The sequence below is a fragment of the Hugenholtzia roseola DSM 9546 genome (assembly GCF_000422585.1).
Classification (GTDB): Bacteria; Bacteroidota; Bacteroidia; order Cytophagales; family Bernardetiaceae; genus Hugenholtzia; species Hugenholtzia roseola.
Genome location: NZ_AUGI01000033.1, coordinates 1 through 57,671, shown reverse-complemented (window position 1 = coordinate 57,671; position 57,671 = coordinate 1). Strand labels below are relative to the sequence as shown.

Genomic DNA, 57,671 nt, shown 5'->3' with positions numbered 1-57,671 from the left:
TCAAACCCAAAACGGCAAACCAACGCACTTTGGTAGAGGCTGCCGAAAACAACGACATCGTCTTTGCCCTGGGACCGGCAGGAACGGGCAAGACCTATGTAGCGGTAGCCTTAGCGGTTCGCGCCCTGAAAAATAAGCAGGTGAAGCGCATTATCATCACGCGCCCTGCCGTAGAAGCAGGCGAACACTTGGGTTTTCTGCCCGGTGATATGAAGGAAAAAATAGACCCCTATTTGCGCCCTATCTATGATGCCTTAGCCGATATGATTCCTGCCGAAAAGCTCAAATTTTATCAGGATACCAACGTGATAGAAATTGCGCCTATGGCTTTTATGCGCGGACGTACCCTTTCAAATGCCTTTATTTTGCTCGATGAGGCGCAAAATACGACTGCCATGCAAATCAAGATGTTCCTAACGCGCATGGGGCAGGATTCGAAAATGATTATCACAGGTGATATTTCGCAAATAGATTTGCCGCGCAATGTGCGTTCGGGTCTGGTCGAGGCTACGCGCATCTTGCAGGAGGTAAAAGGAATCGCCTTTGTGAGATTAGAGGGCAAAGATGTCATCAGGCATAGACTGGTCAGAAGCATTATTTCGGCATACGAAAAAGACGAACACCGCCAAAAAATGCCGAAGGCAGAAGTGCCACAGGAAGCTACGCCCGATAAAGTTCGCACAGAAAATCAGGCAGAAAATCTCACAAATAAATCCGACGAAACCCCTTAAAGAAACGCTTTCAATACCCTTCGTCTGGATATAATTTGGTTTCGTTACTCTCTTATTTCTTCTTTATTATGAAAATCTCCCCTTCTTTCCGCCTCTTATGGGTGGCACTCCTTAGCACTACCCTTTTAAGTTCTTGTTTCGAATTGCGCGAAGAAATTTATATCAAAAAAAATGGTTCGGGCAATTACAGTTTTCTTTTTGATATGAGCCAAATGAAGCCGCTCCTCGAGGCGGCTATGGCATTTGCCGACTCTACCGATAGCGACAAAGACTTTTTGGCAGAAAGCGAAGGCGCATTGGGACAGGCTACAGAAATGTTTGAGGGCATGGCAGGCATCAGCAACCCTACCGCCATCAAAGACAAAGAAAATTTCAAGTTTGGCTTTCAATTCGACTTTCAAGATGTAGAATCGCTCAACGACGCGCTCTCACAAATGGAAACCCAAGCCGATGTCGTAGATTCGAAAAAAAGCATCTACAAATACAGCAAGGGAACGCTCGAACGCAACATGGCGGGCTATATCGTGAGCCTTTCGCGCAGCATGGGCAGCGATTCGGAAGAGGGAAAAGAAGCCAATTCGCCCGATAATGATGCCATTCTCAAAAGTGCCAACTATGTCTTTGTCATCAAAACAGAGGGCAAAATCAAGAATTTTGCAGGCGAAAACCTAACACAGGTGAGCGAGCGCGAGCTAAAACTCACTGCACCGCTTTCCGAAGTATCGAACCAGAAGCGCAACTTACAGATGAAAGTCAAGTTTAAATAGAAAGACTTTCGCACGTCCTTTTTTGTGTCAGAAATGCACCCTCCTCAATAAATTGGGGAGGTTTTTTTATTGCGTCTTAAAAAAAGCAATTTTTTTTCACGCTCTTTTTATCTGTATAACAACGCATTTCTTATTCGTCAAAGCCGCCAAAGGGCTAAAACCCTAACCTTTCACCCCCCTGAACGTGGTTTGGGGGGGATTACTCAAAAAAGTATTCTGAGTATGTTAAAAAATAAATTAATAAAGTGTTTGTTATCCTAATTGTAGGAACAATTTTTATGACCACTTTCTTTTTGATTTGGCAGTTTCGGAAAAAAAAACTAACTTTGACAAAAATTGACAAGTCTTATAAACACAAGTCTTTTTATGAATAGCCAGACAGAATTAGGGCAATATATCAAATCTTTGCGAAATGAGCAAAATTTAACTTTGCACCAAGTTGCAAAAGATACGGATATTGATATGACAATGCTCTCAAAAATTGAACGTGGTGAAAGATTGCCTACTATTGAGCAAGTTAAACGCCTTGCGAGTTTCTTTCAACTCAATGAAAATGAGTTGCTTACCAAATTGACTGCTGAAAAAATAGTTAAGGATTACGGTATCAATGAAACCACACTCAATGCTGTGCAATTAGTTGAGGAACAGATTACAAACTATCTAAGTCAAAAGAATTATGATTTGGGAAACTGAAAATATAAAACTGCTTTTGCAAGATGCAATCATAGGAATGTCGGAAATGCTTGATAATTCGTTTGATTTGTGCATTGCAGACCCACCTTATGGTGCTTCTACCAAAGCAAATTGGCAATATGATAGCCAAAAAAAGTTAAATGGTTTTGGCGGAAATTGGAAATTGACAAGTGAAGTTTGGGACTTGCTTTCTCAAAATGAATTATTTGAAAGTACCTTTGTTTGGCTAAAAGAAGTAAAACGCTTGGTAAAACCAACAGGCTCAATTTGGATACATTCTACTTATCACAATTCAGGATTTGTAAATGTTTGTTGTCAATTATTGGGCTTGGAAATTATCAACGAAGTTGCTTGGTACAAACGTAATGCCTTCCCTAATCTTTCGGCAAGACGATTGACTGCAAGTCACGAAACTATTTTGTGGGTGCATACAGGGGGCGAAAAAAGGGACTATATTTTTAATTATGATGCTGTAAAAAAGGCAAAGTTTGAAGGGGATAATCTTAAAGAACAAGACAAACAACTGCGTACCGTTTGGGATATTCCTAACAATAAAACAAAAGATGAATTAACTTTTGGTACGCACCCTACACAAAAACCTTTAAGAGTTTCGGACAGACTTTTGATGATTTCGGGCTTGGAAAACGGTAAATTGTTAGTGCCTTTTGCGGGTTCAGGAACGGAAATGATTGCGGGTTTAAAGTATGGTATGCAAGTAGTTGGTTTTGAAACTAACACAGAATATTTTGAATTGGCAAAAACACGCATAGAACATTTTTTAGTATCACAAAAGCAAACTTTATTTCAATGAAAAAGCCAAAATCAACCTTAGAGCCTGTCATCAAATGGTCGGGTAGCAAACGACAAGTTGCTAATGATTTAAGTCGTTTAATCACAGAAGGAAATACTTATTTTGAGCCTTTTGTAGGCGGTGGTGCTATGTTGCCTTTTCGGAATATCAAAAATGGAATAGCAAATGACATTATTCCCGAATTGGTTAATTTATGGGAAGCTATAAAAAACGAACCCGAACAAACGGCTTTTGAGTACCAAACTCGTTGGGAAAAATTGCAAAAAGAAGGACACCAAATTTATTATGAAATTAGGGACAAGTTCAACGAAACAAAAAACTGTTTTGATTTTCTGTTTCTCACCCGCACTTGTGTAAATGGCTTAATTCGCTACAATGAAAAAGGCGAATTTAATAATTCATTTCACTTAACAAGACCGGGCATAAACCCCAAAACACTCAAAGAAATTATTTTTAAATGGAATTACTATCTGAAAGATGTTGAGTTTTATAATTTAGACTATACCGAAGTTTTAGCAAATGTCAAAAAGAATGATTTTGTGTTCTTAGACCCGCCTTATGGTGGTACAAAAGACCGTTATACTAAAATAGATTTTGATTTAGAAAAGTTTTATAGTGAATTAGATCGTTTGAATACGATTGGTGCAAAGTGGATTTTAACTTTTGACGGCAACGCAGGTAGTCGTGAATATGACTACGAACTTCCAAAAGAAATTTACACGCACAAAGTATTTATCAAAACAGGAAATTCACCTTTTACTAAAATGATGAAAACAACTATTGATGCAGTTTACGAATCAGTGTATCTCAATTTTCAGCCCGCTAACGAATTGCTTATTGATTTCGGTAAGCAAGCCAACCAAAAATTGGCTCTGCAAAGTAGTTTTGAGATGCAAGATTGATTTTTGTTTTTGTGGTTTAAACTCAAAAGCCATTACAAAATCTAAATTTCCTTTTTGCATTTCATTATCAATTTCATCAGCACTTTTAAAGCAAAACGCAGCACCCGAAAACGTCTTGAATTTAGCAATAGGCGTTTTTGTATTTCTGTAGAGTTTCCAATCTTTACCTTTTATTTTGTGTGCGGTTGGGGGAACTTTCAGCAATTCTTTGAGATAGGTAGCTAACCTTGCTCCTATTTCTTTTTCCAAATCTTTTGCGTTGTCTTTGGATTCAATCGCAAGAAAAATTAACTCTTTTGTTGTTACGATTTGAATTACGTGGTCTGGACGTTTGCCTTCTACTGCCGAAACTCTTGGTAAAGAAGTCCAACGATATTCTTCCAACGTCTTGAAATCCAATACACTAACACCCGACCAATCGCCACCGGGCGGGTTACACATACTTTCAAAAATGCCTAATTTTTCTTGTTTTGAAAACAAGGAATGAATGGCTGTGTCTGTATCTTGTTCAGAATATTGGTTAGTGGCTGATGCACTTTCAAAAATTACGGGTTTTGTGTTTCGTCTGAGTTGTCGGCTGATTTCGTAAAAAAGTTCGCCAAATTCAGATGTCGGGCTATCTGCAAAAACGAAGTTGCTCAATCCTATCACTGCTTGCCAAAGTCCGTTATCAATGGCTAATTTTTCAGGACTTTGTTTAAATGTTTTCCAAGTTGTCGGCTTTGCGGGACCGAAAACAACCGATAAAATATCAATGCTATTTCCAAAAAGCATTCTTGCCAAAGGCACTAAACCCCTATCAGGTCGGGAATCATCTCCACGAGGCTTAAAGCCCGTAATCCAAACAATGAGCAAAGGTTTTCCTAATTCCGTTAAGGTTTTATGAAATGCTTTTTGTTTAGGATAGATTTTCTGAATAAGCGTAGCAAAATCAGCAATTTTTTCAGTTGGGATAAGGCAAATCGGAATTTCTGATGCACCAACTGAAAGGCAATTTAATTTTTGAGTTTGTGCAAGTAGTTTTTTGAAAGTTAGTGTAACATTTACTTTTTCCGATTGCTTTTTCTTCCATACAAGATGTTTAGTAAACTTAGAAAGCCAATTTGCTTTTTGTTGTCCCGTGGTATTTTTTAGAAAACTTGCCCATTCGTCATCTTTCAAAGTGTCTATTCGTTTCCTTTCGTCAGATAGAATTTTGACTAAGGCTGTCCCTTTTTCAATCAAATTATCAAGAGGTTTTGTTGTATCTGTTTCGTCCAAAAGTGCTTTTATGAGTTTCAAACTTTCTTTTAGCCCGAAAACAGTTGTAAAAGTTTTTCGCAAATCTTCTGTAATAGCAGGGTGTGACTCATACACAGGAATACAAACAACTTTTAAAGAAAGGCTTGCGGTAAGATAAGAAAAGGGAACTATTGGATTGGGAAATCTTGGGGCTTTTACATTTCTGTCGCTGTCTAATTCCACACCGCCAATTTCTGCAAAATACAAATAAGGAATATTCAACTCTGCACAACTTATAGCCCTGCCGTTTCTTTGCCAAGCATTGTTTCCTGCGGGTAGTGCGTTGCAGTATTCTATGGCTAAAAATAACTGTTCTTTTGTGCCGTCTGCGTTGAGTTTAGTAATGTAGGCATCAGTTGCTTCTCGCAAAGGTGAACCGTAATCGGCTAAGACTTTGGCAATACTCATATTCCATCTGTCGTGTCCTGCAAAAAGTTCTACACTTGCAATGATTTTTTCGTTTTTAATCAACTCAAATTCAGGAAGATATAAACATTGCGATTTTCTTTTGATTTCGGTTTGATAGGCTGTTTTAATCAAGTGTAGAGTTCTTTCGCACTCAATAATATTATCTCCGTGAATCCGCAGTCTCATAGTTTAAATTTTTATTATAAAAGTTACAAAAAAACTTATCCCCACCACAAATATAATCACCCCCTCCTACACTTCCAAATAAAAATAGTGCTTTTTTCGCACTAAAACAAAAAAAATAAAAGCAAAGGGTAAGGAATAAGGGTTTTCCCTATTTTAAAGATGCCGCCTACAAAGGAGCAAAGAAAAGTAGGAGAAATGGGCTTTTTTGCTGCATGTAGGTAGTGGCAGGCTTGCTAAAAATCCTAAAAATGCCTACCTTAGCCTCCGCCTAACAACGATTTCAAACTTTTTATCCCCTCGCGCAATGGCAAAAAAAATATATGCCCTTTTAGTGGGCATCAACGACTACCCCGCAGGCGTGGGTGCTTTGGCAGGTTGTGTCAATGATGTCAAGTCTTTTGCAGATTTTTTGAAAGATACTTATGGTAAAAAATATGATTTGCATTTAGAAATGCTTTTGGATAGGGACGCTTCCAAAGCCAATATCGTCAAACAGTTTAAATCGCATTTGGCGAAAGCCCAAAAAGAAGATACCGTATTTTTTCATTACAGCGGACACGGCTCGCGCGAATACACTGCCGAAGAATTTTGGCAGTACGAACCCTCGAAGCAGCACCAAACGATTGTCTGTCAGGATAGCCGCACCGCTGGGAATTGGGACTTAGCTGATAAAGAGTTAGCACTACTTTTGCATTTAGCAGGACAAAACTTGCCTCATTTTGCCGTTAGCATGGACTGCTGTCATTCGGGTAGTGCCACGCGCTCGGCAGAGGAAATTCGCTTGGCAAACGCGCGTCTGACCAACGGACGTGATGCCGCCGACCGCCGACCGCTCGAAACCTTTATGGACGGTTACTATCAAAAAAATGGACTCTCCATTCCCAAAACGCCCCATCTGCTTATGGCTGCCTGCACCCACAAAGAAAAGGCTTGGGAAACACACGAAAAAAGAGGTCTTTTTTCTACTTCACTTTTAAAAGTTTTACAAGACACAGGCGGCAATATCACCTATTCCGACCTCTATTTGCGAACTCGTGCCGACATTCGCCGCAATTCAGGGGAGCAAAATCCGCAATTTGAGCCAATGGAAGGCTTCGACGCACGTGCCTATTTCCTAACAGGAGAAAAATCAGAAGCCTTTTCAAAATATTATCCTATGTATAATCATTTTGGAAAGTGGAAAATAGACATCGGCGCAACAGGGGGATTCCCTACTTCGCCCGACAAAAAGCTCGAATTTGCCCTCTATCCTGCGGGTGCAAAAAGAGTAGCCGAAAATCGTTTGGGGGTAGCCATTTCCGAACAGGTCTTGCCACAAGAAACCTTCCTCAAACCCAATTTTTCCATCGGCAACCTCAATCAAAAATTTGATGCCGAACTGATTTCTTTTCCTAATCCACTTGTTTTCTTACATGTGCAGGCACAGGACGAGCAGGCACAAAGTGGCGTGGCAAGTTTTATAGAAAAGTTTAGAGAAAGAAACTCTTTTTTAGCTACTTTGGTAGAAGATTTTTCGGCTGCCAACTATCATATTTTAGCAAAAAAAGAAAACGAACATGCCCAATACGAACTTTATCACACCGAAAGCAAAACTTTGATACAAGGCGTAAAAGTGCAGGGTGAGGATTTTTCAATCGGTATGATAGACCTGATGCTCGAAAATCTGGAAAAAGTGGCGCGTTCTGAAATGCTCCTTCGTTTGGACAATCCTGCGCCAAAATTAAATCCTGATGATTTTGAAGTTGAGTTTTTTCGTGAATTAGAAAATGGCGAAATCGAAGCCTTTCCTACCCCCGAACTTGCTATTACGTATGCCGAAGAAGAGGTAGAAAAGGTTGATTATGAGGATGATGAAGGAAATGAAAAGACGGCTTTTATCCTTCCTTACCCTTGTAAGATGCGTGTTCGAAACAAAAGCGAACAGTCGCTTTTTTTAGCCGTCCTTAATTTGGGTTACGACCTTAGCATTAGCACCCTCTACAACGAAGAAATCACCGAAAAATCCGATTGGGTTACGGTCTTCGATAACGAGGAGTTTAGCCTTGCCATTCCCTATGGCATCTTAGAAAATACAGCCGAAAACTATCGCTTCGTAGTCAGTACCGAACGCATGGATAGTTTCCATTGGGAACAGTTGGGTATCGATAAGTTTGGTCAGATAGTTGGGTTGAGCCGCCCTGCTATTCCCAAAAGGCAGGTGAAAAAGTTTTCACAAGATTGGTTTGTCAAAGATTTACGTCTAAAAATCAGTAAAAAACAGGCAGACCTTACATCAGATTTTCAACTTGGTGACCTTCTTTTAAAACGCAGCGACAAAGTTTCTACACAAATAGCGTTGGCAGATTCTGTTTCGTCTTATTTAGACAAAAATCCCGTAGAAACTTCTCTTTTGGAAAATATTTCTAATTTGGCGAATAAAGTAGGTTTGAATTTGCTTAAATTTGGAAAAAGTAGGAGTGTCCTCGAATTAGAACAAATCGAGGCTATTGCTACCCAAGACGCAAATCAGACCCAACACATAGAGCTTGAAATTGCCGCTCAAGCAGAGGAGCAGGTTATTGCTTCTACTTTTGATGGAGAATTTATTTTACCTTTGGAAGTAGCAGAAGCTACACAAGGAAAAGCAACCCTTCAATTGCCACTGCCAAACCCAGAGGAAAGTCCAAAAAGTAGGGGCTTAGGACGTAGCCTTAAAATGTGCTTTTTCAAAGTGGCACTCAAAAAACGCCATCAGCAAAAACTTTTTTGGGTAGAAAAAAAGGCAGACGCTACTTTTTCGCTTCATACACAAAATTTGAAAGAGCAGGTAGAAAAAGCAAATAATATCTTGCTTTTGGTACATGGCTTTTTGGGCAGTGCGCAAGAAATTGTAACAGACTTTTTAGACCAGAATTTAGACCAAAATTATGATTTAATTTTGGCTTACGACTATGAAGACCTCAATACGCCCTTCGAAACCAATGCTCGTGATTTGGCTTATCAGCTCAAAATGGCAGGGCTTGACGAAAAGGCGGCTTTGCAGGGTAGGAAAATAACGGTACTTGCTCACTCCATAGGCGGACTTTTAGCGCGTTATTGGATTGAGAAAGACGAATTGGCAGGGCGCAATTTGGTAAAAAAGCTAATTTTATTAGGAACACCACAAGAAGGAACTGCATTTTCACAACTTGCACAGTATAGAAATGTGGCTACCCTGCTATTAGGATTGTCGCTCAACTTCCTGCCTGCCTCCGCCCCTGCCGTTACAGGACTTATGGCGGTGCTGAATCAGAGCAAACACGCCACTCAAACCTTAGAACAACTCCGCCCGCACTCCGATTTTCTTCGCGAGCTTGCACTTCTTCCCGACCCTGCGGTAGAGTATGTCGTTTTTTATGGAAATATAGAAATCATATCTGCCCAAAATCCTCAAAACCTTACGCCCAAATTGCTCGATAAATTGCAAGCACAGGCAGGTGAGGTTTTCTACAAAGGGCAGGCGCATGATGTCTTTATTAGCCAAGCAAGTGCTACGGCGGTAGATAAGAATCGCAATCCTGCTCCTACTTTTGTAGAAGTTCCTGCTTTTCACTTAGAATTTCTAAAAAATGAGCAAACAGTAGAAAAGTTGAAGGCGTATCTATAAAAAAGAGAAATTTAACAAGCAAAAAAAAGACGCACTTTCTAAAAAGTGCGTCTTTTTTGATTTTGGTGTTCCTATTTTAAAAATAGGGCTTAGAAATTAAACCCAAACACACCATTTGTAACGTTGCGGAAAGTGCTATCGGTAGGGCTGAACGCTCTGCCTGTAAAAGTGCCTTGCATAGAGTTTATTGCTACTTTCTCTATTTTGACAGTACCCGAAATAGCACCCCATTTTTGTCCTGCTCTATTTTCCAATTCAAAATAATATAAAACACTATCTACAGGATATTCACCTACTTCTGCCATTTGTGGCACACGCACTCTGGCAAAAGTAGAATCGCGTGTGTTAAAACCTGTGATAAGGAAAGTCGAATCTTGAAGGGCGTAGGTTACATTCAAACCTGCGTCAAAATTGTAGTGTTGGAATTTTCCTTTCAAATAGGGCTTAATCTGTGGAGGAGGAATAGGCGTAGAAGACAAGACTTTATTGACTCTACCCAATTCAAGGCGTATAATATTTCCTAATGAATCTTGTACGGTTGCATCGAAAGAGGCGCGTATGAGTTGTTTATCATAGTCTATCGCTGTTATGGTGACGGTGCTTCGCGCACGTGTAGCGAGCTGTGTAGAAAAAGTGCCACTTTTTTCTTCGTTTGTAGAAATAAAGGTTATTTTGGCAAAGGACGTAGGAGAAATGGTGTAAGTCGTCAGTTTTAATTCAGGCAGCACGATTATAATAGACGAACCGTCGTTATGAACTGCTGAAATGGTTGCAATCGTTGCCCCTGTTCCTGTGCTATCATTGAGACTGTCTTTGGTTACGCTGGCGGTAGCTTCTGAAGAAAACCAAGTAAGCCCGTCTACTTTCATTGTTATCTGACCCTCTGGGTCTACTAAATCCACGTCGTCGGCACGTCTTTCGCAGTTGAGTGCCAAAGAGGTAAAGCCAAGAAAGCAGAGTAAGAGCGGAAGAAAACGCAATGGGCTTGCCCCCGAAGGTTTGTGTGTCTGTATTTTCTTATCCATAGAGTACATATCAAAAGAGTTCAGGTAAAATGAGTTTCGAGCGATAAATTTTCGAGTGAAAAGACAGGTGGAACAGATAGGTGAAGTTGATAGAAAGGTGAGATAAAGGTACGCCCTCCCAAATATACACAAAGATAACGCTTTGTGGGCAAAATAATTGCCTTGCTGCGTTATCTTTTCAAAAAAGGCGTTAAAAAAGGCTTAAAAAAAGCAAGTTTTACTACTCTTTTGTTTTTTTGTGTGAATTTGTAAAGTTGTTTTGATGCTTTTTAAACACAAACTTCCGCCCGAACCTCCTGATTTTGCAGAAACGTCAGCCCATGACGCGCCAAATCTAAGGGCTTTTCGGTAGTGGCAATCAAAATTTCACCCAAGTATTCTTTGCCCAACTGATAACGACCTATCCGACAGCGAGCAGGGCTTTTGAGCAGCAAATATTCCTGCAAAGGCGAATAGCTTTGCTCATTCAAGCAATACAAAATATCAAAAGGATAGTTAATAAATTCTTCTATCTTTGTCGTATCTACACTTCCATCAAAGCGAACCGCTTGGTAGGAAAGGTTTTGCGTTTCGCTCCGTTGTTGCGTTTCGTCTAACAACAAAACCGCTACTTTTTTGCCCATCTTTTCTAATTGGTAGGTGAGTTCTGCCAAGCTCTCCGAGCAAGTAGAAATAATACCAATCGTGCGTATTTGGTTGAAATGCAGCAAGTTACGTTTGTAAATAAGCTGCTTTTGTTTCCTAAGAGCGCGATTTCGATAAGCTAAGGCTTTGGCTTTGAGAAAAATAAGGGGGTTTTGCATATACTTGCCAACTTTGCCTATACAAAGTTTGTAGGGAATAAGTAAAGAGTTGCAATATTGAAAGATTTAGTGCTTGTGAAAATTAAAGCAAAAAGAAGTTTTTTTATGAAAATTTTTGAAAGCTGATTAGCGCAAGGCGTAAGCCAAGCAAAAGAATCACAAAACACTCAAAATAAAACGCTTACGTCCTTCTATTGTTGTTTGCTTGCTGTTAAAAAAAGCAAAAAATTCAGTTAGCCCCTATGTTTTTTCCCAACAAGGGGTATTTTCGCCGATATGCGTTGATAAGAAACAGTTTTTGAGCCGTAAAACTTTTAGGCGAAACCTGCTCAAAAAGAATCCGCCATTCGTTGTAAATTTGGGGCGATTGGGCTAAAAATGCGACAGCGTCTATTTTTTTTTCTTGCAAATAGGTTTCAAAATCCATATTATTTTTGCTTAGTTTTTGTTTTTACTAAAATTTTTTGCATAATAAAAACTTCACAAGTAAAATTTGCCTCTTCCCCATCAAGGCTATTGATAGGACGCTGTTCTATTTTTTGTGAAATCTCTGCCTCGTCTTCTTGTTTTTTCGGCTTATTTTCTATTGTTTTAGTATAAAAGTAGCCTTCTATTTTTATGTTTTTGTTCAAAAAAAGTTCCATATTTTTGTCGGTCTGATTTTCCAACACGCTTTCCCTACCATTTTTTTCTATCAAAACGTAATATTCACTGCCTTGTGCGCAATAGCTCTGTGTAGATTTAGACCAAGGCTTTTGTACAATTTTACCCGTTAGTGTTTGCGTCGTTTGTGCCATTGTACTTTCTATAAAGTAGGAATTAAAATAAAAAAATGAAACTAAAATTAAAAAACTCAAACTTTGAATTAGTCCAGACTTACTAAAAATTTTATGACTATTTTTAGCACTTTTTTTAATATTTTTTGACTCTTTTTGCATAAGATTCGAAATAAAAGAAGGTGGAAGAAGGGTTTTCTATCATTTTTTCGTACATTTCCGCAAAATTTGTACCATGCCCACTGTGGGCTTTTTTTCTTAAAAAATACAGAGATGACTCCACTTTCCAAGCCTTGTCAGGTTTTATATATACATGGGTTAGATGCAAATCCCTCTGCTGAAAAAGTTGAAATTTTGAAACAATATTTTGGCGAACAAGTCTTTGCTCCCCAACTTGCGTATCGTCAAAATTTGAATACTTTTCAAGATTTAAAATCTTTTTTAGAAGAAAAAATGAAAAATAACCCAGTTCCCACTTTTATCGTTGGTAGTTCGGCAGGTGGTTTGATGGGATATTGGTTGGCGAAACACTTAGGACTTTCTGCCTTGCTTTTTAATCCTGCATTGGCTTATCTCTCTGTTTTTCAGACGATTGACAAAGAAATAAAACAAATTTTGCCCTTTTGGGTCTATTTGGTTATCGGTGAGCAAGATGAGGTCATTACGCCCGATAGTACCTATGATTTTCTACAAAATAATGAAAATCCTGCTTATTATACAATTAAAAAAATAGAAAATTTAGGGCATAGAATAGACATAGAAACATTTGAAAAAAGTGTAAAAAATTTTATTTCTAATCTAAAATATTAAAAATAGCCAAGACTTCGCGCCCCAAGATATTTTTTCTAAAAACTTGCAACTGTTCAAATTTTGCGTACCTTTGTGGCACAAACGAAGGGGGTGCTTTCCCATCTTGTCAGACAGACTAACTTTTTTATTGCTCAAAAGATGATTTTTTTATCATTTTGATAAGCTGTAAAGCAGAGATAGTTTAAAAGGTAAAGAAAGCTGAGATTAAACCCATTGAACCTGAACTTATTAGCATAAGCGTAGGGAATTCGTTGGTGCAAGAACCAATTTGCAAAAAGGTTTTATCGCGAGTTGAATTGGGATTTACTTTTAGTTTTTGCTTAAAAAAAACTAAAAGACAAAACTTTGTTCATCAAAAAAAACTTTTTTATTTTTACAAGTTTGGGAATCGCATCTCCTTCACTTTGTTTTTTATCCAAACTCAAAACAAGATGAAGAAAAACACTACCCTTACCGTTTTTTCAGACACTCTGCCCTTCACGACTGCACAGGCGGCTGCTTCGAATACAAATTCGCGCCCTTTTGTTATTGTCTTATTATTGCTATTTTGGTTTATATTTTCAGCTAATTTATTAGCTCAAAATATAAACATAAAAGGCAGAGTTTTGTCCGAAAAAGGCGAAGCCCTGACAGGTGCTACCGTTCAGTTGAGAAACACGACGCAAGGTACAGTTTCTGATGTACAAGGATTTTTCTATTTGTCTATTTTAGAAAAAATACTTGAAAAATCAAACTACGAAATAGAAATTAGTTTTGTGGGCTATCAAAAAATAGTACAAAAAATAGAAATAGAAAAGTATAAAAATGAAGACTATTTACTCGAAATACGCTTAAAAGAAGGAGTTACTTTGGGCGAAATTACCATCAATGCTTATCGCGAGTACCCCGTAACCCTTACAGAGGTGAGCAGGCAGGAATTGGAAAAAAGAAATTTAGGACAAGATATACCCGTTTTACTAAATTTTACGCCTTCTGTCGTAACTACTACTGATGCAGGTGCAGGGGTGGGCTATACAGGCATGCGCATTAGGGGCAGCGACGCAACGCGCACCAACGTAACTTTAAACGGTATTCCGCTCAATGATGCTGAATCTCAGGGAGTTTTTTGGGTCAATATGCCTGATTTTGTGAGTTCTGCCTCTCATATCCAAATTCAAAGAGGGGTAGGGACTTCGGTAAATGGGGCAGGCGCATTTGGGGCTACTGTTAATATAGATACTGAAATTCCGAATGAAAATCCCTATGCCGAACTCGCCAATTCGGTTGGCTCTTTTCAAACGCGCAAGCACACTTTGCGCTTGGGTACAGGTAAAATAGGCAAAAACTTTGCCTTCAATGGGCGACTTTCGCGTATCAAATCAGACGGCTTTATAGACCGTGCTTTTTCAGATTTGTCGTCTTATTTTGTATCAGGTTTATATCAAAATCAGAAAGGAACGCAAATTAGGGCAAATGTTTTTGGTGGAAAAGAAATGACTTTTCAGGCTTGGAATGGCGTTCCCGAAGAAATTTTAAGAGCAGGCAATCGCACCTACAACGAACTTTCGGGCTATGATAATGAGATTGATAATTACGAGCAGCAACACTATCAATTTATCATAGACCAAAAAATCAGTCCACAATTCTTTCTCAATACTGCTTTTCATTATACCAAAGGCAGAGGTTATTTTGAACAATTTAGAGAAAAAGATGAACTTTCACGCTATAACATGCCTGACCTTGCTATCGGCGATAGCCTGATTACAGAGAGCGATTTGGTGCGCCGCCGCTGGTTGGACAATGATTTTTATGGCATTGTTTTTAACCTCAACTACCAAAGTAAGGCGGTTAAAAACCACAGTCCGAACTTGCATTTGATAGTGGGAGGAGGCTGGAATCGCTATGAAGGAAAGCACTTTGGCGAAGTCATTTGGGCAGAATTTTCGCCTGCTTCTAAAATTAGACATCGCTATTACGATAATGATGCTACTAAAACAGATGCGAATTTATATTTAAAAGCTAACTATCAAATTTTAACAGATTTGTTTCTTTTTGCTGATTTGCAGCTTCGCCAAATCGATTACGACTTTTTAGGTTTCGATAATGATTTGAGAAATGTAACGCAAAATGCAAAACTTGCTTTTTTTAATCCTAAATTTGGGCTTACTTATGATTGGAAAAAAAATCGTTTCTATGCTTCTTTCGCTCGCGCCCATCGTGAGCCAAACCGCAATGATTTTACAGAATCTTCGCCAGAGAGCCGTCCGCAGGCAGAGCGTTTGGACAACGTAGAAATTGGGTGGCAGCGCAATTTTGGTAAATTGTCTTTGGCAGCCAATTATTTTTTGATGCAATACAAAGACCAATTAGTCTTGACGGGGCGAGTCAATGACGTGGGAGCTTATACGCGCCAAAATGTGAAAAACAGTTACAGAACTGGAATAGAAATTGTATCAAATTATGATATTTCTAAACAGTTTAGTTGGCAGGGAAATTTGACTTGGAGCAGCAATAAAATTCGCAATTTTATAGAATTTTTAGATGATTATGACAATGGTGGTCAGGTCGAGATAAGTTATGGCGACACCGACATTGCCTTTTCACCTACTTGGGTTGGGGCTTCCCAATTAAGCTATACTCCTATCAAAGGCTTTCAAATCAGTTGGTTGGCTAAATATGTTAGCGAACAATATTTAGATAATACTTCTTCGGATAGCAGAAAAATAGAGGCTTTTCTGATAAATGATTTGCAGATGAGCTATCAATTTTCTTGGGGAAGCCTTAAAAATATTGAGCTAAATTTTATGCTTAATAATTTACTCAATGTAGAGTATGAAAACAATGGCTACACCTTTGGCTATCTTTCCGAAGGTCAGATGGTAAGGCAAAATTATTATTATCCGCAAGCAGGTAGAAACTTTTTATTAGGCTTGCGCCTAAGTTTTTAGATAAAAATTTACATAAAAAGCCTATGAAAACATCTATTTTGTTTTCGTAGGCTTTTCTTTTTTTTAATTATTTGAGTTTTCTATTTAAGCAAATCTCTGCCAATATCGGCTCTAAAATATTTGCCTTCAAATTCAACTATTTGGGCAGCTTTTAAAGATTTTTGTAAAGCATCTTCCAAACTATCGCCCTTTGCGGTTAGTGCCAAAACGCGCCCGCCAGCGGTAACCAAGTCGCCTTTTTCGTCTGTTTTCGTGCCTGCCTGAAAGGGAATGAGGTCGGTTTTGAAGTCTGTAGCGAGCTTATCCAAACCTTTGATGGGCTTTCCTACGGCATACTCCTGTGGGTATCCTCCTGAAACAAGCATAACCGTAGTGGCGTATTTATCGCTGATTTTCAAGGTTTTATCTTTTAATTTTCCCTGTGCGGCGGCGTAGAGAAGCTCTACCAAATCGCTTTCTATGCGTGGCAAAACTACTTCGGTTTCGGGGTCGCCCATGCGCGTATTGTATTCCAAAAGGTAGGGTTCGCCTTCCTGAATCATCAGACCAAAAAATATAAATCCGCAAAAATCTATTTGTTCATTTTTCAAACCATCTAAGGTAGGTTTGATGATTTTTTGCATAATTTTTTCTTTCAAAATTTCATTTACAAAAGGAACAGGAGAAACTGCGCCCATGCCGCCTGTATTTAGCCCTGTGTCGCCCTCGCCGATACGTTTGTAATCTTTGGCTTCGGGTAGCAAAACAAAATCTTTGCCGTCGGTGAGGACAAAAAACGAAACTTCTATGCCTTTTAAAAACTGTTCCAATACTACTTTTTCGCTGGCTGCGCCAAATTGTTTTTCCAACAACATGGCTTTGAGGGTTTGTTCGGCTTCGCTGCGCGACTCGACAATCACTACGCCTTTTCCTGCTGCCAAGCCGTCTGCTTTTAGTACAATAGGATAGCCAAATTGTTCTATTTTGTTGATACCTTCTTGATAAGTGGCGGCGGTAAAGGTTTCAGAGGCGGCAGTTTGGACTCCATTTCTTTTCATAAAAGCCTTTGCAAAGTCTTTGCTGCCTTCCAATTTCGCGCCTGCTGCCGAAGGTGCAAGAATGGCTAAATTTTTTAATTTTTCATCTTTTTTTGAAACCTCTTTTAAATAATCGGCAATGCCTTCTACCAAAGGCTGTTCGGGTCCGACGACGACAAAATCTATGTCCTTTTGGCGGATAAACTCACTAACTTGTTCAAAATCAAGCACATTGAGGCTGACATTGCTGCCCACCTCTGCCGTACCTGCATTGCCCGAAGCGATATAAAGTTGAGTACAAAGCGGACTTTGTGCCATTTTCCAAGCAAAGGCGTGTTCTCTGCCGCCATTGCCGATAAGAAGTATGTTCATAATTTTTTTGAAATAAAAGCGTAAGAATAATTTTGTTTTTGATTTGCATTGGATACTCGTTTGCAAGTTACGACTTTTCGCGCTTTTTTTCTTCAATTTGAAGGCGTGGAAGCCATTTGAAACCTTTACAGAGGCAATAATTTTTTGCCTATTTAAAAGGCGTTTAAAGGATTTTTAAAAACCTTTCAAATCCTCGAAAAGATGCTTATCTTTGCGAAAGGGCGTTTGAGGTCGAGTTTGTAAATTTTCTTAAAAAAGCTGAAATATGATAAAATTTTTTACAAAAAATATTGAAAAAAAAAGTAGTATTTTAGATAGCTTTTTTTACGTTTTTTTCTTTACCGTTTTTTTATTCTCTTTTCCTTTAAAAGGACAGAAAAATATCAAACTCAATCCCGAAAAGAAACTTTCACAATACATACTAAGAAATTGGACTACGGAAGATGGATTGCCCTCGAATGCACTAACGGGCATGATACAAACACGCGATGGCTACATCTGGCTTTCGAGTTATGATGGCGTGGTGCGTTTTGACGGCGTGAAATTTGAGCATTTTTACCCTGAAAATTCGCCTGCGCTGCGTTCCCATGTGGCGCGGACGCTGCTCGAAGACAAGCGCGGTAGGCTTTGGGTTGGCTTGCAGCGTGGGGTCAGTTTTTTTGAAAATGGAGCGTTTCATACGCCCCAAGAGCTTCAACATCTGAACCATTATAGCATAGAAACCTTGTATGCAGACCGTCAGAACACGATTTGGATAGGGACTTCGGCAAGCGGACTTTATACTTTCAATGAGGCGGGTTTGCAGCGTTTGGCAGGTTTGCGCCTACACATGCGCGGTGCAATTTCGGATATTTTGGAAGACAAAGAGGGCAATATTTGGATAGCTTCCGAAATTGGAGAATTAGTAAAATATAAAAACAATAAATTTAAACTTGTATCCTCACCGAAAACCACAAAAGGGATTAAATCGCTCTTTGAAGACTCACAGGGAACGCTTTGGGTAGGTGGCGGCGATAGGGTTTTTTGTGTAGAAAATGATTCTATTTTTCCATATAAAAATTTAAAGGTTAGGGAAATTCGCCAATTTTTAGAGGACAAACAAGGCTTTTTTTGGTTTGCCAATGATGCAGGTTTGCATCGCTATCGCCTTGATAATCAGACCTTAGAGAGTCTTTCTCCTATTGAGGGGCTGCCTTCAAATCTGATTCGCAGCTTGATGGTGGATAGGCAGGGTTATTTGTGGTTGGCTACCTTCCGACAAGGTTTTTTCCAGCTTGTAGATGGTAAATTTACCAACTATTCCACTGCCGAAGGCTTGCCGTCTAATATCGTAACGGCGATTTTGGAAAAAGATTCGCTCACTTATTGGATTGCGACAGAGAGCGAACAACTTGCCGTTTGGCAAAATGGCTATATTTCGCCTCTCTATCTGCCTGCTTTTATACCCGAAGGACGCACGAAGCACCTTTTTGAAGATAGTAAAAAAAATATATGGATTAGTACCGATAAAGGTGTAACCAAAATTCCACATCGCGATAGCACACACCTAAGCCCTAAGACTTACAGCGTGGAAACAGGCTTTCCCGACGATTTTATTCAATTTGTGTTTGAAGATTCGAAAAAGCGCATCTGGATAGGCACACAGCGCACAGGATTGCACCTTTTGGCAGGCAAGAAAGTTAAAAAAATAGGAAAAAGAAGGGTATTAAGTGAAGTAGATTCTTTACAAACCTTTGATGTGGATAATGCCATTGGGTCGGATTTTATTTCGAGTATGGTAGAAACGCAAGCAGGCGAATTTGTGGTAGGCTCGAAGCGCGGACTTACCTTTTTCAACCAAAATGCGGAGGTATTGCGACATCTAACCGTGCAGGAAGGCTTGCCCAGCAACATTATTTTTACGATTTATGAAGATGAAGCAGGCATTTTATGGGTAACGACAGACGGGGGCTTGGCGCGTATCGAAGGCAAGAAAATTATTGCCTATGATACCCAAATGGGCATGGTGGAAAATGTGGCTTTTGATGTGTTGGAAGATAGGTTTGGCTACCTTTGGTTGCCCTGTAGCAATGGCATTATGCGTGTAGAAAAGAAACAGTTGAACGCAATCGCACAAGGAAAAGCCAAGACGCTCGACTGCAAACGTTATGATAGGGCAGATGGTATGAAAAACAACGAATGTGTGGGCGCAACTCGCGCTTTGGCAGCCCATGATGGCACGCTTTGGTTTTCTACTTTTGGTGGAATTACGGTGCTAAATCCTGCGGCTCTGCCCGTCAATAAAACGCCGCCTGTGGTCATTATCGAGAAAATAACCACTGAAAATCAAGATGTTAGGATTAGCAACTTGCTTCATTCTTTCGCGCCTACTGATAAGCGTTTCCTTTTTTCTTATACGGCTTTTGATTACGACGACCCCAAAACAATTCGTTTTCAGTATAAATTAGAACCCTTTGATGCCGAATGGGTAGCGGCAGGCAGGCAGCGCACAGCCCTTTACACCAATTTGCCCGCAGGCACTTATACCTTTCGCGTTAGGGCAATGAATCATAGCGGCTATGCTTCCAAAGAAGAATCTACTTATACTTTTGAAGTAGAACCCCGTTTTTATGAAACAATTTGGTTTATGATTTTGATGGTTTTGCTTGCTATTTTTGCAATTTGGGCAGGCTACAAAATCAGAATGTACCGTTTAGAAAGCCGAAAGGCAGAATTAGAGCGCGAAGTATTGAATCGTACCCAAGAAGTATTGATACAAAAACAGCAAATTGAAAAACAAAAAGAAGAACTACTTTATACCGTAACTTCTTTGCGTGATACCCAAACGCAATTAGTACAATCTGAAAAAATGGCTTCTTTGGGACAGCTTACGGCAGGCATTGCACATGAGATAAATAATCCGATAACCTTTGTCTATGCAGGCGTAGATGTGCTGCAATCTATGATTGATGAATTAATGCAAATTTTAAACTTGTATGAAGAAATTTATCAGACCCCCGAAGCCGACCTACAAGCGGCATATTTAACAGAGATTCAGGGCAGAAAAGCCAAAATCAATTATGACGAAATTAAGAGCGATTTGGTAGCAACGGTAGAAGACATCAGGCAGGGGGCAGCGCGGACGGCAGAGATTGTCAAGGGGTTGCGTACTTTTTCGCGTTTAGACGAAGCCGATTTAAAGATGGCAGACGTGCATGAAAATTTAGAGGCTACCTTGGTAATTTTACGACCGCAGTATAAAAATAGGGTACGGATTCAGAAAAATTACGGCAAACTTCCCCTAATAGAGTGCTTTCCGGGCAAACTCAATCAGGTCTTTACCAATATTTTAGCCAACGCCATACAAGCCATTCCCGATAAGGGCGACATCTTGATTACGACGCAAGTAGTTGAAAATAAGCAGGTTCTAATTCAAATTCAGGATACAGGCGAGGGCATGAGCGAGGAGGTAAGGCAGCGCATCTTCGAGCCTTTTTTCACCACCAAAGAGGTAGGGAAAGGCACTGGATTGGGACTTTCTATCAGTTTTAGTATCATTCAAAAACATAACGGCAGGATAGAAGTAGAGTCGGAAAAGGGCAGAGGCACTACTTTTATTATCACCCTGCCGATTGAACAAGGAAAATAAAAAGTAAAAAATAAGAAAACAAGTGCTAAAAAGGCGGCGCGTTGTGTCCCCAAACCCTAAGGGTCTTCAAGACCCTTAGGGTTTAAGTCCAAATTTTATTTCGTATCAAACTCAAAAAAACAAGACTTTTCGCAGAATTTAGCATTGCCACTTTCAGAGCCTTTGTCTTATGTCCCCACAAATGGCGCACTTACTAACCTTAAACTAAGTTTAGCAATCAATTTAGCACTCAAAACCGATTACCAACACGTCATCAATTTGGTGATTTTTGCCTTTCCACTCATAAAAGTAGCGTTTTAGTTCTTCTTCTTGTAGGGAAAAAGAGAGGGGTTGGATATGCTCTAAAAGGCGTTTGAAGCCTTTTTTCATGAGCTTACGTCCTTCTGCGCCGCCGAATTGGTCTTGGTAGCCGTCGGAAAAGAGGTAAAAACGTGTTGTTTTGCTAACATCGATGCTCACCTGCTCAAAACTTGGCAGTACGCGCTTATCCCTTTCAGAGGCAAAGCCGCCGATAGAACGCGCAGTGGCTTTTACTTCGTGCAGCTCGCCTGCTTGGAAGTAGAAAAGCGGACGGTGTGCGCCCGAAAAATGAACTTTTTGCGCCTTGTGGTCTATCAGACAGAGAGCGATGTCCATGCCATCGCGACTTTGTGTGTGCTGCTGCTTCAAATTTTCGCGGATTTTCTTGTCTAAAAGCGTTAGAATTTCGTTGGGTTGGGTAAAATTCTGATTGTTGATGATTTGATTGAGAGCCGCATCTGCCGTTATCGAAACAAAAGCACCGGGTACGCCGTGTCCTGTGCAGTCGATGGCGGCTAAAAAGGTCATTTCTTTTTTGTGCGAAAACCAGTAGAAGTCGCCACTGACAATGTCGCGCGGCATATAGAGTATAAAATGATTGGGCAGGACGGCTTGTATCTTGATTTGCTGTGGCAGCAAAGCATCTTGAATCCGCTTGGCGTAGTTGATGCTATCGGTAATGTCCTGATTTCGTTTCTGTATAATTTTATTTTGTAGCTCTATTTCTTGTTTTTGTTGTGCAATTTTGCGGTATGCGTCTGCATTGTCCAAAGCCGTTGCGATATAGTTGGCTAAGTTTTTCAGCATCGATACGTGCGAATCTTCATAGGCAAGTTTTTCAAAACTTTGTACAGTAAGCACACCCAAGCGTCTTTCTTCAATGGAAAGGGGAACATAAACGATAGAGTAAGTCGTTTCGCCTACTTTATTGAGGGGCTTGTCGGTGAAATATTGCGGATATTCGCTTTCGAGGTCGCGTATAAAAATTTCTGTTTGTTTGTTGAAGCAATATGCCGCCAATTCCTCTTCCTGCACATGGACGCTATGGGCAGGTAGCAATCTGCCCGCTTCTACAGAGTTGGGAAACACAAGCAGTTTGTTATCAGGGTCATAAATGGCGATACCGATGCTATCAGCGGGCATCAAGGTCTGTAGGTTTTCTTGTACTACATTGATAAGGGCATCAAGCTCGAGTTCGGCTGCAATTTGCCTACCCATTTTATTGAGAATTTCTAAATTTTGGTTATTCTTTTTAATGGTTTCATTTTGCGCCTTCAATTCTTCATTGCTTTGATTTAACTGTAAAGTTGCTGCATCTACGGTCGCTTTCAAAGTGGCATTTTGCTTTTTTAGATAGGCGTTGCGCTGGTGGAAAAAGAGGGCAGTACTCGAAATGACTGTTACCGAAACCAAAACCCAAAACCAAGTGGTACGCCAAAAAGGAGGTGAAATGATAATCGTCAGGTCTGCGCCTATTTCATTCCACACATCATCGGCATTGGCGGCGCGAACCTTAAAGATGTAAGTCCCTGCGGGCAGGTTGCTATAAGTGGCAAAACGGCGATTGCCTACTTCGTTCCATTCTTCTTCAAAGCCTTCTAATTTGTAGCGGTAGCGCGTCTTTTTGGGGTTGTGATAGCCCAAGGCAGCAAATTCTATCGTAAAAATCTTATCTTGATAGGAAAGCTCGATTTCGCGTGTTTCGCCGATGTGCGTCAGCAGCGGACTATCTGGATTGGCTGGACTTTGTACTTCCACCGATTTGTTGAAGATTTTAAAGTCGGTCAGTATCAGTGGGGGGTGATAGGTATTGGCAGAAATGCTATCAGGGTGAAAATAGGTAAGTCCATTTACACCGCCAAAGTACAAAATTCCCTTGCTATCTTTAAAAAAAGAGCCAGAATTAAACTCATTTCCTTGCAATCCATCTTCTACATTATAGACCAAAATGGTGCTATCTTGGGGCAGGTAGCGAATAATGCCGTTGTTGCTGCTTGCCCAAAGTGCGTTGTCGTTGCCTTCCAAGATGCCATACATAAAGTAGTTTGCCGCCTCAAACTTATCGCCTAAGTGTGTAAAGGTTTTTTGTTTGGGGTTGAAAAGAATAAGCCCTGTTTTGGTAGCGAGCCAAAAGTTGCCGTCTTTGTCTTCTGTAAAGCTATTGATTTCGTTATCCTGATTGGTAGCCATGCCATTTTGAAGGGGTTGGATAAAGGCTTCAAAACTCACGATGTCGCCCGCGCTATTCCGCCCTGCGCGATACAAGCCTGCATGGGTGCTAATCCAAAGGTTTCCTTTTTTATCTTCTTTCAGATGCGAAATAAAATCATTTTGCAGCCAATTTGCATTACCCGAAATTGCATTGTAGCGTTTGAAGCCCGAAATATAGCCCAAAGAGTCTAAATAGACGCGATTTAGTCCTTTTGCCGTTCCTACCCACCAAATATTATAGCGGTCTTTGTAGATGGCATTGATTAAATTGTGGCTAATAGAATAGGAATCTTCCTTGTCGTTTAAGTAGCGCATGCCGTAGATGAGTTTGCCCTCTATGTCCAATTCGTATTGATACAAACCCTCTGCCGAGCCAATCAAAATGTTGTATTCCGACACAAAACCCAAAGCGAGCGCGTATTTGACCTCGCCAATTAGCTTTCTATAATCCGCAATAGAGTCGCGCTCCATCTTATCGATGCCGACATTGTGTCCGATAAAAATATTGTGTTCGGGACTTTCTTTGATAGACCAAACGGCATCATGCGAGAGGCTATTACTGGTGCCTGTATCATGGCGGAGGTTTTTAAAATGTTGTGCCGCAATATTGATTTTCAAAACGCCCCCTTCTTTTGTTCCTACCCAAATAATCCCCGACCTATCTACATAAATCGAGAGCGTGCCTTCTTGATTTTTCTTATCAAAACGGTAGTGTTCAAAGCCATAACTTGCCGTAGAAAAGCGCGAAAGTCCGCCTTCGGTAGCAAGCCAGAGATAGCCTTTTTTGTCGGCGGCTAAGGCATGGATTTGGTTGCGTTTTTGTTCGAAATCGGCTTCTGAGCAGGTGTAGCGAATGGGCAAAAACTTGTCTGAAAGGCGGTCATAGCGCAATAAGCCGCCTTGGGTAGCAATCCAAAGCGAGCCGTAGGTATCTTCTGTAAAGCCTGTGATGAAATCGTTGGGAATAAACCTATTTTGCAGGGTAGAATCGCTGCCGTAATGCGTGAATTTGTTTTTTTGCTCATCATAAGAAAAAAGTCCTTCTTGCGTACCTACCCAAATGAGTCCTTTTCTATCTACAAAAAGGCGATTGACGTAGTGGTGCAAAGGTTTTTCACCCTTATTTTTTATTTTGGGTAGCTTAATTTCCTCAATCGGCGCAGTGGGGTTTTCTTTGTCAGAAAGGCGAAAGCGGTTCAAGCCGCCATCTGTGCCTATCCAAAGCCATTCGCCTGTTCTATTTTCTGCAAAAGCCGTTACGTAACCACTCGAAAGTGTTTGTTTGGCTCTTGGATTGCGATAGTAGTTTTTGAAGTTATCAAAATTCCTATCAAAAACCGAAAAACCCACAGGCGTGCCTACCCAAAGTTCGCCCGCCTTTGTTTCGTAGAGTGCCGTAATAAATTTTTCGGGCAGGCTGGTAGAATCGTTCCGAATGTGGCGATAGATTTTGAAAGTATAGGCATCATAGCGGTTGAGTCCGTCTTGTGTGCCTAACCAAAGCAAGCCATACTTATCTTGAAAGAGGGAAGTTACGGTAGCTTGGGAAAGACCACTTTCTACGGAGAGCGGCACTAAGGGTATTTTTTGGGTCTTTTGTGCCAAAATAGGAAAAACACTAAGACTAAGGACAAATGTAGCTATAAAAAATCCTATTTTTTTTCTTGGGTCTAAGAAGTTTCTAAAAAATGCTGTTTTTGAGATAAGAAGGGTATGAAAAAATCTTGTTGGACTATAATTTGATTTCATTTTTTAATAAAAAGCAGGAGTGAGTGTGGGAAGCCGTCTTTCTGTTTTTGCCTCTAAAAAACCAAAGCGGTCTGGCGCAGCAGGCAAAACAGATAAAAGCACAAAGTTTTTCTGTGTCTGATAATGATTAGGAAGGAAGTTTTAGCCCTAAAACGGTAATGTCATCTAATTGTGTAGCCTCGCCCTGATGTTGTTCTAATTGATGCACCAATTTGAGCCGCTGCACCTCTAAGGGTAGATGGGCATGGGCTGCCAAAAGTTGCTTTAATTTCCAAGAGCCTATTTTTTGGCGGCTGGTGTTGGTCTGGTCGGCAAAGCCGTCGGAACAGAGATAGAGTTGTGTGTGTGCAGGCAGCAGTAGCTCCTGATTATGAAACGGATTGTTTTCTAATCGCTTCCTACCACCAATAGACCGCCTATCGCCTTTGAGTTCTTCTAAAACAAGTTCAGAAGGTTTTTTATTTTCCTGCCTCTGCACGTAGTAGAGTGGGCGTTTTGCACCTGCAAAGGTCAGTTTCCAGTAGCCGCTTGTCGCTGATTTTTCTAATAAACAAAGGGCAATGTCCATGCCGTCGTCGTTGGCGGATTGGTCTTGTCGTAAAGATTCGCGCGTGCGCTGGTGTAGCTCTTCCAAAATTTGGGCAGGGGCATATACCTTTCGCGCCACTACAATTTCGCTCAAAAGCGACTTTCCTACCATAGACATAAAACCACCGGGAACGCCATGTCCTGTGCAATCTACCAATGCTACAAAAATCTTACCTTCTACCTCTTCAAGCCAATAGAAATCGCCTGACACAATCGCTTGGGGCTTAAACAAGACAAAATGTTCGGCAAAGACTTGTTTAATGCGCTCGGCAGAAGGGAGCATTGCTTGTTGAATCGTAAGGGCATAGCGAATACTGTCGGTAATGTTTCTATTCTTTACCTCTATCGTGCGGAAGGCTTTTGCGTTGCTAAGGGCAATGGAAGTATAAGTCGCCATAGAGCGCAAAATCGCCTGATGTTCAGGCGTATAGACCTGCGGACGAAAAGATTGCACCGTAATAACGCCAATGGTATGCCCTTCGGAAATAAGTGGCACATACAAAAAGGCACGTGCCAATTCGCCTGCCTTCGATTCTGGCTTCAAAGGGCTATAATTTTGATACTCGTGGTCTAAATCATTGATAAAAATTTCCTGATTTTTAGAAAAACAAATCACAGAAAGCAAATGCTCCTCGCGTAGATGTTCGCTATGAAAAGGCAAGACTACGCCTTTTTCTACAAAATGTGAAAATTCTAATCGCCCTAAGTTTTCATTGTAAAGCCCTAAGCCAAAGCCTTCCGTCGGCACGATGGCACTGATAAGTTCATAGACCGTTGTGATAAGCTCGTTTAGGTCTAAGATGGCGGTAATGCGCTGCCCTGCCTTGCTCAAAATCTTGATGTTTTCATAGGCTTGTTGAATGGCAGAGTTCGCCTCTTGCAGAATTTCATTTTGGCTGCTGATTTGGTCGCGCTGTTGCTTGATTTCCAAAGCCTGATTTTCCAGCACGTTATTTTTTTGTAAGATGTCATCTTTTTGTGCCGCTAAAAGGCGATTCGACTGTGCCAATTCGTCTGTACGTTCCTCTATCAATCGCTCCAAGCGCATCTTTTGCTGTTCTATGCGATAAACGCGCAGGCGGTAGCCACCGTAGGCAATCGCCAAAAAGCTCACTAAGGCTAAAATTTGCACCCAACGCAACTGCCAAAAAGGAGGCGTAAGCACAATGACAAGTTGGGTAGGCGTTTCGTTCCAAGTGCCGTCGGCATTGGCGGCTTTTACCAAAAAAACATACTCGCGTGCAGGCAAGTTGGTGTAGGTAACGACATTGCGATTGGCATCTGTATATTGCCATTCGGTATCAAAACCTTCTAATTTGTAGGCATATTGGTTGCGTTCGGGCAGGGTAAAGTCAAGGGCGGCAAATTCTATGGAAAAGACACGCGCTTCTTCCTGCGGCAGCTCTATTTTTTGGGTATAAGTAATGCTTTGTGCCAGCCAATCGCTCTTTTTTGTACCATTTAAAGACTGATTAAAAAGCAGAAAATCGGTAATGACAATGGGCGGAATTTGGCGGTTGTGCAATAAACTATCGGGGTGAAAGAAATTCAAACCCCCGATTCCACCGAAAAACATTTCGCCTTTTTCGTTTTGGTGAGCGGCGTTGGGTATAAATTCGTTGGGTTGTAAGCCGTCGTGTTGGTCGTAGTGTTGAAAGGTTTGGCGGCTTGGGTCGAAACAAGAAAGCCCCTGATTGGTACTAAGCCAAAGGCGGTTGTAGCGGTCAGTTAAGATGCCGTTGATAGTCGCATTGGGCAGGTTTTCATTTTCTAAATAGCTTACAAATTCGCCTTTGGTTTCATCAAAAAGATTAAGTCCGTGTGCCGTACCTATCCAAAGTTGTCCTTTGTCGTCTTTGCTTAGGGTCAGGATGTCGTTGTTGCTCAAAGAGCTACTCTGATTGGCATCGTGAAAATAGCGTGTAAAGCGTTCTTGTGCTTTGTCAAAAAAATTGAGTCCGTAGTCTGTTCCTACCCAAAGGTTGCCCAATTCATCAAGCAATAGGCAGCGGACATGGTTGTGCGAAATAGAATTGTTTTGGCTTGGGTTGTGCGTATAAGCCCTTGTCGTTTTTTGGTTTGGATTGTAGCCGATAAGTCCGTTTTTGTAGGTAGCGAGCCAGAGTGTTCCTTCGCTATCTTCTACTAAATCTTTGATAGAAAGCGTGTCCGAATTGTTTATTCTTTCAAATACTTTTTTTAGATAATTGTACTTTTCCAATCCTGCACTTGTCCCTAACCAAAGATTTCCCTTCGAGTCTTGATAAATTTTCCAAACTTTCTTGCCTTCTTGTTGTCGTGCCTCGTCGCTTTGAGGTTTTCCATACGTACTTCGGTCGGCAAAATTGATAAAGTGTCCTGCTTCGGCATTTTCCAAAGGCAGGATACTCACGCCACCATTGAGCGTCGCAACCCAAAGGGCATCATCATCTTGACAAATGCTTGTAACGCGATTATCGGGCAGGCTTTGTGCGTCGTCGGGGTTTTGGCGGTAGGTTTTAAATTTTTCGCGTAGGGGGTTGAATTTGCTAATACCTTCGGCAAAAAGCCCGACCCACCAAGTTCCTGTTCGGTCTTTGTAGAGAGCCGTTATTTTTTCGTTGTCTAAGCTATAATTTTGTTGTGCCGACTGTTGAATGACTTGTGTTAGCTTTTGGGTTTGATGGTTGTAAAGCCAAAGTCCTTTTTCGGCTGTGCCAATCGCTAAAAAGGGGCTTGCCTCAAAAAGTTGGGTGATGGTCTGCGATTTGAACGGGGCTAAGATTTTTTCAAAATCGCCCTGCTCGCCAAAACGCTTGTGCTTCATATCGAAGCGGCTCAATCCGCCATAGGCTGTCCCTACCCATACGGCTTGGGGTGTGCAGACAAGTTGCGTAATATGCTCGCTATCAGGGGCATCTGCCTGCCCATACAAGGCAGGGCGATAGTGCGCAAAAGCTCCCGATTCGGGATTGTAGCGGTCTAAGCCATTCTGATTCGTACCAATCCAGAGCCACCCTTCGGCATCAAAGGCGAGGGCTGAAATTTCGTTGGCAGAGATTGTGTTTTGGTCATTTTCTTGGTGAAAAAAGTGTTGGAAGGCTTCACTTTTGGGGTCATATAAGTTAAGTCCGTTTTGGGTAGCAATCCAAATTCTGCCTTTTGAATCTTGTGCAAAGGCGCGGACGTTGTTATCAGAAAGTCCGTTGGCTATTCCTTTTTGGTGTGAAAAGGTTTTGAATTGCAACTTTTTTGGGTCATAGATTTGAAAGCCGCCCTTTTTTGTACCGATAAGCAAGCGTCCGTCTGCAAGCAGGGCAAGGGCTTGGACGTGGTTATCTGCCAACCCCTCTTTGGTTTTGAAGACCTGAAATTTTTTGCCGTCCCAACGGTTTAGTCCGTCCTCTGTGCCTACCCAAAGGAAGCCTTTTTCGTCTTGCAAAAAAGCCGTTATGGTGTTGTTTGAAAGCCCCTGTGCGGCAGAAAGGCGGTCTATCCATACAGTTTTGCTTTGCGCAGATAAGGGCAGGATAGGGCAAAAGAAAGAAAGCCCCCAGCAGCAAAGAAGTGCCGTTTGGAGAAAAGTGGTCAGGAAAAAGTGCTGCCTATCCGAAAAAAAAGATACAAAAATTTGCCATCTTACGTTTGCAATATGCCACATAGGAAGGTTTAGGGCTAAGTTTTTGAGCAAGACATAGTAGGGTTGAAAAAGCAAGGTCGAGAAGGAAAGTCAAGGAGAAGGAAAGTCAAGAAAGTTCAGATTCAGAAAGGTAAAAAAGATAGGAAAAGAGCCTTTGCCAAACTCTACCTTATCTTTTTGCAGCACCGTCTAAAATCGATGCCCTTGTGTGTGATTGAATTGGGCAGCAAGATAAACTTTTTTTATCAAAGAAACACTGCGCCCCTTATTTTTTTGCGCCCCTTTTAGGGTAAAAGGCGAAAGTAGCCGCTAAGGGTAGGGATAAGGCACTGCCTTGTCCTATGCCCCAAACCCTAAGGGTCTTCAAGACCCTTAGGGTTTAAGTCCAAATTTCATTTCGTGTCAAATTTGAAAAAACTGTAATAAAGCAAGACTTTTTACAGAACTTAACATCACTGCCCTATATGGCGGGGCTTTGATTCGGAATCATTTTTTTTGCATTTATGCAAAAAAAATGATTTGTATTTTGAACCCTCTCATAATGGGGGGAGGGCAGGGTGCAGTGATGTTAAATTCTAAAAATTAGATTCAAATGTAGGGACAAGGCATTGCCTTTTCCTATGCCCCAAACCCTAAGGGTCTTCAAGACCCTTAGGGTTTAAGTCCAAATTTTATTTCGTTTCTAATTTGACAAAACAAGGTTTTTACAGAACTTAACATTACTGGGGCAGGGTGGGGGTTCAGCAGGTTTCTCTTTCAACAAAAAAGGCTACAAAAATCTAACCCTTTGCGCCTTCTGCCAACAATAAATTTCCTGCCTTCCACAAAAGTTGCGTCCCTGCCCAATTCTGCGCTTAAAATTCGTTGCTGACAAGCCAAATTTCGTCTTGTGTAGAGCCTAATTCGCGCCACTGCGCCTTGATGCGTTGCGATTGTATCGTATTGACGGAAAGCCCTACGTAATGTGGCTCGATGGGCAAATCGCGGCTGTATTTCCTATCTATTAGCACCAGCAAATCCACTTTGCGCGGTCGTCCGAAGGCGGTCATGGCACTCAAAGCGGCACTCACGCTTCTGCCTGTGTAGAGGACATCATCTATAAGAAGGACGTTTTTATTTTCTATGATAAAATCAATTTCGGTACTATTTGCCTTTAAGGGCGATTCTCTGCGCCTGAAATCGTCGCGATAAAAAGTTACATCTAATCTGCCAAAGGGAAGCACCTTGCCCGAAAATTGCGCCAACTTCGCTTGCAGGCGAGAGGCAAAAAAGACCCCTTTGGGTTGTAAGCCAATAAGGACAGTATCCTCTATTTCGCTTTCCTGCTGCTCAAGAATTTCCTGACACAAACGGCTAATGGTGAGTTCTAAACGGTTTTCGGAAAGTAGCAAACGTTCCAACATAGTCGGTTTTTATAGGGTAAAGAAAATAAATATCGCTTTTGGAAAGGCTTTATTGGGCTTTTTCGATGATAAAAATCTCCTCGCCTTCTCTTTTCATCAAATATTGCTCACGTGCAAATTTCTCTAAGTTGTCGGTACGAATCTCTAAGGCGCGTTCCTGTGCCTTGATTTGCTCTATTTGTTTGAGGTAAAAAGTCCGTTCTTCCTCCAACTCGACGAGCTTGCTTTGCATCTGAAAGCGATTGATGAGGTCGTTGCCATCTAAAAACATAATCCAGATGAGAAAGGCGAAGGTGAACCAAAAGTAAAAGTTGTTGATGTACTTCTGAAAGAGGTGTTTGAGGTCTGACATGCGCGGGCGAATTTTTTGTCGAATTTCTTTTATCGGATTTTTGGCTGCAATAGACTGTAAATATAAGCAGTTTATCGATATCAAACTCAAAAAAAAGCGGCTTTTCGTATCTTAAAACAAAAAACACCACCGAGCAGGCTTCTAAGCGGCTTTTGTCCTCTTTTTCGGTAGCCTACGCGCTTTCTTTCTATCCTTATTTCGCTCTATTTTGTTATGCTTTTTCGCACCCAAGACAGTCGCAGACGTTTCTTTCACGACCTCAAATTGGCTTCCATTCTCTCCATTTCGGCGGGTGCGGTCAATTCAGCAGGTTTTTTTGCCTTCGATGTCCTCACTACCAACGTTACGGGGCATGTCGCGCTTTTGGCAAACGATTTAGTAGCCTATAATTGGAACGCTGCCTATATGAAGATGCTCTGGATGTTTTTGTTTCTTTTGGGGGCATTTGTTTCGAGCCTTTGGGTACAATTTTTCCACAATCACCCCACACAGGCGCGTTTTGCGCACAGTGTTCCCCTGATTTTGGAGATGGGCTTATTGGCAGGCGTGGCTATTTTGGGGCATCATTATTTTGATTATAGCGAAATGATGATACAACTTTTGGCAGGTAGCCTGCTTTTTGCGATGGGGCTACAAAATGCCCTTATTACCATTGTTTCGGGGTCAGTGATTCGCACCACACACCTAACGGGGCTTTTCACAGACTTAGGCGTTAATTTCGCCAAATTGCTTTTCAATCAAGGGGGCGCAAAGGAAAATTTGGCGGTCAGGCGAAAGTTAGCCCTCCTGCTCACGATTGCAGGTAGCTTTTTTCTCGGCGGCATGATAGGCGGCTTTCTTTTTGCCTCCTACCTCTTTTTTGCCTTTATCTTTCCACTGCTCACGCTATTGGTTGCACTTTTGTATGATATTGTAACTTATCAGCCACACAAAACTAAGAAAGCCACCAAAATAGTTAAAACGCTCACCCCAAAAAAGACCGAAAGGAAATGGGAAACCGAAGTAGAGTAGTGCCTTTCTCTCTATTTTTTGAGCAGGGCTAAGGTCTGAACAATATGCGCCAATGTAGGGATAAGGCATAGCCTTGTCCGAAATAAGAAGGAAAAGATGAAAGTTTTTGTATGATATAAATATAAAAACTAAAAAATAAAAACCATCACAAAAAATACCACCAAGCATAGACCGTTATCAGCGAAATGGGGATAGAAACGGCTACTTGCAAGTTGGCTAAATTAGGGTCTAAATCATACTCACTTGCTACCAAAGCCGCCGTAACCATCGATGCCATGCCTGCCTCCAATACCGATACTTCGAGCAGTACCCCCTTCAAACCAAAAACAAGCGCGTAGAGTACCCAAATGGCAAGTGGAGCTAAAAAGAGTTTGTAACTCAAAGCCCAAAAAAGAGCGGATTTGCGCAAGCCCTCGCGCTTAAATTTGATTTGCAAGCCCACTGCAAAAAGAGCTAAGGGCGAAAGTGTATCGCCCAATCTTTGCATCGTGCCTTCCAAAATTTCGGGCAGCCCCCCAAAAGGTGTAATGAGTAGTGCGAGGATAAAGCCGATAAAAGGCGGAAAGATGACTAATTTTTTCAGAATCAGAGGCAAATTGGGTTTGCCCGAAGCAAAAGTGGCGGCAATGGAAATTCCCAAGATGGAAACGGCAAGAAAGGAACCGGGCTGGTCGGCAAGGACGGCATAACGCAAAATATCCTTGCTTTCATACAAGTATTCTAACAAAGGAAAACCAACAAAGGAAGTATTAGAAAGTCCGCCCACCAAAATTAAAGCCCCTACCGTACTGCGCTGCCAAGAGAATAGTTTGCCCAAAAAAACAAAAAACGGAATGGCTAAAAGTAAAATCAGCCAAGGCATCAGGGCAGGGAAAAGCATTGCCCAACTCCATTCCAATTTGGGAATGTAGAGCAGCGAAATGGCAGGTAGCGAAACCCAAATGAGAAAAGCATTGATGCCCTTGTGCGCCTCTTTGGGAAAGGCGGGCAGACGTGCAAATATCAGACCTGCGCCCAGACATAGCAAAAGCAAGACAAGATTAGACATGGCGGCAGCGTTAATTTTTTAGAGATGATATTGGCACAAATAAAATTACAAACTTAGGAAGTTTTGCAGTAGTTTTTCGCCTGCTGCTCCACTTTTTTCGGGGTGAAACTGCACAGCAAAGAAGTTGTCTTTTTGAATGGCGGCAGAAAAAGACAATCCATACTCACAACGCGCAATCGTATGACTGCTCAAAGGCACGTAGTAGCTATGCACAAAGTAGAAATTTGTTTCGGGTGCGATATGGCGAAATAAATCGCCTTCGAGGTTTTGCACCTGATTCCAACCCATGTGCGGCACTTTTTCAGAGCTATCCGAAGGAAACCTTTTTACCTGTGTCGGAAAAATGGCTAAGGCGGGAGTCTGCCCTTCTTCGGAGTGGCTACAAAGCAGCTGCATGCCCAAACAGATGCCCAAAAGCGGCTTTTTTAGTGTAGGCAAGAGCGTATCCAAACCTGCCGCATGGAGAGCTTGCATGGCTGCCTGCGCGTGTCCTACCCCGGGAAAAATAATCTTATCTGCCGCTTCAAGCACTTCTGCCTGTGCCGAAAGTGTTGCTTCTACGCCCAAACGCGCTAAGGCAAAGCGCAAAGACTGAATATTTCCTGCCTTGTAATCTATGATGACGATATTTTGTTTTGTCATAAAAGCTGATATTAAGCTACCTATCCCAACGTGGGCAAAAGCATGGCAAAGGTAAAAGAGAACTGCCAAATAAGGGCGAAAAAAGCGAAAAAAATAGCCACATCGAACACAAAATAAAAACATTTGTGTAGCCTTCTGCCCTTTGTCGGAAAGCCTTTCCGCGCTTGCAAATCTTAAACAAAAGCACTACCTTTGCCGTTGCAATGACAACTTGGCTACTCTCGGTGTGGCTCTAAAATGTGCTTCTTTATGGGTTAGAAAAGCCTTTTTTTGTGAAAAAGAAAGGACTAACCAAAACAAAAGCGCACTTTAAATAAGGGCGCACTTCAATCAGAGCGCACCCTATAGGGAGTCTATCCTTTCTTCACTCTTTGTTTTTCCTTACTATGCCCACTTCGGTTTTGGTACAAAACGACTCTAAAATAGCGCATTTCTTCGCGCTGCTCAAATTCCGCCTCTCTGCATTTGTGGTTTTTTCAGGGCTTTTTGGCTATTTCATTGCCGAAACTGCTTTGCAGACAGATTGGAAAAAGGTCTTGATTTTTACTTTGGGGAGCTTTATGATTACTGCCGCTGCCAATATTATCAACCAGATGATAGAGGTTCGCTTGGATAAGGTAATGAAGCGCACCGAAGGTCGTCCCCTACCAATGGGCAAGATAAGCATGGAAGAAGCCCTTATTCTGACGGTGCTGATGATGATTGTCGGCTCGGCACTACTCTTTATTTTTGTCAATCCGCTAACGGCTGCCCTGACACTTTTTTCCCTGATTCTCTACGCCTTTGTCTATACCCCGCTCAAACAGATTTCCACCGTAGCCGTCTTTGTCGGGGCTTTTCCCGGTGCGCTGCCACCGCTCATTGGCTGGGTTGCGGCAAGGGGTGAATTGCACCATTACGCCTTGCTTATTTTTGCCGTACAGTTTATTTGGCAATTTCCACACTTTTGGGCTATCGCTTGGCTCGGCGACGAAGACTACACCAAAGCAGGCATGAAGATGCTCCCCAAATCGGGGAAAAGCCCTGCTACGGCACTGCACATTCTTACTTACAACCTTTTCCTTGTCCCTATCGGACTTATGCCTTGGTACTTTGGACTTTCAGGCATTGTTTCGGCTATTATCGCGACGGTGATGGCACTGCTTTTTATGCTTCCTGCCCTCGAACTTATTCGCACAGGGGAGCGCAAAGCCGCCCTCAAACTGATGTTTGCCTCCTTTCTATACCTGCCTGTGGTGCAGATGGCTTACTATTTTGATAGACTTATCTAAAAAAAGAAAAGACCGCAATGCAATAAAAAAATCGCAGAAGTTTGCTAAATTTTTCTTTCTAAAATTCTATTTCTCTTGACTTTCGAAGTTACTATCTTGGGTGCAAATGCTGCCCTCCCTGCTTTGGGACGCTTTCCCACTTGTCAGATTCTAAATGTCAATCACCGTTATTATATGATTGATTGTGGCGAAGGAGCGCAGATGCAGGCAGCCCATTTTGGCATCAAACTCGCACGCCTACACAGCATTTTTATTAGCCACTTACATGGCGACCATTACTTGGGTCTGATAGGGCTTTTGGGTACAATGAGCTTGCAAGGCAGAAAAAAGCCACTCTACCTCTACGCGCCCATTGGCATGGCGGATATTTTGGCGGCGCACCAAAAAAGTGGCGGACTTTATCTGACCTTCGAACTCATCTTTAAGGCTACCAACACCGAAGTTCCAGAGCTATTGGTAGAGGACGACTTGATAAAAGTTTATACCTTTCCCCTGCGCCACCGTATTCCTTGTGCAGGTTTTCGCTTCGAAGAAAAAAGGCGCGGCTTTTCTCTTAAAAAAGATGCACCCTTAGCGGCTCTTTCCATTCCACAAAAATTGGCACTCAAAAGAGGAGAGGATATTGTCTTTGAGGGCAAAACAAGAGCTTTTACTGAATTTACCGAGCCGCTTAAAAAATTGAGAACCTATGCCTATTGTTCGGATACTATTTTTGATATAAATTTATTACCCGAACTGAAAAACGTAGATTTGCTCTATCACGAGGCTACCTTTACGCAGGAATATCTGACACGCGCACAGGAAACGATGCACACTACTGCCTTTCAAGCGGCTTTACTTGCGAAGGAGGCGCAGGTAGGAAAGTTACTATTGGGGCATTATTCTTCGCGTTATCACAACTTAGACCGTCTTTTGGTCGAGGCGCAGGCGGTCTTCCCCACGACGGAGATGGCAATAGAGGGGCAAACTTTTGAAGTTTTACACGAAGTCTAACATAAAGTTTGGCACAAAGCCTCACCGAAAATTTACTTTCTTTCGGGGCTTGCTCTAATTTTTGAGTCTAATTTTTTTAAGGCAGGCGAAATCCCAACTTTATGCCTTATTTTTCGTTTGAATGAAGGTAAAAAGCAGTTTGATTTTTTCGTAAAAAAAGCGAATTTGCCCTTATTAAAATCTTGCCTATGTTTCATCAGCACCAACTTAGCGCACATTTGCATCAGCATTTTTTGGCACAAGCACGGATAGACCCCATTACAGGCGATGTCATTTCGGCAGGCGATAGGGTTGTTTTGTGCAAAGCCTGCGGGTCGGCGTTCCTGACCGAGAGTTGGGTTTATATGGGCGCAAGACATTGTGGGCAGAGTCAGACTTTGCCTAAAATTCCTTCTACTTTACCTACTTTGCACCTAAAAAAGCAAAGACAAACCGAAACGAAGGCAGAAAGTAAAATCTTTACTTTGGGTTTGATGCGATTTTTGGCATTTTTATTAGATACCACCATTACGGCTGCCCTTTTTTGGTACAAATGGTATCCTCTGGCAGGTTTTTATTGGCTTTTTAAAGATGCCATACATAGAGGCAGCATAGGCAAAATCCTATTTGGCTTACGTCTTGAAAGGCAAGGGGGGCGGTATCTCAAACGTGGTCGCCTCATTTTCCTAAGTCTGCTAAGAAATGGAATTTGGTCTGTGCCTTATTTTTTGATAAAAATGCAGGGAAGCGGTTTTGCGGTTTTATTGTTGGTTTTCGCGCTTTTTGTGGTGGTAGAAATTATCAGAACCCTAACACATCAACAGCGTTTTATAGACCTGCTTTTTTCGGTGCAGGTGCAAAAAAGAAGGTAAAATCATCTTCTATTAACCCCGTTGGGCGTATTTTCCGACTCCGACCTATCAGTAGGGCAAATCTTAGATTTGCACTGTAAGATACTGCAAAAATAGCAAAAAATGCTACTTTTGAAGCAATAATATAGGATATGTCGCCTTTTCTGCTGACTATCCTGCACAAATAACAGCCGAATACCACTAACAGCGTTACAACTCCTCACTCAATTTGCGAATTTCCTCGATGGATAGTTTTGTGAGTTCTGCGGTCATTTCTATAGAAAGCCCTTTTTTTAAACAAGAGATTGCCAATTCATGGCGAGCTTCGAGCTTTCCTTCGACCTTTCCTTCAAGTTTGCCTTTCTCTATACCTTTTTGCAAGCCTTTTTCTAAACCTTGCAAATAAAAGTCATCTTTTTCGATGTCGTATCCTATCGTTCCCATATTGCCTAATTGGTTTTGAATGATTTTTGGAAGTTTATTGCGCAGACGCGCTAAAACAAGCAACTGCTTGACATACTTATTTAACGCAGTAATATCGGTTTTTAGTTGCGAAAGACGAAACAAAATTTTACCAACGACTTCCTCTTGTTTTTCCTTTTCGAAATCCGCCAAAACTGCCATGATAACCTCTTCGGCATTTTTAGATTCGATAAATTCTTTGTAGGAATAATCTCTAAAAGATTTTAGTTGAAAGCCTGTAAAAATTTCCGAAGGCGCAAGGACAGAGCGCATATTACTGGGTGTTTCGCCTAAGTAATAAACGATTTGAACAATAGGTTTTTGATATTTTTTTTGTAAAATGGCATGATACTCTTGCATACGAAGTATCATATTCGGCTCGTCTTTCGCTTGAAATTCTAATTGTAGGATAAATTCTTTTTCGTCTTGGGTGGTGATAAGGACTAAAAAGTCGGCTTCTCGTTCTAAGGTAGTTTGTAGTTTATCTTTTAATAAAGCGTGTTTTTTGATGTGAAAACCTAACTGTCTTTCCGAAAATTGTAAGACATACGCCAAGATATTTTCCTTTAAAATTTTGTCGTAAAGGTTTTGTTCTTTTGGATTAGGTTTTTCGTCTTCCATAAAAGATTTTATGCGCTAATTAGGCTGTGAAGATACGATTTTTTTGGATACTACCAAATTTTTCTATACCTTTTTGTATCCTCTCGTTGTTCGTAGTATTCCCATAACCAAAAAATAAACTAAAAGTTAGGCTTAATCTCCGACTAAGACTTATCAATCCAGCAAATCTTAGCTTTGCGAGGCTGCTGCTATCAAAACATCTAAAAAACAGTATTTTGTATTTGTTTTTTGTTATTTTTGCGGTATCTTACAACGCAAATCAAAGATTTGCCCTTATAGGGCGTAGCGTTCAGTCATTGGGGACACCAACAACGGCGTAGCAGGGGGAGATGCTAAACCTTTAAATACAAAATGATACAAATAAAAACAAAAGATATAAATAAACAAAAAAACATAACTTTGTTTGTTTTAAAACTTGTAAAAAAAGAGTTTAAAAACTTGTTTGTTATATTAGATTTAGAGCTAATAGGAAAAGAAGAAACAAATATAAACTATAACTATATAAATAAAAAATATAGTGCCAAAAAAAACTTTTTAACTGAAACTGACTATGAAGAAATAATAACAGCAATAACAGAATCTGCTCAGGTATTTAACTTTTATGGAGTTGTTTTTAGTAATAATAACTCAGAGTATGAGTTCTATTTTGAGTGTTTAGATGCTATTTTTTTTGAAATATATGCAAAAAATACTGAAATAGAGAGAAGTATTGCAGAAACATTCCCTTGTTCGGAGTAGTCTCCCCGTTCGGCTGAATCTTCCGACTACCAAAAAATAAAACTAAATCTTAGCTTTGCGAGGCTGCTGCTATTAAAGCACCTAAAAAAACAGCATTTTGTATTTGTTTTTTTCTATTTTTGCAGTATCTTACAACGCAAGTCTAAGGTTTCCCCTTATAGGGTGTAGGGTTCAGTCATTGGTGGGGGACACCAACAACGGCGTAGGAGAAGAAAGCACAACCTAAACGTTACCGATTTTTAAACTATGACATCAATAGTAGAGTTAATAAAAAATATAGAGAGAAGACCCGCAATGTATATAAGTAAAAATTATATTAGTTGCTTGAAATCTTTTCTTGATGGTTGGTATCTTAGGGACGCATCTAACATAAATGACATAAATTTTATATCACATTTTCAAGATTGGATTGTAAAAAAATATAAAATAAGAACAAATCACTCTTGGAGTGACATTATTTTATTTTATTCACAAGATGAAGCAGATGCCTTAAAGAACTTCTTTAAAGAATTTAATGAATTTTTAGAGCAGACAAACAAATGAGAGCAGTCACCCGTTAGTCGCAGCAATGTTAAATTCTAATAATTAGGCTCGAAATGTAGGGACAAGGCATTGACCTCTCCATTGCCCTCTCCGCAACGAGATTGAAACCAAAAATACTTTCAGACCCAAAAATAGGATTCTGTTCTAATTTTATTATTGAGATAGTTGCGCTACCAAATCCTCTTTTTTAAGCGGTTTTTTTGGCTCGTGTTGTAAAACAAACGTATATTTTTTGTTTTTATATTTATTCAAAACTTCTGCTGTGGGCAACTTTTCCTTCGGCAGTTTGGCAATAGAGCCATCTTCGAAGATGCAAAAAATTTGCAGCGGTTCATTGGGCAAAAGGCGAAAATCTTTTTCCCACGAGCTAAAACCATCTTGGGTATAATAGACGATAGCATTAGACTTTTCATAGACACAATAAACCTTACTAACGGTCAAATCAGCGGCATTGGGCGCAGTGCTTTCTACCTCGAAGTGCGCCACAAGGGGGATTGCCTCCTCTTCTTTCAATAAAAAATCGTAGTTGTGAAGCCCCATTTTTCCTATATCCATAGCCTTAAAGACCTCATTTCTAAGACTATCTTCGGGCGAAAACTCCCAACCATCTCCCCATTCTCCACCCCAGTCGCCTAAATCATCAGCACCAAAGCCTATTGCAAGTTCTTCCTCCGTTAGGGGCAATGCTGCGGCAGGGCTTCCGCCCCAAAGGTCTGTATCGGACTGTTCGCGTTTGGGCGCATTTAAAGAAACGATAGGACTTTGCTGTTTTTCCCAAAAGTTAGTTTCAGGATTTAGAAAATAACTATCTAATTTTTCCTGTGCTACTTGGGCAGCAAAGCGAACTTGTATTTTTTTGCCCTCCCTAATTTCGAGTTCTTTGTTATCAGGGGTATAAGCGGCGATTTCGAACATGCCCCCAGATTTTAAGACTTGTTTCTGACTTACAAAAAGGTGCTGCTCGTTGATGATAAAATCAAAGACATCGTGTGTTTCGCGATATTTGAGAATGACCCTACCCTGATAAGGCTCTTTTGTAGCTTTATAGACAAAGGCATCTTGGGGAATGAAAATGCGCGACCCCGTAAAATAGCTTAGACTTTGGCAGCGATTTGCCTCTATTTGGTAGGAAACAAAAAGCGTTTTGGGGATTTTTAATTGCGCCTCTGCCTGCTTCTGAACCAAAAAGAAAGACAAAAAAGCGCATAAGCTCAAAATTGAAAGGTGTTTTTTCATGATAAAATGGGTCTTGTCAGATGGGTATGTGAGATTTTTTATACCAAAGATGCTCAAAGGCTCAAATTTGCATAAATTGTCCAAGTCATATACACCAAATAAACCAACACCAAGATGCTACCCTCGGTGCGGTTGATTTCGCGCCCCTTTCCTGTGAAAACAAAAACAAACATCAACAAACTGGCGACAATATTGACGACGACATCGTAATTGTTTTGCGCCTCAAAAGGGAGCGGATTGATGATAGAACTAATGCCCAAGATAAAAAAGATGTTGAAGATATTTGACCCAATGACGTTTCCTATGGCAATATCCGATTTCTGTTTGAGTGCAGCAGAGATAGAAGTGGCAAGTTCGGGTGCAGAAGTGCCTATCGCTACAATGGTCAGACCGATAAGGGAGTCGCTCATGCCGAAACTTTTGGCTATTTCAATCGCCCCATCTACTAATAATTTTCCGCCCAGAAAAAGCCCCAACATTCCCAAAGCGGCAAAGAGTACGGATTTTCCCAAAGACATCATCTTGACGGCGGCTTCGCTTTCGTCTTCGTGTGAACTTTGCGCCACTTTAAAGGTATAATACATAAAGATTGCAAAAAAGCCAAGTAGTGCCAAGCCGTCTGTGCGCGTGAGCTGGTTTTGGGTTGCGCCATCAAAAAAAACATCATTGGCAGCCACGCCCAACATCAATGCCGCCAATAGGCTCAAAGGAATTTCTACCCAAGTGGTGTTAGAAGTTACGCGGATAGGAAAGATAAAAGCCGCCACTCCCAAAATAAGCAGCGTATTGACGATATTGCTACCCATTGCGTTGCCTATCGCAAGCCCCGTCTGCCCCTGAAAGCAGGCGAAAAGATTGACCGTAAGTTCGGGTGCAGAGGTGCCAAAAGCGACGATAGTTAGCCCGATAAGTAGGTCGGATACTTTCAACCGTTTGGCAAGTGCCGAAGCACCTTCTACTAATTTATCAGAGCCAATGATAGTGAGGGCAAGCCCGCCTAAAAGCGAAACAAAGGATAAGAATAAGGTCATGAAAAGGAAAAAGGGTAAGATGAGCGTATTTCGGAATGTCAAAAAAATCGGAACAGACAAAAAATCACTTTTGTAGTAAGCTATGCGCAGCAAGCTACTTAGAAATAGGCAAAAAAACAACCAAATAGGCTTCTTTTATACTTACGAAGCCTTCAAAATTCGACGAATGAGGATAAAAAGAACCTAAACCTCCTTTTTGGGGTAGGCTCTGTGCAAACTTACCGCTGCTGCAAAGCCAAACGCAACAATTTTTCTACTTGGTCGAAACTTTCTTCGGGGTAGCTTTTCAAAACGGCGCGGATACTACGCTCTGCCGCAATTTTATTCATACCCAAAGCCATCAGTGCCGCTAAGGTTTCGCTCTGCACAGTGTCCGAAATGCGCCCTGCGGCTATGGAATTTTCGCCCATTTCCGCATGGAAGCCCTCTTTGGGTAGTTTGTCTTTGAGTTCTAAGACGATTTTTTGCGCCGTCTTTGCTCCTACGCCCTTGACTGCCTGCAAACGCTTGGCATCATTATTCAAAATGGCAGCCACCAATTCGCCCATTGGCATTGCCGAAATAACGGCTAAGGCAGTAGCCGCCCCTACATCAGACACACCGACCAAAAGTAAAAAGAGTTTTTTCTCGCGCTCGCTCGAAAAGCCAAATAGCTCTTGTGCATCTTCACGCACACGCAGGTAGGTGAAAATTTGGCACTCTGCCCCTACTTCAAAACGCTCGACTACATTTTGGGTAGCTCGCACCTCGAAGGCGATACCCGCAGGAGTTTCAATAACAAGATAAGGGGCTTCTTTGCTTGCAAGTTTGCCTTTCAGATATGCGTACATAGGGCAGCGGCTTGGGAAAGAGGTAAGAAAAAGCCTTCAAAGGGAAATTTGAAGGCAAGTTTTGTTTTTAATAGGCTACATGGCGTATTCGGAAAGAAACTTGATGCGCACCAAACGGATTTCTTCTTCCGAAAAGTCGTCTGTGCCAAATTCTTCTAATACGTCTTTGATGTTGTCGGTTTCGGCTTCCAAGAAGTAATCGTATAGTTCCTGTTGGCGTTCTTTGTCCATGATTTTATCGATGTAATAATTGAGATTGAGCTTTGTGCCTGAATGACAGATATGCTCGATTTCTTCAATTAGCTCGTCCATAGAAAGGTCTTTGGCTTCGGCAATTTCTTCTAAATCAATCATTCTATCGATTTGCTGAATGATAAAGATTTTAGTCTTAGACTTATTGGCTGTGGATTTGACCAGTACGTCGGAGGCAGTTTCGATTTCATTTTCCTCTACATATTTGGCAATCAGGCTAATAAATTCCTTGCCGTACTTTTTCGCCTTTGCCATGCCTACGCCATTGATTTGCGCCATCTCCTCGAAAGAAGTAGGATAGACGGTACACATCTCCTCCATAGAAGGCTCTTGGAAGATGACATAGGGCGGTACGCCATGCTGATGGGATACTTTCTTGCGCAGTTTTTTGAGCAGGTCAAAAAGCACGTCATCAAATGGGGTCTTGGCTTTTTCGGGCGATTCGGGGATAAGCGGCTCGGCTTCCTCGCCTGTATACTCATGGTCTTTGTGCAATTTGAAAGAGGTAGGCTTTTTGAGGAACGCCTTGCCCGTCTTGCTTAATTTGAGGACATTGAGATGGTCGATGTCTTTATCTAATAAGCCTGATAGCATGACCTGTCGGAAGACCGACTGCCAAAACTCCTCGTTTTCATGCTGCCCCTCGCCAAAGATTTCCAATTCGTGGTGTTCATAACTAACCACATGGGGTTCTTCTATCCCTCTGATGACCTTAATGACGTGGTCAATGGTGAATTTCTCCTGTGTTTGTAAGACCGCTTCTAAGACGGTCAAGACAAATTCTTGTCCTTCGAAGGTTGCCATATTGTCGTTTTTACTACAATTATCACACATTTCGTTACACTCCATGACATCATAGCTTTCGCCGAAATAATGTAAGAGTTGCAAACGCCTACACACCGACGACTCGGCATACGCCGCCATTTCCTGTAAGAGGTGTCGCGCATTATCGCGCTCGTTTGCAGGTTTGTCTTTGTTGAATTTTTCTAATTTTTGAATATCATTTTTACAATAGAACATCAAACAATGCCCTTCTAAACTGTCGCGCCCTGCTCTGCCTGTTTCTTGGTAGTAGCCTTCCAAAGATTTAGGCACGTCGTAATGCACCACAAAGCGCACGTCAGGCTTGTCAATGCCCATGCCAAAGGCAATCGTAGCGACGATAACCTCAACTTGTTCGTTTAGGAACGCATCTTGGTTGCTCATGCGCGTATGGGCATCTAAACCTGCATGGTAGGGCAGTGCCTTGATGTCATTGACGTTGAGTAGCTCGGCAATTTCCTCTACCTTTTTGCGGCTTAGGCAATAGATAATCCCCGACTTGCCTTTGAATTTTTTTACAAATCTAATCAAATCGCGATTCACCTCCTTGCCTTTTGGCTGCACCTCGTAGTAGAGATTTTTGCGATTGAAGGACGACTTAAAAATAGAAGCCTCCTCCATGTGCAGGTTTTTCTGAATATCGAGCTGCACTTTGGGCGTAGCCGTAGCGGTCAGGGCAATCACAGGCAGGCTACCCAAACGCTCGATGATGTGGCGAATACGGCGGTATTCGGGTCGGAAATCGTGTCCCCATTCGGAAATACAGTGCGCCTCGTCTATGGCTACAAAAGAAACGGTGATTTTGGAAAGGAAATCTAAGGTTTCGTCTTTGGTTAGGCTTTCGGGCGCAAGGTATAGCAGTTTGATTTTGTTATCTACCAAATCGCGTTTGATGCGATTGACTTCCGTTTTAGATAAGGTAGAATTGAGGAACTCGGCGCGAATACTCGAACTATGAAGCTGGTCGACTTGATTTTTCATCAAGGCGATTAGAGGAGAAATGACTATCGCCGTTCCCTCGCTCACCACAGCAGGGAGCTGGTAGCAAAGGGATTTTCCCGCGCCCGTGGGCATGATGACAAAGGTATTCCTGCCCATTAGCACATTGCGAATGATGTCTTCCTGATTGCCTCTAAACTGGTGATAGCCAAAAAACTGTTTTAGGCTATGTTTCAAATCGATGTCTGGATTCATAGATGAGATGCTACACTGATGAAATGCTACACTTAGGACGGTCTATAAAGCAAAGCTCGGCAACAAGGGCGCGGAGCTTTTAGCTGTGTAAAATTAAGTTTTTTTGCCCAAAAAACAGAAAAGCGATTCAAAAATATTAGTCGGAAAGCCGCTATTGGTAGGTACTTTTTTAGAAAAAACCCAAGCGGGGTTCTTTTTTTACAATCTAAACACCAAAGAGGCTCTCACTCCGAAACGGCTCGCGTTAGGGTTGTCTAAATAGGTTAGACGATGTACCGCTTGTATGCGCACCAAGCGGAAGATATTTTCTATCCCATAACTAAGTTCTACATAGGGTTTATTGCCCAAAGAACTAAAACGCGGAAGCGCGTTTCCTTGCGCGTCTGTGAGGGGAATGAGGTCTAAATTTGCCTGACTTACACTGCCATACAAGAAATTGCCTTCTACAAAGTTGCGCCATTTGAGTTTGCGCATCAGTGGGACGCTATTGAGAAACAAGCCCTCGAAGCGGTGTTGCAGACGCAAAGAAACAAATTTATCGCTTACAAACTCAAAATAATTCATCAAATTAAAGGCGAGTAGGTTGTAAAAAGGGGTTTCATTCCCCAAGTGGCTCTCCAAAAGGGGGTAGGGAATTGTGGAAGGAATGTAGCCTGCCTGCAAGGTGTAGTCTGTCCTGCCGATTGCACCCAAACGAAAAGACTGCTCTACTTGGGCGGCAAATTTATGAAAACCAAAACTACTATTTAAAAAATTGGGCAAACCCAAATGGTAGCGCAACTTAAAAACAGGATAGTCGCCTGTGCCAAAGCTAATTCTATCGTTGCCATCAATGATAAAACGCTCCTGAAAGGCTATGCGCGTTTCAAACATCAATTCGGAGGTGGTAAATTCGTTGTAGCGCAGGTCGCGATTGTTCAAATCGTAGTATTCGAAGGCGTAGAGCGGCTGAATATTTTGCTGACGGAAGGTAATTTTTTGGGTCAGCCCTTTGAGCAAATCCGTTTGGGCAAAGGCTTTGATTTCCTCGTGCAAAAAGGGGCGGTTTTTTTCTATGTTGCCCCATCTTGCAAAGGCAAAAAAGAGGGGGTTGTCGGCAGGGGAAAGGTTGTCGTTGAAGATGGCAACCTGCTCGATGTCTTTTTTGTAGGAAAGCCCCATGACTGTCCAAGTAGGTACTTTTTTGGCAATGTACTGAAACCTACCACCGTATTTCCAACGCTCGTCCATCAGACCATAAGCGGCAAAACCGCCTATCATAAATTTGCCACTAAACTTGTCATTGGTGCGCAGGTTGAGCATAAAGCGCGTGCCTTCTACATTGTTGTAATTGACCAAAGAGAGTATCGAGCCTACATCTATTTTGCCGATGTCTTTATAGCCATTGTAGATAAAACTCACGATTTCGATGTAGCTTTTCACCACAGGCAGATTGCGCAGGGTGTCTATCATCAGATAAACATTTTGCTCGGTTTGGGAAAGCGAATCGTGGCGATTTTGCTGCCAGTAGTCGGGGGTAGAAATAAGCGCGTCTTCGGCTACTTTGATGGTCTGCTTGTAAAATTTGAGCGGTTTGGGCTGATTGACGACCATATTTTTTGCCGACACGTAAGATTTGATAAGCATGCCTGCCCAATTATCATTTATTTCACCAACATCTACCAAAATGCGCGTCTTGGAAGGTAGCCAGGCTTGGCGTGCGCCCTTTTGGTAGCCTTCCATCTCGGCGATAGCGTCTTCTATTTCTTCGGTTTGTAAAGAGTCTGTGCCTGCTGCCAGTTGTTCCTTTTTTTCCAAGCTATCCGCCAAAAGAAGTGCCTGCTGCTCGTCTTTGGAAAGTTCGCTTTTTTCCACAGGCACTAATTCCTGCTGAATCTTGATTTTTTCTATAAAGTTCAAATTTGCCGTTTTTCCTACTGTTACATCTATGCGTTTGAGGGCAAAAGTGGAATCGGTTATCCACATCTGACCCTGAAAGGCTAAGTCTTCGGGGCGTTTGGGTCTAAATTCTATTAGATAACACTTAAAACCATCTACTAACACATTTTCTTGTTTTAGCTCGTAATCGTAAAAGATACGCCAACTTTCGGCAATAGGCGAAACGAAGTCTTTGTCTGTAATGGTTATCCAATTTTCATAAAAATTGTAGTCTTGAAACGAACTACCCACTAATTGTGAAAGCGTGCTACCATCTTCCATGCCTACCCCTGTGAGTTTGGTCTTGATGATGTCTTCGCGCCTTTTTTCGGGATTTTTGCGGAAATAAGTCTTCGAAACGGTTTCAGAAATAAAAATCGGCAAGATAGGCTTGCCATCTTCGCCTGCAATGCGCTCGATGCTATCTAAGACTGCCGTTATTTTTTTTACTAATTTTTTTTCTCTAAATTTATCGGTAATGTTATCTACATCGACTTCAATTTTGCTATACGTATCAAATTCGTAAGCCAAGAGGCGCGTCTTGTCGTTGTATTTTTTGTTCGCTACCACCGCCCTAAGAATCCGCCAAGCAGGGTTTTCTTTTTTGCCCAACGTAATAACGACTTCTTTCAAGACCTCGCTGGTGCTGCCAAGTTGGAAATCTACCGTTTGGGTTTTTCCTTTTTCTATGGGTTTCTTGCGCATTTCATAGCCAATATAAGAGGCTACCAAACTATCAGTAGGCGTGTCGGTTTCTATTTTAAAATAGCCATCGAAATCGGTAGTAGTGCCAATCGTAGTCTTATCAAAATAAACGCTGGCAAAAGGCACGCCGTCACCTGTTTCGGCATCAGTAACTTTGCCCATCACAAGGGTCTTTTGTGCCGAAAGGTTGGTAGGAAAGCCCAAGAAAAAAAAGGCACTTAGAAAAAGAGCAGTAAAAACAGACGGTAGGAAAAACTGTGTGGTTTTTGCACCCAAAACGCCGTAGCCCCACTTTCTTGCCGCACTCCGAATTGTGTATAGAAGCATCATTTTTTGAGAAGAAAAAAACATAGAAATAAAATTTGAAAACAAACAACCTCCCTGCCTTTGCACCTGAAAAGGCACTGCAACAACCGACTGGGTCTAAAATTTTGAAATAACGCCTAACACGACTTAGACTTTCAAAAATACTCTTTTTTCTTTGAATCGCAAAAGTAAAAAAGGCACAAAAAAACGACATCGCAAAATAAAAATCGTTTCCGCAGGCTTTAGATTTGCTTTTCTACCCTAAAAAGTATTAAATTGTGTGTCAAAACCTTTGTAAAGACCAAAGATGCCCTTTTTGCCGCCTTCGTTGCGTCTTTTGCAAATAGATTCTTAGCCTACACAAACGACAGCCTGCCGCTGCCCTCCACACAAAAAAAAGTTCTGAAAAGTATGAAAGATACGCATAAAAAAGTGATGACGGCACAAACTCCACAAGTTCCTGCCGAAGTAGAAAATAATAAATACGTCTATACGCGCTATTTTGACCTTGAATACACGCGCCTGCTCGTCGAGAATGTGATAGAACCGATGGATAAAGCCTACTACCGCTCCGAATTTATTGGTTTCGATGAGCTTCCCAAGCGCAACAATCCCGACCGACCGCTAATTTTTATTAGCAACCACTCTGGCATGGCGTTCCCTTGGGACGGCATGATTTTCGCCGCCGAGCTGTTTCGTCGTCATAACTTTTCCTCCGACTGTATCCGTCCGCTTTCCGCTCCCATGCTCTCACAGACGGCTTTGATGAATCCTTTTATGATTCATCGCCTTTGGAAAAAGGTAGGCTGTGTAGATGCCACTACGCTCAATTTCGAGACCATGATGCAGTTCAATGACTACAACATCTTGATTTACCCCGAAGGCGTACCCGGAATTGGAAAGGGTTTTAATAGAAAATACCAACTCCAACGGTTTTCTACCTCTTTTGTGCGTATGGCACTCAAATACAAGACCGACATCATACCCTTTGCAACGGTCAATGCCGAGTACATCAACCCCTATGTCTATAGTTTCCCCGCCGTCAATCGCCTTGTCAATAAAATAGGCATGCCCTTCCTCCCGATGGGACTTATCACGACCCTTGCCCTGACCATTCCTTGGATTTTCTATTGCGGCTTCCCTGCCAAAATGACCTACGTCATGGGCAAACGCATAGACCCCTACGCCCTTTTAGACGACCCCGATAAGTCCTTTGAAGACATTACACAAGCCGAAATAGAGCAGGTGCGCGACAAAATCAACGCCCAAGTGCAGGCAGAACTCGACGAAGGCGTGCGCAAATACGGCAAGTCGCCCTATCAATTCAAGGAGTTTTTCAAGGCAAAACACGAGCGCATTGGCAAATTTCCCGCCCTTTATCCTTTTGGCTGGCCTGCGCTTTTCTACGAATTTGATAGGCTCTACAACAAAGGCAAGCGCAATTTCAAAATGAAAGTAAAATGGTATGATTTCTTTCTCCTAACCTTGCGCAATCCGCTTTCTATAGCCCATTTTATACCCGTTTTGGGTTGGATTCCGCTCTTGCTTCACGCCTATTTTACAAAACCCAAAGACAAGTAAATATGTATCATCAAAAAACTAACAGTTTTAAATAACTGTTAGTTTTTTTCAAATATAAAACTATTTTGAAAATACTTTCGTTTTGAGCAGTTTTTTTTGGGCTTCCCGTTTGCTGCCTTAGGGAAGGGCGAGTAACCACTAAGTTCTCAAACTATTTGCCTGATAATTGGCTACAAAATAATTAAGCGTGTAAAAAAATTCATCTTTTTTGAGGACGATAGAAATTTTAACTATTCTACCTTTTTTTTGGAAATAGAACTTCGCCACTCAAATTCACTGTTGATTAACGGGTGAATATTCCTCAAACGAGCCTCTTCCATACCAATTTGTTTAAGCGTATTTATCCACGCTTTGTGAACATTGTATAACTCTTCATCATGTATATCCAAGTCTGCTTTATTAGGAACTTCGCCCTTAAAACCATATCTAAGATTATTATATCCATATTCTTCTATTTTTTGTCTTTTTTAGTTCTATATATTTTTCTTTTTATTTTATACATTATACCATTTGCTTTTTTTAGTACATTTTGTTTGTGTTTTTTTGTGGGGAAAGTTATTTGATGTATATAAGAAATATTTTTATAATATATAGCTGATATTAAATAATAGCATACACTGGTTACACTTCTATAAGGATAAGGACGGCGTGTAGGATGTGAACCCTGATACATAATTTTTTTTTTATCTGTGGTGTATTCATGGTAAAGCAGTGTAATATCATCACTTACTTTTGACTTTTCTAATAAACATTCAATAATGCAAATTTGCTGCTCATCGGGTAAATTTGCAACGGAATCTACAATAAATTGCTTATTCAAATCCATTCTGCTGTATCCCCAAAGGTCTATAGTAACGGTGTCCCTCCCCCATTTGAGATAGTTTTCATCAAAAAAGAACTCGCAGGAGCAACCTGCCTGCGATTGATAACTACAAAAGAGTAAGAATATAAGACAAACAAATAATTTCATTGTTGTTTTTTATACAGTTTTCGTTGCTGTACTTGCGTTTTAAAAATAACCGCTCACTAAATTCGCTACCGTACAAAGATAGCAAACTATTTTGAAAATACTTTCGTTTTGAGCAGTTTTTTTACGCCGTCGTTGGTGTCCCCACCTATGACTGAACGACACTGCAAAAATAGCAAAAAACAAATAAAAAATGTTATTTTGTGGATGTTTTTGAAGAAAAAAAATACATTTTTCAAATGCGACCTGCTTTTTTTTTGTAAAGAAATGCTTTTTTTTATATCTTGCTAAGACTTAAAACTCAGGTTTTCGTTATATCCTTTCTTTCATCTGTTTAGATGTAGTAAAACTTGGTTTTTAGATTTTCTTAATTCAAACAAGTTTTGATTTGTGGAAGGTCTTTGCGTACAGTTAGTTGCGTTCTACCTTAGTGCTTTTGCCTGCCGCAAATCTTTTTTCTTATCATTCATTTTCAAAATCCCAATCATTATGACTATTAGATTTAGAAAGTCTATGCTGTTATTGTTTCTTTGTGCAGGTTTAAGTTATTCTTGTAACGACAAAGACGAACCAGATACGAACCCTGAACCTGCCGCTATCGAAGTAACCTCTGCCGACTATGCTCCCACCAATAGGGTAGGTACGGTAGTTACGGTAGCAAATTTGCGTGCAGAGCAAATCCAACAACCTCCACAAGAAGGAGAAAATGTAGAGTGGAACTTAAATTCCTTTGTATCTGCAAGTGCGCAACCCAGAGTGTCTGCTCAAAACAACGCCATTCCTGCTGGTAGCTCTTTTTCGTCTGCTACCTTTGTGCGTACAGCACCTTCTAATTTTTTGCCAAATTTCACCTTGAACGAGTACTACGAGGTATCTTCGGACGGCTTTTTTATGGTAGGGGTCAAAGTAGATGCAGGGAGCGCAGAGTTGCAGGGAGCAGTAATCACCTCTGCGGGTATAGATTTGCCCATAACTCCAAAACAACTTATACTCAAGTTTCCCTTGCGTTATGGTAATAACAATACAGAAGAATCTAAACTTATTGAAAAATATACTTTAGATGTAGCAGGCTTTGGCATTTCTAATGCACCTGTCGAGCGAACTATTGAGTATGTTACTGCTTCCGAAGTAGTGGGGTGGGGAAAAGTATCGTTGCCGCAAGGTGCTATCGCAACAAACACGGAGGTACTATTGGTAAAAAATACAGAAAAATATACCAATACTTACTATCTTAATGGAGAACTTGCTCCTGCTCCTCTATTAGCTGCACTCAATATCACACAGGGAAATGTGGTTGAGTATGTTGATTATTTCTTTGTGTCTAAAGAGTTTGGAGTTGTCGCAAGCGTGCGTTTTTCTACAAACAACGGCACTGTTCTCACGCCTGCTTCTGGTGCAAGCTATGTGATTAGTCGTTAAGAGAGTTATTTTAGGGAACTACCCTACAATCCTATTTTTTGCAAGCCCTAAACTTGCATTTTCAAGATGCTATAAAATACCAAAAAGCAACTATTAAGTTATCTTTTATAGTTGCTTTTTGGAAAAAGTTGAATTAGTAAAATATCTTGTTCCTGTGCTGTTGTTGGTGTCCCCACCAATGACTGAACCAAGTTAGGAAGTTATTTTCAAGATACCACAAAGTATTACGTAAAAATATTGGGCTTACACACTTCTGACCACAACAAACCCTAAGAGCCTTCAATTTCTCTTAGGGTCTAATTTTTTGGCTACAAACCGCCCTTTACAAAATTCTCAACTTCGGGCAAAGGCATATAACCAGATTTGCGATTGATGATTTTTCCTTCTTTGAAAAGTACAAAAGTGGGAATCCCGCGCACGCCATAAGCCGCTGCCGCCGAAGGGTTTTTATCTACATTGATTTTCACAATCTTTACCTGCTCACCCATCTTTTCGGCTAAATCTTGCAAAACAGGCTGCATCATGCGGCAGGGAGCGCACCAATCGGCGTAGAAATCCACCAAGACAGGCGTTGTGCCTGCAATTAAGTCCTGAAAAGAAGTTTTGTTTTCCATGTTGTTAAGATTTAGACACTCAAAACCTATTAGGCGTTGAATCCTTGTAGGTTTTGAGTGTGGTGATTGTTTTGGGTTACAATAAAGTAGTCGGACAAACGTATTCCGTTGTCTTGACCGCCGTTTTTTCTATGGCAGAAAATCCGCCTCTTACATCTACGAAATTATCCCAACCGCGTTGTTTGAGCATAGAAGCGGCAATCATACTACGATATCCACCTGCACAATGCAGGATAAAAGGTTCATTTTTAGGCAATTCTGCCAAGTGCTGATTGATTTGATTGAGTGGAATGTTTTGCGCCCCTACGATATGCTGCGAATCAAATTCACTCTTTTTGCGGACATCAAAAACCTTGACCGCCCCTTTTTCCAAACGCAAAGCCAATTCCTCTGCCGAAATGCGCTCGATGCTATCCATTTGCTTGCCTGCCGCTTGCCAAGCTGCAATACCGCCCTTCAAAAAGCCAATCGTATTATCATACCCTACACGTGAAAGACGCACGACGGCTTCTTCCTCCTTGCCTTCGTCGGTGATAAGCAAAATGGGGTGTTTGAGGTCTAAAATCATTTCACCGACCCACTGCGCAAAGCTGCCTTCCAAACCGATATTGATGCTATTGGGAATAAAACCTTTTGCAAAAGTTTCGGCATCACGCGTATCTAAGACAAGGGCTTGGGTTTCGTTGGCTGCTGCTTCGAAGGCTTCGGGCGAAAGGGCTTGCAAGGCTTTTTGCATAATGGTATCCAAACTGTCATATCCTTTGATGTTCATTAAAACATTTTGAGGAAAATATTGGGGAGGAGCTGTTAAGCCTGTCAAAAGTTCTTTGATAAATTCCTCGCGTGTCATGTCGGCACGTAGGGCGTAGTTGGTCTTTTTCTGATTGCCCAGCGTATCGGTAGTTTCTTTGCTCATCTTTTTGCCACAGGCACTGCCTGCGCCATGGTTTGGATAGACGATAAGATGGTCGGCAAGTGGTAAGATTTTATTGCGCAAAGAATCGTAAAGAAGGTTTGCCAATTTTTCCTCTGTTAGGTCGGAAATGACGTGTTGCGCCAAATCGGGTCTGCCTACATCACCTATAAAAAGCGTGTCGCCTGTGATAATGCCATGTTCGCTGCCTTCTTCGTCAATGAGCAAGTAGGTGGTACTTTCCATCGTGTGTCCGGGTGTATGGATAGCCTTTACCGTCGCGCCGCCTACTTTAAAAACTTCCCCATCTTGGGCAATAATCGCCTCAAAAGCAGGCTTTGCCGTTGCACCATAGACAATTTTAGCTCCCGTTTTTTGTGCCAAATCCAAATGACCGCTCACAAAATCGGCGTGAAAGTGTGTTTCGAAAACGTATTTAATGCTCGCTCCCGACTTTTGGGCGCGTTCTATGTAGGGCGCAACTTCGCGCAGCGGGTCAAAAATAGCCGCCTCGCCTTGGCTTTCCAAATAATAAGCAGCGTGTGCCAAACAGCCTGTATAGATTTGTTCGATTTTCATGGTCGTAGAAGGTTTTGAGGTAGTAAAATGAAGGTGAAAGAAAAGATGGGGCTTTGATGCCCTTTTGATGCTACAAAGTTCGGCAGTTTGAGGTTCATAAAAAGGAACATTTGTTACAAAGGCTTTTTTTATCTGCTTTTTATACCAAAAACAAATGACTATACAATCCTACGCCGTTTTTTTATGATAATTTTAAGAAAAGACAACCAAAACTTGCCTTTCTACCAAACACAGAAGGCAAACGAAAACAGAATAGAAAAGAGCCTTTTTCACACAAAAAAGCCACAGCCTTCCCTTTGAAAGCTATGGCAAAATTCTCAAAAATGAACGTATTAAAATATGACGCTTGTTAGGTTTTGGGTCTGATTTTTCTGACGTTGGGCAAAAAATAACCTAATTTACCGCCAAGCCCTTCAAAGAAACAGGCACAGCACGCGAAACGCCAATTTCGGGCATGGTTACGCCATAGACGACATCGGTACTGACCATCGTGCGCTTGTTGTGCGTAACGACGATAAACTGCACCTCTTTTGAAAACTTTTGTATAATGCGCGTAAATTTATCGATGTTGGCATCATCTAAGGGCGCATCTACTTCATCGAAGATGCAAAAAGGTGCAGGCTTGTAGAGATAGATAGAAAAAAGCAACGCCACTGCCGTTAGTGTTTTTTCACCTCCTGATAACTGCTTGATAGTCAGCGGTCTTTTGCCTTTTGGTTGTGCCAAAATCTCGATGGGCGAATCGAGGGGCTGCTGCGGATTGAGCAGTTTTAAATCGCAATTATCTTCGTCTGAAAAGAGGGAGCGAAAGACGGCGATAAAGTTTTGGCGAATGGTAGTGAAAGCCTCCGAAAAACTTTTTTCGGCTTCGGCTTCTAATTCGGCAAGGGTCATTACCAAAGATTCTTTGGCTTTTACAAGGTCGTCTTTTTCTGAGGTGATAAAATCATGCCGCTCTTTTACTTCCAAATAGGCTTCTTTTGCCGTTTCATTGATTGCCCCAATGCGCTGCAAACGGCGTTTTGCCGACTCTATCTCCTCTATCAAAACCTCGTCGGATAGCTCATCTTCTACCCTGCGCTGCTGCATCTGCTCTTCTTCCAAAACCAAATTAAATTCTGCCTGCAAACGCTCCTGCAATGCCGTTAGTTTGAGGCGGCTTTCGCCAATTTTATTTTGTATTTCTAAAAGTGAATTGTTATTTTCTTGTATCTTGCGGCTTGTATTTCTAATTTGCTGGCTCAATTCCTCATCTTGCGCCCGCAAAAGACGAAAGGCGGCTTGCTCCTCCTCATAGACCTGCTGCCACTCATTTCTCAAAAGGCTTAGTTCGCGTTCCTGCTGCTGGTGTGCCTCGATTTGCAGATGCAATTTTTGACTTTCCTGCTGAATTTGTTGTGCCTCTTGTTCTAAATCGTAAAGCCTTTCTGCGTTTTGTGCAATGGCATTTTCTTTAAAAGCAGTTTCTTGTTGTATTTTTTCCAAACGCGCTTTTTCTTCATACAACTGCTTATTTTTTTCTTTGAAAAACGCATCTTGCGCTTCAAATCGCAAACTGTCGCGCTCGAAATCGGCGGCTAACTGGTTCTTTTTTTCCTCGTTGGTTTTCAAAACAAACTGCTTTTCGGCAATTTGTGGCTCTAAGCCTTCAATAGAATTTTTGAGCCTGCTTACCTTTTCATTCGAAACCTGCTTGCGCTGCAAACTGCGCTCCAAAGAGGCTTGCATTTGCTCTAAACGCGCCTGTGCAGATATTTTTTCTTGCAAATAACGGTTTAATTGTTTTTGCTTTTCTTGAATACTTGCCTGCAAACTGCTCGCTTCCAACTCCTTCTTTTCGCTTTCTAAGGTGGTTATTTGGGCAGTTTGGTTCTGAATTTGCGCTTCCAAAAGCACCAAACTTTTTTCTAAATTCTCTAATTGCTGTTTTTTACCAATTAAAAGACTTTTTTCGTCTTGGGCTTTGGCTTGTCCGCCGCTTAATTCACCATTTTTACCATAAAGCAAAGTTGTATCCTTTCGGATAAAAACCGCTTGGGGGTGCAGCAAGGTTTGGGCAGGGTCAAAATCCTCCTCCACAAAGTAGAGCGATTGAAGAAGGGCATAAAAAAGCGATTTGTATTTTGCCTCAAAACGCACCACTGCCAAAGCCGAAAGTGCCTGTGGCACATCTAAAAGCAGGGGCGTGGGCAAATCTTTGAGCCTTTCTAAGACGAAAAACTGCGCTTTGCCCTTTTTAGCTTCTTGCAAATGGGCAAAAGTTTGTAGCGCAATTTGCTCATTTTCAACCACAAAGAAATTCATAAAGGGCTGCAAAAAAGTTTGCAGAGCCGCAATGTATTCGGGCTGGCAATCGAGCAATTCGGTCAGCAAAGGCGGTGTAGGAAGCGCGTTTTCAGAGGCGGCAGGGCGCACCTGATTAAAGTTTTGTGTTAGATATTGAACCGTTTGCGAATACCCTTCCTTACTTTCTACCAACGTTTTGAGCAACTTTACTTCGTTTTTTTGTGCATCATAACGGCGTAAAAGATTGTTTTTTTCTTCTTTCTCTTTCTCAATTTCCTGTTGGGTGCGTCCGATAAGCCTTTCCTTTTCCGCTTGTTCGTTTTTTTGTTGGTCTAAATCGCTTTGTAGGCTTTCTACCAAGCCTTCCAGTTCGGAAAGTTGTGTATTTACTTTATCAATTTGTGCTTCCTGCCCCGAAAATTCCAAACCCAACTGCTCATTTTCCTGCAAAAGGGCAGCCTGTTGTGCTTCTTTTACCTCTTTTTCTTTTGTGAGTACCAAAATTTCGCTTTGCAGATTTTTCACCCTATCCTGCACCAAATTGAGTTCGCTGCGTTTGAAGTCGTGCGCCTGCTTTTCCTTTTTGTAAAGTGTTTCTATGTTGGCTAATTCTGCCTCTAAACTTTCGACCTGACTTTGTAAAAAAGCCTGACTTTGGCTTAGTTCGCCAATTTGAGCAAGCTGACTTTCATTGTTTTGTTTTGTTTCTACGATTTGTTTTTCTACCTGCCCTTTGCGCTCCAAAAGATATTTTTCCCTATCGCGCTTGCGTTGGGCTTCGGTTTGCTCATAGCGGATTTTTTCGTTCTGACGCGAAAGTTGCTGCCTTTGTTCGCTTAGGGTGCTTTCCTTGCTTTCTATGTCGGTTTTGATGGCTTCTCTGTGTTGCTCAAACGTTTCCACTTGGGCATGCAGTTGTGTTTTTTCTGCTAAAAGTTCGCTTTGTCTTTGTGTCTGACTTTCCAAATTTTGGCGAAAAGTGCGCATCTGGCGTTTCGAAAGCGCAATGCTATGCCGCTGGTAAGAATCCTTTGCCTCTAAATATTTATCCACTTGGGCGGCTTGTTTTTCCAAATGGTTCATATTAGCCGTAATTTCTCCTAACAAATCTTCTACCCTTTCCAAATCCGTATCCACGCTTTCGAGCTTGCTAAGGCTCTCCTTTTTGCGCTGTTTGAATTGGGCAATACCTGCCGCCTCCTCAAACATCTGTTTGCGGGCATCTTCGCGGTCATTTAAAATATCATCGACCATTTTTAGCTCGATAATCGCATAGCTATTGGCTGTCGCGCCTGTGGGAGCGAGCAGGTCTAAGATGTCCTTTTTCCTACACGCAACGCCATTGAGAAAGTAGTCGCCATTGCCATTGCGAGCATACTTGCGTGTGATGCTAACTTCCTTGTATTCAGCAGGTAATAGGTTTTTATTATTTTCAAAATGCAGCGTAACTTCGGCAAAATCGGCGGCTTTGCGTTTGGCTGTGCCATTAAAAATGATGTTGGACATCTTATCCGAGCGCAGGTGTTTGGTGCGCTGTTCGCCCAGCACCCAGCGAATGGCATCGATGACGTTAGACTTGCCACAGCCGTTGGGTCCGATTACCCCTGTGATGCCTGCATCAAATCGTAAAACTACCTTGTCTGCAAAACTTTTAAATCCTTTAATTTCTAAACTTGTAAGCTGCATGGGGGTTCAAACTTCGTTTTTCTTTTTGAAATAGCTTGCGTTGTTACAACGATAAAAGTCTTAAATGCACCCCACCCCAAACCCCTCCCCCAAAGGGAGGGGCTTTGATATGGTATCATTTTTTTTTGCATTTATGCAAAAAATGATTTGGTTTTCGAACCCTCCCCTATGGGCAGTAATGTTAAGTTCTG

The 57,671-nt window shown here is 41.5% G+C and carries 39 protein-coding genes (1 of these 39 running past the window's edge); 17 read left to right on the top strand and 22 right to left on the bottom strand.

The genetic code is table 11. The annotated features are described in order from the left end of the window. From G500_RS0101785 to G500_RS25425, 5 genes are all read left to right on the top strand, one after another. Positions 1 to 731, top strand: the 3' portion of a protein-coding gene (locus G500_RS0101785; protein WP_027001353.1) for a PhoH family protein. Its footprint begins 322 nt before the window's first position; only the last 731 of its 1,053 coding nucleotides appear in the window; its start codon lies off the left edge, out of view; the stop codon is at positions 729 to 731. 68 nt (positions 732 to 799) lie between these two features. Further along, the gene (locus G500_RS0101780) at positions 800 to 1,498 is read left to right on the top strand and encodes a hypothetical protein (protein ID WP_027001352.1); all 699 of its coding nucleotides are present in this window, start codon (positions 800 to 802) and stop codon (positions 1,496 to 1,498) included. A 366-nt stretch (positions 1,499 to 1,864) separates the two neighbouring features. Continuing rightward, entirely contained in the window at positions 1,865 to 2,191 is a 327-nt protein-coding gene (locus G500_RS0101775) for a helix-turn-helix domain-containing protein (RefSeq protein WP_035756001.1), read from the top strand. After that, positions 2,175 to 3,002: a DNA-methyltransferase gene (locus tag G500_RS0101770; protein WP_035755998.1), complete on the top strand. Its 828-nt coding sequence runs from the start codon at positions 2,175 to 2,177 to the stop codon at positions 3,000 to 3,002. Before G500_RS0101775 ends, G500_RS0101770 begins: the two co-directional genes overlap by 17 nt. Further along, positions 2,999 to 3,904, top strand: a complete 906-nt coding sequence (locus G500_RS25425; protein WP_086047772.1) for a DNA adenine methylase — start codon at positions 2,999 to 3,001, stop codon at positions 3,902 to 3,904. The genes G500_RS0101770 and G500_RS25425 overlap by 4 nt, the downstream gene beginning before the upstream one ends. Here G500_RS25425 and G500_RS0101765 read toward each other — a convergent pair. Continuing rightward, entirely contained in the window at positions 3,800 to 5,725 is a 1,926-nt protein-coding gene (locus G500_RS0101765) for a hypothetical protein (RefSeq protein WP_027001349.1), read from the bottom strand. The genes G500_RS25425 and G500_RS0101765 overlap by 105 nt on opposite strands. Positions 5,726 to 6,083: 358 nt before the next feature. Between G500_RS0101765 and G500_RS0101760 the strand changes: the two genes are divergently transcribed. Further along, complete coding sequence (locus G500_RS0101760; RefSeq protein ID WP_027001348.1) at positions 6,084 to 9,404, top strand: caspase family protein; 3,321 nt, start codon at positions 6,084 to 6,086, stop codon at positions 9,402 to 9,404. Between the two features lie 89 nt (positions 9,405 to 9,493). On the opposite strand, the gene G500_RS0101755 is transcribed toward G500_RS0101760, so the two are convergent. From G500_RS0101755 to G500_RS0101730, 4 genes are all read right to left on the bottom strand, one after another. Further along, a complete protein-coding gene (locus tag G500_RS0101755) occupies positions 9,494 to 10,429 on the bottom strand; it encodes a DUF6252 family protein (protein WP_027001347.1) in 936 nt (311 codons plus the stop codon). 269 nt (positions 10,430 to 10,698) lie between these two features. Next, complete coding sequence (locus tag G500_RS0101745; protein ID WP_027001346.1) at positions 10,699 to 11,232, bottom strand: DUF6913 domain-containing protein; 534 nt, start codon at positions 11,230 to 11,232, stop codon at positions 10,699 to 10,701. A gap of 229 nt (positions 11,233 to 11,461) precedes the next feature. Then, a complete protein-coding gene (locus tag G500_RS0101735; RefSeq protein ID WP_027001345.1) occupies positions 11,462 to 11,659 on the bottom strand; it encodes a hypothetical protein in 198 nt (65 codons plus the stop codon). Between the two features lies 1 nt (position 11,660). After that, positions 11,661 to 12,170: a hypothetical protein gene (locus G500_RS0101730; RefSeq protein WP_027001344.1), complete on the bottom strand. Its 510-nt coding sequence runs from the start codon at positions 12,168 to 12,170 to the stop codon at positions 11,661 to 11,663. Positions 12,171 to 12,281: 111 nt separating this feature from the next. Between G500_RS0101730 and G500_RS0101720 the strand changes: the two genes are divergently transcribed. Both G500_RS0101720 and G500_RS0101710 read left to right on the top strand, forming a co-directional pair. Then, the gene (locus G500_RS0101720) at positions 12,282 to 12,818 is read left to right on the top strand and encodes a YqiA/YcfP family alpha/beta fold hydrolase (protein ID WP_154656974.1); all 537 of its coding nucleotides are present in this window, start codon (positions 12,282 to 12,284) and stop codon (positions 12,816 to 12,818) included. A 431-nt stretch (positions 12,819 to 13,249) separates the two neighbouring features. Next, positions 13,250 to 15,745, top strand: a complete 2,496-nt coding sequence (locus G500_RS0101710; protein ID WP_086047778.1) for a TonB-dependent receptor — start codon at positions 13,250 to 13,252, stop codon at positions 15,743 to 15,745. Positions 15,746 to 15,825: 80 nt separating this feature from the next. On the opposite strand, the gene purD is transcribed toward G500_RS0101710, so the two are convergent. Next, positions 15,826 to 17,133, bottom strand: a complete 1,308-nt coding sequence (gene purD, locus G500_RS0101705; protein ID WP_027001341.1) for a phosphoribosylamine--glycine ligase — start codon at positions 17,131 to 17,133, stop codon at positions 15,826 to 15,828. A 265-nt stretch (positions 17,134 to 17,398) separates the two neighbouring features. Here purD and G500_RS26425 point away from each other — a divergent pair, with 265 nt between their 5' ends. Next, entirely contained in the window at positions 17,399 to 20,761 is a 3,363-nt protein-coding gene (locus G500_RS26425; RefSeq protein ID WP_051203209.1) for a sensor histidine kinase, read from the top strand. 222 nt (positions 20,762 to 20,983) lie between these two features. Here the strand turns inward: G500_RS26425 and G500_RS0101695 are convergent, their stop codons facing one another. From G500_RS0101695 to G500_RS0101670, 4 genes are all read right to left on the bottom strand, one after another. Next, positions 20,984 to 25,021 (bottom strand): two-component regulator propeller domain-containing protein, encoded by a 4,038-nt coding sequence (locus tag G500_RS0101695; protein WP_027001340.1) that lies wholly within the window; start codon positions 25,019 to 25,021, stop codon positions 20,984 to 20,986. Positions 25,022 to 25,148: 127 nt separating this feature from the next. Continuing rightward, the gene (locus G500_RS21950; protein ID WP_154656973.1) at positions 25,149 to 29,303 is read right to left on the bottom strand and encodes a two-component regulator propeller domain-containing protein; all 4,155 of its coding nucleotides are present in this window, start codon (positions 29,301 to 29,303) and stop codon (positions 25,149 to 25,151) included. 779 nt (positions 29,304 to 30,082) lie between these two features. Continuing rightward, positions 30,083 to 30,631 carry a bifunctional pyr operon transcriptional regulator/uracil phosphoribosyltransferase PyrR gene (gene pyrR / locus G500_RS0101675; protein ID WP_027001338.1) on the bottom strand — a complete coding sequence of 183 codons (549 nt, stop codon included), beginning with the start codon at positions 30,629 to 30,631 and terminating at the stop codon, positions 30,083 to 30,085. A gap of 49 nt (positions 30,632 to 30,680) precedes the next feature. Beyond that, the gene (locus G500_RS0101670; RefSeq protein WP_027001337.1) at positions 30,681 to 30,983 is read right to left on the bottom strand and encodes an FtsB family cell division protein; all 303 of its coding nucleotides are present in this window, start codon (positions 30,981 to 30,983) and stop codon (positions 30,681 to 30,683) included. A 213-nt stretch (positions 30,984 to 31,196) separates the two neighbouring features. On the opposite strand from G500_RS0101670, the gene G500_RS21945 reads away from it, so the two are divergent. After that, positions 31,197 to 31,994, top strand: coding sequence for a YoaK family protein (locus G500_RS21945; RefSeq protein WP_051203208.1), 798 nt, complete (start codon positions 31,197 to 31,199; stop codon positions 31,992 to 31,994). 145 nt (positions 31,995 to 32,139) lie between these two features. On the opposite strand, the gene G500_RS0101660 is transcribed toward G500_RS21945, so the two are convergent. Then, entirely contained in the window at positions 32,140 to 33,042 is a 903-nt protein-coding gene (locus G500_RS0101660) for an AEC family transporter (protein ID WP_027001336.1), read from the bottom strand. 45 nt (positions 33,043 to 33,087) lie between these two features. Then, a complete protein-coding gene (hisH, locus tag G500_RS0101655) occupies positions 33,088 to 33,684 on the bottom strand; it encodes an imidazole glycerol phosphate synthase subunit HisH (protein WP_035756014.1) in 597 nt (198 codons plus the stop codon). A gap of 371 nt (positions 33,685 to 34,055) precedes the next feature. On the opposite strand from hisH, the gene cyoE reads away from it, so the two are divergent. The 3 genes from cyoE to G500_RS0101630 all read left to right on the top strand — a co-directional run bounded on the left by cyoE (position 34,056) and on the right by G500_RS0101630 (position 36,799). Further along, complete coding sequence (cyoE, locus tag G500_RS0101645; protein ID WP_245574452.1) at positions 34,056 to 34,955, top strand: heme o synthase; 900 nt, start codon at positions 34,056 to 34,058, stop codon at positions 34,953 to 34,955. A 75-nt stretch (positions 34,956 to 35,030) separates the two neighbouring features. Next, positions 35,031 to 35,948: a ribonuclease Z gene (locus G500_RS0101640; RefSeq protein ID WP_027001333.1), complete on the top strand. Its 918-nt coding sequence runs from the start codon at positions 35,031 to 35,033 to the stop codon at positions 35,946 to 35,948. Positions 35,949 to 36,136: 188 nt separating this feature from the next. Further along, entirely contained in the window at positions 36,137 to 36,799 is a 663-nt protein-coding gene (locus tag G500_RS0101630; RefSeq protein WP_027001332.1) for a hypothetical protein, read from the top strand. A 189-nt stretch (positions 36,800 to 36,988) separates the two neighbouring features. Here the strand turns inward: G500_RS0101630 and G500_RS0101625 are convergent, their stop codons facing one another. Next, a complete protein-coding gene (locus G500_RS0101625; RefSeq protein WP_027001331.1) occupies positions 36,989 to 37,861 on the bottom strand; it encodes an RpnC/YadD family protein in 873 nt (290 codons plus the stop codon). Between the two features lie 351 nt (positions 37,862 to 38,212). Here G500_RS0101625 and G500_RS0101620 point away from each other — a divergent pair, with 351 nt between their 5' ends. Continuing rightward, positions 38,213 to 38,599 (top strand): hypothetical protein, encoded by a 387-nt coding sequence (locus G500_RS0101620; protein WP_027001330.1) that lies wholly within the window; start codon positions 38,213 to 38,215, stop codon positions 38,597 to 38,599. 246 nt (positions 38,600 to 38,845) lie between these two features. After that, positions 38,846 to 39,142, top strand: coding sequence for a hypothetical protein (locus G500_RS21940; RefSeq protein ID WP_035755988.1), 297 nt, complete (start codon positions 38,846 to 38,848; stop codon positions 39,140 to 39,142). Positions 39,143 to 39,295: 153 nt separating this feature from the next. On the opposite strand, the gene G500_RS0101610 is transcribed toward G500_RS21940, so the two are convergent. From G500_RS0101610 to G500_RS21935, 5 genes are all read right to left on the bottom strand, one after another. Next, positions 39,296 to 40,378, bottom strand: a complete 1,083-nt coding sequence (locus tag G500_RS0101610) for a hypothetical protein (RefSeq protein ID WP_027001329.1) — start codon at positions 40,376 to 40,378, stop codon at positions 39,296 to 39,298. Positions 40,379 to 40,431: 53 nt separating this feature from the next. Further along, positions 40,432 to 41,409 carry a calcium/sodium antiporter gene (locus G500_RS0101605; protein ID WP_027001328.1) on the bottom strand — a complete coding sequence of 326 codons (978 nt, stop codon included), beginning with the start codon at positions 41,407 to 41,409 and terminating at the stop codon, positions 40,432 to 40,434. A gap of 218 nt (positions 41,410 to 41,627) precedes the next feature. Then, the gene (ruvA, locus tag G500_RS0101600; RefSeq protein WP_027001327.1) at positions 41,628 to 42,239 is read right to left on the bottom strand and encodes a Holliday junction branch migration protein RuvA; all 612 of its coding nucleotides are present in this window, start codon (positions 42,237 to 42,239) and stop codon (positions 41,628 to 41,630) included. A 75-nt stretch (positions 42,240 to 42,314) separates the two neighbouring features. Continuing rightward, the gene (recQ, locus tag G500_RS0101595) at positions 42,315 to 44,507 is read right to left on the bottom strand and encodes a DNA helicase RecQ (protein ID WP_035755985.1); all 2,193 of its coding nucleotides are present in this window, start codon (positions 44,505 to 44,507) and stop codon (positions 42,315 to 42,317) included. Positions 44,508 to 44,705: 198 nt separating this feature from the next. Continuing rightward, positions 44,706 to 47,480, bottom strand: coding sequence for a DUF5686 and carboxypeptidase-like regulatory domain-containing protein (locus G500_RS21935; RefSeq protein ID WP_245574451.1), 2,775 nt, complete (start codon positions 47,478 to 47,480; stop codon positions 44,706 to 44,708). Between the two features lie 231 nt (positions 47,481 to 47,711). Here G500_RS21935 and G500_RS21930 point away from each other — a divergent pair, with 231 nt between their 5' ends. Continuing rightward, the gene (locus G500_RS21930; RefSeq protein WP_245574450.1) at positions 47,712 to 49,016 is read left to right on the top strand and encodes a 1-acyl-sn-glycerol-3-phosphate acyltransferase; all 1,305 of its coding nucleotides are present in this window, start codon (positions 47,712 to 47,714) and stop codon (positions 49,014 to 49,016) included. Positions 49,017 to 49,467: 451 nt separating this feature from the next. On the opposite strand, the gene G500_RS0101565 is transcribed toward G500_RS21930, so the two are convergent. Beyond that, positions 49,468 to 49,986, bottom strand: a complete 519-nt coding sequence (locus G500_RS0101565; RefSeq protein WP_027001325.1) for a hypothetical protein — start codon at positions 49,984 to 49,986, stop codon at positions 49,468 to 49,470. A gap of 486 nt (positions 49,987 to 50,472) precedes the next feature. On the opposite strand from G500_RS0101565, the gene G500_RS0101555 reads away from it, so the two are divergent. Continuing rightward, positions 50,473 to 51,402 (top strand): hypothetical protein, encoded by a 930-nt coding sequence (locus tag G500_RS0101555; protein WP_027001324.1) that lies wholly within the window; start codon positions 50,473 to 50,475, stop codon positions 51,400 to 51,402. A 308-nt stretch (positions 51,403 to 51,710) separates the two neighbouring features. Here G500_RS0101555 and trxA read toward each other — a convergent pair whose 3' ends face one another. The 3 genes from trxA to smc form a co-directional block, all read right to left on the bottom strand. Continuing rightward, entirely contained in the window at positions 51,711 to 52,016 is a 306-nt protein-coding gene (gene trxA, locus G500_RS0101550; protein WP_027001323.1) for a thioredoxin, read from the bottom strand. 76 nt (positions 52,017 to 52,092) lie between these two features. Continuing rightward, positions 52,093 to 53,508, bottom strand: a complete 1,416-nt coding sequence (locus G500_RS0101545; protein ID WP_027001322.1) for an MBL fold metallo-hydrolase — start codon at positions 53,506 to 53,508, stop codon at positions 52,093 to 52,095. Positions 53,509 to 53,901: 393 nt separating this feature from the next. Next, complete coding sequence (gene smc, locus G500_RS0101535; RefSeq protein WP_027001321.1) at positions 53,902 to 57,480, bottom strand: chromosome segregation protein SMC; 3,579 nt, start codon at positions 57,478 to 57,480, stop codon at positions 53,902 to 53,904. Positions 57,481 to 57,671: the final 191 nt, after the last annotated feature.

Coding starts and splice junctions, on each gene's coding strand:
- pyrR (WP_027001338.1), bottom strand. CDS start 30,631: ATGTTGGAACGTTTGCTACTTTCCGAAAACCGTTTAGAACTCACCATT.
- G500_RS0101730 (WP_027001344.1), bottom strand. CDS start 12,170: ATGCAAAAAGAGTCAAAAAATATTAAAAAAAGTGCTAAAAATAGTCAT.
- G500_RS0101780 (WP_027001352.1), top strand. CDS start 800: ATGAAAATCTCCCCTTCTTTCCGCCTCTTATGGGTGGCACTCCTTAGC.
- G500_RS0101670 (WP_027001337.1), bottom strand. CDS start 30,983: ATGTCAGACCTCAAACACCTCTTTCAGAAGTACATCAACAACTTTTAC.
- G500_RS0101630 (WP_027001332.1), top strand. CDS start 36,137: ATGTTTCATCAGCACCAACTTAGCGCACATTTGCATCAGCATTTTTTG.
- recQ (WP_035755985.1), bottom strand. CDS start 44,507: ATGAATCCAGACATCGATTTGAAACATAGCCTAAAACAGTTTTTTGGC.
- G500_RS0101770 (WP_035755998.1), top strand. CDS start 2,175: ATGATTTGGGAAACTGAAAATATAAAACTGCTTTTGCAAGATGCAATC.
- G500_RS0101625 (WP_027001331.1), bottom strand. CDS start 37,861: ATGGAAGACGAAAAACCTAATCCAAAAGAACAAAACCTTTACGACAAA.
- G500_RS0101745 (WP_027001346.1), bottom strand. CDS start 11,232: ATGCAAAACCCCCTTATTTTTCTCAAAGCCAAAGCCTTAGCTTATCGA.
- G500_RS26425 (WP_051203209.1), top strand. CDS start 17,399: ATGATAAAATTTTTTACAAAAAATATTGAAAAAAAAAGTAGTATTTTA.
- G500_RS21945 (WP_051203208.1), top strand. CDS start 31,197: ATGCTTTTTCGCACCCAAGACAGTCGCAGACGTTTCTTTCACGACCTC.
- G500_RS0101620 (WP_027001330.1), top strand. CDS start 38,213: ATGATACAAATAAAAACAAAAGATATAAATAAACAAAAAAACATAACT.
- G500_RS0101555 (WP_027001324.1), top strand. CDS start 50,473: ATGACTATTAGATTTAGAAAGTCTATGCTGTTATTGTTTCTTTGTGCA.
- G500_RS0101775 (WP_035756001.1), top strand. CDS start 1,865: ATGAATAGCCAGACAGAATTAGGGCAATATATCAAATCTTTGCGAAAT.
- G500_RS0101760 (WP_027001348.1), top strand. CDS start 6,084: ATGGCAAAAAAAATATATGCCCTTTTAGTGGGCATCAACGACTACCCC.
- G500_RS0101545 (WP_027001322.1), bottom strand. CDS start 53,508: ATGAAAATCGAACAAATCTATACAGGCTGTTTGGCACACGCTGCTTAT.
- G500_RS21940 (WP_035755988.1), top strand. CDS start 38,846: ATGACATCAATAGTAGAGTTAATAAAAAATATAGAGAGAAGACCCGCA.
- G500_RS25425 (WP_086047772.1), top strand. CDS start 2,999: ATGAAAAAGCCAAAATCAACCTTAGAGCCTGTCATCAAATGGTCGGGT.
- hisH (WP_035756014.1), bottom strand. CDS start 33,684: ATGACAAAACAAAATATCGTCATCATAGATTACAAGGCAGGAAATATT.
- trxA (WP_027001323.1), bottom strand. CDS start 52,016: ATGGAAAACAAAACTTCTTTTCAGGACTTAATTGCAGGCACAACGCCT.
- G500_RS0101720 (WP_154656974.1), top strand. CDS start 12,282: ATGACTCCACTTTCCAAGCCTTGTCAGGTTTTATATATACATGGGTTA.
- smc (WP_027001321.1), bottom strand. CDS start 57,480: ATGCAGCTTACAAGTTTAGAAATTAAAGGATTTAAAAGTTTTGCAGAC.
- G500_RS0101695 (WP_027001340.1), bottom strand. CDS start 25,021: ATGAAATCAAATTATAGTCCAACAAGATTTTTTCATACCCTTCTTATC.
- G500_RS0101610 (WP_027001329.1), bottom strand. CDS start 40,378: ATGAAAAAACACCTTTCAATTTTGAGCTTATGCGCTTTTTTGTCTTTC.
- G500_RS0101565 (WP_027001325.1), bottom strand. CDS start 49,986: ATGAAATTATTTGTTTGTCTTATATTCTTACTCTTTTGTAGTTATCAA.
- G500_RS0101660 (WP_027001336.1), bottom strand. CDS start 33,042: ATGTCTAATCTTGTCTTGCTTTTGCTATGTCTGGGCGCAGGTCTGATA.
- G500_RS0101710 (WP_086047778.1), top strand. CDS start 13,250: ATGAAGAAAAACACTACCCTTACCGTTTTTTCAGACACTCTGCCCTTC.
- ruvA (WP_027001327.1), bottom strand. CDS start 42,239: ATGTACGCATATCTGAAAGGCAAACTTGCAAGCAAAGAAGCCCCTTAT.
- G500_RS0101605 (WP_027001328.1), bottom strand. CDS start 41,409: ATGACCTTATTCTTATCCTTTGTTTCGCTTTTAGGCGGGCTTGCCCTC.
- G500_RS0101755 (WP_027001347.1), bottom strand. CDS start 10,429: ATGGATAAGAAAATACAGACACACAAACCTTCGGGGGCAAGCCCATTG.
- purD (WP_027001341.1), bottom strand. CDS start 17,133: ATGAACATACTTCTTATCGGCAATGGCGGCAGAGAACACGCCTTTGCT.
- G500_RS0101735 (WP_027001345.1), bottom strand. CDS start 11,659: ATGGATTTTGAAACCTATTTGCAAGAAAAAAAAATAGACGCTGTCGCA.
- G500_RS21935 (WP_245574451.1), bottom strand. CDS start 47,480: ATGTTTTTTTCTTCTCAAAAAATGATGCTTCTATACACAATTCGGAGT.